This is a genomic window from Streptomyces sp. NPDC001851 (assembly GCF_040297165.1).
Lineage (GTDB): Bacteria > Actinomycetota > Actinomycetes > Streptomycetales > Streptomycetaceae > Streptomyces.
In genome coordinates, this window is sequence record NZ_JBEOYR010000020.1 from 1 (window position 1) to 57671 (window position 57671).

48 protein-coding genes, 2 tRNA genes and 1 pseudogene (1 of these 51 running past the window's edge) are annotated in these 57671 nt (G+C 71.2%); 40 read left to right on the plus strand and 11 right to left on the minus strand.

Going from position 1 to position 57671, the window contains the following annotated elements:
* From ABT171_RS27160 to ABT171_RS27170, 3 genes are all read right to left on the minus strand, one after another.
* Nucleotides 1-134: sugar phosphate nucleotidyltransferase (locus ABT171_RS27160; RefSeq protein ID WP_351248458.1), on the minus strand; the 134-nt coding region annotated here is incomplete at its 3' end.
* Between the two features lie 28 nt (nt 135-162).
* Nucleotides 163-2466, minus strand: a complete 2304-nt coding sequence (locus ABT171_RS27165; protein ID WP_351248202.1) for a bifunctional glycosyltransferase/CDP-glycerol:glycerophosphate glycerophosphotransferase — start codon at nt 2464-2466, stop codon at nt 163-165.
* A gap of 208 nt (nt 2467-2674) precedes the next feature.
* A complete protein-coding gene (locus ABT171_RS27170) occupies nt 2675-3775 on the minus strand; it encodes a phage baseplate protein (protein WP_351248204.1) in 1101 nt (366 codons plus the stop codon).
* A 494-nt stretch (nt 3776-4269) separates the two neighbouring features.
* On the opposite strand from ABT171_RS27170, the gene ABT171_RS27175 reads away from it, so the two are divergent.
* The 8 genes from ABT171_RS27175 to ABT171_RS27210 all read left to right on the plus strand — a co-directional run bounded on the left by ABT171_RS27175 (nt 4270) and on the right by ABT171_RS27210 (nt 17314).
* Nucleotides 4270-10632 carry an RHS repeat-associated core domain-containing protein gene (locus ABT171_RS27175; RefSeq protein WP_351248206.1) on the plus strand — a complete coding sequence of 2121 codons (6363 nt, stop codon included), beginning with the start codon at nt 4270-4272 and terminating at the stop codon, nt 10630-10632.
* Between the two features lie 82 nt (nt 10633-10714).
* On the plus strand, nt 10715-11215 hold the full coding sequence (locus tag ABT171_RS27180) for a hypothetical protein (RefSeq protein WP_351248207.1): 501 nt from the start codon (nt 10715-10717) through the stop codon (nt 11213-11215).
* Between the two features lie 120 nt (nt 11216-11335).
* Nucleotides 11336-12463 (plus strand): glutamate 5-kinase, encoded by a 1128-nt coding sequence (proB, locus tag ABT171_RS27185; RefSeq protein WP_351248209.1) that lies wholly within the window; start codon nt 11336-11338, stop codon nt 12461-12463.
* Between the two features lie 120 nt (nt 12464-12583).
* Entirely contained in the window at nt 12584-13009 is a 426-nt protein-coding gene (locus ABT171_RS27190; RefSeq protein WP_351248211.1) for a DUF8830 family protein, read from the plus strand.
* An 84-nt stretch (nt 13010-13093) separates the two neighbouring features.
* On the plus strand, nt 13094-14059 hold the full coding sequence (locus ABT171_RS27195) for a phage baseplate protein (RefSeq protein ID WP_351248213.1): 966 nt from the start codon (nt 13094-13096) through the stop codon (nt 14057-14059).
* A gap of 128 nt (nt 14060-14187) precedes the next feature.
* Nucleotides 14188-15474: a glutamate-5-semialdehyde dehydrogenase gene (locus ABT171_RS27200; protein ID WP_351248215.1), complete on the plus strand. Its 1287-nt coding sequence runs from the start codon at nt 14188-14190 to the stop codon at nt 15472-15474.
* A gap of 99 nt (nt 15475-15573) precedes the next feature.
* Nucleotides 15574-16137: an SCO2584 family spore wall biosynthesis protein gene (locus ABT171_RS27205; RefSeq protein WP_503076785.1), complete on the plus strand. Its 564-nt coding sequence runs from the start codon at nt 15574-15576 to the stop codon at nt 16135-16137.
* An 88-nt stretch (nt 16138-16225) separates the two neighbouring features.
* Nucleotides 16226-17314 carry an SCO2583 family membrane protein gene (locus tag ABT171_RS27210; RefSeq protein ID WP_351248219.1) on the plus strand — a complete coding sequence of 363 codons (1089 nt, stop codon included), beginning with the start codon at nt 16226-16228 and terminating at the stop codon, nt 17312-17314.
* Nucleotides 17315-17342: 28 nt separating this feature from the next.
* On the opposite strand, the gene ABT171_RS27215 is transcribed toward ABT171_RS27210, so the two are convergent.
* Complete coding sequence (locus ABT171_RS27215) at nt 17343-18425, minus strand: M48 family metallopeptidase (RefSeq protein WP_351248221.1); 1083 nt, start codon at nt 18423-18425, stop codon at nt 17343-17345.
* Between the two features lie 101 nt (nt 18426-18526).
* Here ABT171_RS27215 and ABT171_RS27220 point away from each other — a divergent pair, with 101 nt between their 5' ends.
* From ABT171_RS27220 to ABT171_RS27260, 9 genes are all read left to right on the plus strand, one after another.
* Entirely contained in the window at nt 18527-18691 is a 165-nt protein-coding gene (locus tag ABT171_RS27220; RefSeq protein WP_351248223.1) for a hypothetical protein, read from the plus strand.
* Nucleotides 18692-18813: 122 nt separating this feature from the next.
* Nucleotides 18814-18978: a hypothetical protein gene (locus tag ABT171_RS27225; protein WP_351248225.1), complete on the plus strand. Its 165-nt coding sequence runs from the start codon at nt 18814-18816 to the stop codon at nt 18976-18978.
* A gap of 56 nt (nt 18979-19034) precedes the next feature.
* Nucleotides 19035-19721 carry a nicotinate-nucleotide adenylyltransferase gene (nadD, locus tag ABT171_RS27230; RefSeq protein WP_503076788.1) on the plus strand — a complete coding sequence of 229 codons (687 nt, stop codon included), beginning with the start codon at nt 19035-19037 and terminating at the stop codon, nt 19719-19721.
* A gap of 19 nt (nt 19722-19740) precedes the next feature.
* Complete coding sequence (locus tag ABT171_RS27235; protein WP_351248229.1) at nt 19741-21459, plus strand: LCP family protein; 1719 nt, start codon at nt 19741-19743, stop codon at nt 21457-21459.
* 100 nt (nt 21460-21559) lie between these two features.
* Nucleotides 21560-22003 (plus strand): ribosome silencing factor, encoded by a 444-nt coding sequence (gene rsfS / locus ABT171_RS27240; protein ID WP_351248231.1) that lies wholly within the window; start codon nt 21560-21562, stop codon nt 22001-22003.
* The gene (locus tag ABT171_RS27245; protein WP_351248233.1) at nt 22003-22671 is read left to right on the plus strand and encodes a histidine phosphatase family protein; all 669 of its coding nucleotides are present in this window, start codon (nt 22003-22005) and stop codon (nt 22669-22671) included. Before rsfS ends, ABT171_RS27245 begins: the two co-directional genes overlap by 1 nt.
* Nucleotides 22672-22764: 93 nt before the next feature.
* A tRNA-Ala gene (locus tag ABT171_RS27250) sits at nt 22765-22837 on the plus strand.
* 211 nt (nt 22838-23048) lie between these two features.
* Nucleotides 23049-23222: a hypothetical protein gene (locus tag ABT171_RS27255; RefSeq protein WP_116151156.1), complete on the plus strand. Its 174-nt coding sequence runs from the start codon at nt 23049-23051 to the stop codon at nt 23220-23222.
* A 3-nt stretch (nt 23223-23225) separates the two neighbouring features.
* Complete coding sequence (locus ABT171_RS27260) at nt 23226-23459, plus strand: hypothetical protein (protein ID WP_006136074.1); 234 nt, start codon at nt 23226-23228, stop codon at nt 23457-23459.
* Here the strand turns inward: ABT171_RS27260 and ABT171_RS27265 are convergent.
* Nucleotides 23428-23820 carry a hypothetical protein gene (locus ABT171_RS27265; RefSeq protein ID WP_351248479.1) on the minus strand — a complete coding sequence of 131 codons (393 nt, stop codon included), beginning with the start codon at nt 23818-23820 and terminating at the stop codon, nt 23428-23430. The two genes, ABT171_RS27260 and ABT171_RS27265, sit on opposite strands and share 32 nt — an antisense overlap.
* Before the next feature lie 143 nt (nt 23821-23963).
* Nucleotides 23964-24311 (minus strand): annotated as a pseudogene (locus ABT171_RS27270) (hypothetical protein); the annotation flags it as partial.
* On the opposite strand from ABT171_RS27270, the gene ABT171_RS27275 reads away from it, so the two are divergent.
* Nucleotides 24279-24351 (plus strand) — tRNA-Ala (locus ABT171_RS27275). The pseudogene ABT171_RS27270 and the gene ABT171_RS27275 sit on opposite strands and share 33 nt — an antisense overlap.
* Before the next feature lie 114 nt (nt 24352-24465).
* Here ABT171_RS27275 and ABT171_RS27280 read toward each other — a convergent pair.
* Nucleotides 24466-26076, minus strand: a complete 1611-nt coding sequence (locus ABT171_RS27280) for an NADH-ubiquinone oxidoreductase-F iron-sulfur binding region domain-containing protein (protein ID WP_351248236.1) — start codon at nt 26074-26076, stop codon at nt 24466-24468.
* Nucleotides 26073-27350, minus strand: a complete 1278-nt coding sequence (locus ABT171_RS27285; RefSeq protein ID WP_351248238.1) for a cytochrome b/b6 domain-containing protein — start codon at nt 27348-27350, stop codon at nt 26073-26075. The genes ABT171_RS27280 and ABT171_RS27285 overlap by 4 nt, the downstream gene beginning before the upstream one ends.
* A 456-nt stretch (nt 27351-27806) precedes the next feature.
* Between ABT171_RS27285 and leuS the strand changes: the two genes are divergently transcribed.
* The 8 genes from leuS (at nt 27807) to holA (ending at nt 38524) form a co-directional block, all read left to right on the plus strand.
* Nucleotides 27807-30677, plus strand: a complete 2871-nt coding sequence (gene leuS / locus ABT171_RS27290) for a leucine--tRNA ligase (protein ID WP_351248240.1) — start codon at nt 27807-27809, stop codon at nt 30675-30677.
* A gap of 137 nt (nt 30678-30814) precedes the next feature.
* A complete protein-coding gene (locus ABT171_RS27295) occupies nt 30815-31564 on the plus strand; it encodes a hypothetical protein (protein ID WP_351248242.1) in 750 nt (249 codons plus the stop codon).
* A 70-nt stretch (nt 31565-31634) separates the two neighbouring features.
* Nucleotides 31635-32480 carry a DegV family protein gene (locus ABT171_RS27300; RefSeq protein WP_351248244.1) on the plus strand — a complete coding sequence of 282 codons (846 nt, stop codon included), beginning with the start codon at nt 31635-31637 and terminating at the stop codon, nt 32478-32480.
* Nucleotides 32481-32582: 102 nt separating this feature from the next.
* Complete coding sequence (locus ABT171_RS27305; RefSeq protein ID WP_351248246.1) at nt 32583-33608, plus strand: helix-hairpin-helix domain-containing protein; 1026 nt, start codon at nt 32583-32585, stop codon at nt 33606-33608.
* Between the two features lie 158 nt (nt 33609-33766).
* Entirely contained in the window at nt 33767-36340 is a 2574-nt protein-coding gene (locus ABT171_RS27310; RefSeq protein ID WP_351248460.1) for a ComEC/Rec2 family competence protein, read from the plus strand.
* Between the two features lie 28 nt (nt 36341-36368).
* Nucleotides 36369-37199 (plus strand): arylamine N-acetyltransferase family protein, encoded by an 831-nt coding sequence (locus tag ABT171_RS27315; protein ID WP_351248248.1) that lies wholly within the window; start codon nt 36369-36371, stop codon nt 37197-37199.
* Nucleotides 37200-37240: 41 nt separating this feature from the next.
* A complete protein-coding gene (locus ABT171_RS27320) occupies nt 37241-37486 on the plus strand; it encodes a hypothetical protein (protein WP_351248250.1) in 246 nt (81 codons plus the stop codon).
* Between the two features lie 48 nt (nt 37487-37534).
* Nucleotides 37535-38524: a DNA polymerase III subunit delta gene (gene holA, locus ABT171_RS27325; RefSeq protein WP_351248252.1), complete on the plus strand. Its 990-nt coding sequence runs from the start codon at nt 37535-37537 to the stop codon at nt 38522-38524.
* A 221-nt stretch (nt 38525-38745) separates the two neighbouring features.
* On the opposite strand, the gene rpsT is transcribed toward holA, so the two are convergent.
* Nucleotides 38746-39012 carry a 30S ribosomal protein S20 gene (gene rpsT / locus ABT171_RS27330; protein WP_089106790.1) on the minus strand — a complete coding sequence of 89 codons (267 nt, stop codon included), beginning with the start codon at nt 39010-39012 and terminating at the stop codon, nt 38746-38748.
* A 225-nt stretch (nt 39013-39237) separates the two neighbouring features.
* On the opposite strand from rpsT, the gene lepA reads away from it, so the two are divergent.
* The 5 genes from lepA to ABT171_RS27355 all read left to right on the plus strand — a co-directional run bounded on the left by lepA (nt 39238) and on the right by ABT171_RS27355 (nt 46968).
* A complete protein-coding gene (gene lepA, locus ABT171_RS27335) occupies nt 39238-41112 on the plus strand; it encodes a translation elongation factor 4 (RefSeq protein ID WP_351248254.1) in 1875 nt (624 codons plus the stop codon).
* Nucleotides 41113-41384: 272 nt separating this feature from the next.
* A complete protein-coding gene (locus ABT171_RS27340; RefSeq protein WP_351248256.1) occupies nt 41385-43259 on the plus strand; it encodes an AMP-dependent synthetase/ligase in 1875 nt (624 codons plus the stop codon).
* 134 nt (nt 43260-43393) lie between these two features.
* Entirely contained in the window at nt 43394-45217 is a 1824-nt protein-coding gene (locus ABT171_RS27345; protein ID WP_351248462.1) for a SpoIIE family protein phosphatase, read from the plus strand.
* A 27-nt stretch (nt 45218-45244) separates the two neighbouring features.
* Nucleotides 45245-46477 (plus strand): radical SAM family heme chaperone HemW, encoded by a 1233-nt coding sequence (hemW, locus tag ABT171_RS27350; RefSeq protein WP_351248258.1) that lies wholly within the window; start codon nt 45245-45247, stop codon nt 46475-46477.
* 68 nt (nt 46478-46545) lie between these two features.
* A complete protein-coding gene (locus tag ABT171_RS27355; protein ID WP_351248260.1) occupies nt 46546-46968 on the plus strand; it encodes a Uma2 family endonuclease in 423 nt (140 codons plus the stop codon).
* Nucleotides 46969-47095: 127 nt separating this feature from the next.
* Here ABT171_RS27355 and ABT171_RS27360 read toward each other — a convergent pair whose 3' ends face one another.
* Nucleotides 47096-47914, minus strand: a complete 819-nt coding sequence (locus ABT171_RS27360; RefSeq protein ID WP_351248262.1) for a DUF3097 domain-containing protein — start codon at nt 47912-47914, stop codon at nt 47096-47098.
* A 34-nt stretch (nt 47915-47948) separates the two neighbouring features.
* Nucleotides 47949-48671, minus strand: coding sequence for an MBL fold metallo-hydrolase (locus ABT171_RS27365; protein ID WP_351248264.1), 723 nt, complete (start codon nt 48669-48671; stop codon nt 47949-47951).
* Nucleotides 48672-48833: 162 nt separating this feature from the next.
* On the opposite strand from ABT171_RS27365, the gene hrcA reads away from it, so the two are divergent.
* The 9 genes from hrcA to ABT171_RS27410 all read left to right on the plus strand — a co-directional run.
* Entirely contained in the window at nt 48834-49850 is a 1017-nt protein-coding gene (hrcA, locus tag ABT171_RS27370) for a heat-inducible transcriptional repressor HrcA (protein ID WP_351248266.1), read from the plus strand.
* Nucleotides 49851-50987: a molecular chaperone DnaJ gene (gene dnaJ, locus ABT171_RS27375; protein ID WP_351248268.1), complete on the plus strand. Its 1137-nt coding sequence runs from the start codon at nt 49851-49853 to the stop codon at nt 50985-50987.
* A 100-nt stretch (nt 50988-51087) separates the two neighbouring features.
* On the plus strand, nt 51088-52164 hold the full coding sequence (locus tag ABT171_RS27380) for a nitronate monooxygenase (protein ID WP_351248270.1): 1077 nt from the start codon (nt 51088-51090) through the stop codon (nt 52162-52164).
* Entirely contained in the window at nt 52161-52913 is a 753-nt protein-coding gene (locus ABT171_RS27385; protein WP_351248274.1) for a 16S rRNA (uracil(1498)-N(3))-methyltransferase, read from the plus strand. The genes ABT171_RS27380 and ABT171_RS27385 overlap by 4 nt, the downstream gene beginning before the upstream one ends.
* Before the next feature lie 19 nt (nt 52914-52932).
* Nucleotides 52933-53325 (plus strand): VOC family protein, encoded by a 393-nt coding sequence (locus tag ABT171_RS27390; protein ID WP_351248276.1) that lies wholly within the window; start codon nt 52933-52935, stop codon nt 53323-53325.
* An 82-nt stretch (nt 53326-53407) separates the two neighbouring features.
* Complete coding sequence (locus ABT171_RS27395) at nt 53408-53950, plus strand: hypothetical protein (protein WP_351248277.1); 543 nt, start codon at nt 53408-53410, stop codon at nt 53948-53950.
* A gap of 46 nt (nt 53951-53996) precedes the next feature.
* Nucleotides 53997-57191, plus strand: coding sequence for a S41 family peptidase (locus ABT171_RS27400; protein ID WP_503076806.1), 3195 nt, complete (start codon nt 53997-53999; stop codon nt 57189-57191).
* Nucleotides 57192-57239: 48 nt separating this feature from the next.
* A complete protein-coding gene (locus ABT171_RS27405) occupies nt 57240-57593 on the plus strand; it encodes a histidine triad nucleotide-binding protein (RefSeq protein ID WP_351248279.1) in 354 nt (117 codons plus the stop codon).
* Nucleotides 57594-57599: 6 nt separating this feature from the next.
* Nucleotides 57600-57671: the beginning of a ribonuclease Z gene (locus ABT171_RS27410; RefSeq protein ID WP_351248281.1), read on the plus strand. 834 nt of this gene lie beyond the right edge of the window; 72 of the gene's 906 nt are visible here — the first part of the coding sequence; it begins with the start codon at nt 57600-57602; its stop codon lies beyond the right edge, outside the window.

Genomic DNA, 57671 nt, shown 5'->3' on the forward strand with positions numbered 1-57671 from the left:
ACCACGTACTGGATCGCCGGCTTGTCCACGACCGGCAGCATCTCCTTGGGAGTGGCCTTGGTCGCCGGCAGGAACCGGGTACCGAGACCGGCCGCCGGGATGACGGCCTTGGAGATGGTGGGGCGGGAAACCATGTGGTGCTCGTCTCTCTCGTTCTGCACGTCAGGCGCCGATGAGGCCACGCTCGCCGGTCGGCTGCTGCGGAATACGCGCCTTGGCGAAAGCAGCCGGCGCGGGTGCCGGAGTCCGCTCCTCCAGGGGCAGCACCGCAGGGGTGGGCTCCTGGCCGAGGAACAGGCGGCGCACCACGCGCTCCGCCGCGTTCCCGTCGTCGAACTGCACGAACCGCTCGCGGAACGCCGTCCGCAGTTCGGCGGCCTTGGCGCTGTTCCAGGCGCCGGAACGGAAGACCTCGATCAGCTCGTCCTCGGTGGTCGCGGTCGCGCCCGGGGTCTCGCCCGGCTCGCCGGAGAGAATGTCGAAGTAGACGCCGCGGGCCTTGCGGTAGACCTCCCAGTCGTCGGCGTAGGTGACGATCGGGCGGTCGAGGCAGGCGTAGTCGAACATGATCGAGGAGTAGTCCGTGATCAGCGCGTCGGCTGCCAGGCAGAGGTCCTCCACCACCGGGTACCGCGACACGTCCTTGATCAGGCCGCGCTCCTGCAGCGCCTCCAGCCGGGGGTCGGCGCCGTAGAAGTAGTGGGTGCGCACGAGGACGACGTGGTCGGGGCCCAGCTCGCGGCAGAACCGCTCCAGATCGATGCGGGGCACGTAGCCCTTCTGGTAGTCGCGCACCGTCGGGCAGTAGAGGATGGCGGTCTTGCCCTCCTCGATGCCGAGTTCACCGCGAATACGGCGGACATCCTCGGCGGTGGCCCGGAAGTAGACGTCGTTGCGCGGGTAGCCGTACTCGACCGCCTCGAACGCGCAAGGGTAGACCCGCTCCCAGATCTCCGTGGAGTGCTGGTTGGAGGTCAGGCTGAGGTCCCACTTGTCGGCCCGCTCCAGCATCTTGGCGAAGCTCATGCCCTTGGCGGCGGCGGGGTACTTCTGCTGGTCGATCCCCATCTGCTTGAGGGGGGTGCCGTGGTGCGTCTGCAGGTGGACCTGCTCCGGGCGCTTCACGAAGTTGTTGGGGAAGTTGACGTTGTTGATGAGGTACTTGGCGCGCGCCATGACCTCCCAGTAGCGGGGGGAGTTCGCCACCACGTAGTCCACGCCCGGCGGGACGGTGTCCACCGCGTCGCGCTTCACGATCCACACGCCGTGGACGTTCGGGGCGAGTTCCTTCGCCTTGTGGTAGATGGCCGCGGGGTTGCAGGCGACGCCGCGGTTCCAGTAGGCCGCGTAGACCGCGAGGTTCTCGTCGACGGGGCGTCGCAGATGCAGCTGGTAGAGCCGGTTGTAGGCGGTCTTGCCGAGCTTGGTCTTGACCTTGGTGGCCCGCTTGATCACCTCGCGACGGGTGTTGCCGGCGGCGATCACCGCCGCGTACGCCGTGTAGGAACCGCGCTCCAGCAGCTGGAACCTGGTGCCCTGCGAGCCCTCCGGGAGGACGAAGCCCCTCGGCTTGAGACGCTTGTACTGGGCGGCCGCCAGCTTGAAGAACTCCGCCCGGTCCTTGGGGACGATGCGGTCCTCACGGGCCAGGGTGAACAGGAAGTGGCTGGCCATGCGCTCGAACATCAGCGGACGCACCGGCTCGGTGTGGGGGTTCTCGTCGAGGAACTCGAAGAGCCGGGCGTACTGCTCGAAGATCCCGAAGTGCTTGCGGCCGGGCGTGCGCATGGAGTTGCCCTGGCGGCGCTGGCGGTACTCGACGCAGACGTGGTCGGTGGCGGCGATGCGCTCCGCGGTCAGCATGGTCTTGTAGACCATGAGCGCGTCTTCGTAAATGCCGTCGGTGAAGGTGAAGTTGTGCTCGTCGACGTAGAACTCGCGGCGGTACGCCCGGTTCCACACCACGGCGAACATGTTGAGGTACTCGGGCCGCTCCAGGGCCGTGAACACGTCCGTGCCGGCGGCCATGAGCATCTCGCCGGCGGCGCTCGCCTGGACGCGGTTGTTCCAGTACGTGCGGACGTGGTTGAGCAGCAGGATGTCGGGGTTGTCCGTGGCGTCGAGGCGGTCGGCTATCGCCTGCAGCGCGCCTTCGGCGAGGGTGTCGTCGCTGTCGAGGAAGAGGATGTACTCACCGCGCGCCTTCAGTGCACCGGCGTCCCGCGCCTTTCCGATGCCCCGGTTCTCCTCGAAGTGCACGGGTATGACGCGGTTGTCCAGGGCGGCGTATTCATCGAGTATGCGGCCGCAGGAGTCGGGGGAGTGGTCGTCGATGGCGACGATCTCGAAGTCCTCGAAGGACTGGGAGAGGATGGAATCCAAGCACGCGCGCAGATACCCCTGAACTTTGTAAACCGGGACAACCACGCTTATTTTCGGCGAAGCGCTTCCATTCGCGAGGGGCATGCTTGGGGCTCCTGGACTGTCGGTTCAGACGCAACCGCGTCCCGCTGCCGGACAGCGGGACGGGAGGCGAGAAGGCACAAGGAGTGCGAGGTTAACGTTGATTTAAGCCTACCCCAACGCGACTGGTGGGATGTTCTTACCTCGCTCCGTCCATCGCTGGTCAGCCGGGGTGTGGCAAGGTTCACCCCGGCGTCCCCCGGTCTTCCTATCAGACCAGTGCGTCCTTGTAGTAAATGCTCGCCCGCTTGCTCTGGTCGGTGTCCGAGGTGTACGACGCGAAGCCGCTGCACAGCCGCAGCGCCGACGGGTTGGCGGGGTCGGGGATCTGGATGGCCATGCCCTCGGGCTCGCGGTAGAGCAGGGACGAGGCGGCCTTGGTGAGCTTCTGCTCCGCGACCGTGCCGGTGTTCCAGTCCACAGTCGTTATATAGGTGTTGCCGTCCGGTGATACGGAGCCGTTGCTGCCGTAGGCGGAGCCGGCCAGCAGGTAGAGGTAGCTGCCGTAGCTCGCGAACCCCTGGAAGACGTCGGTGTAACCGGGCTGCAGGTCGGCGGGCTGGGCGACGTCGGCGAGGGTGGTCCTGCCGCCCGACTTGAAGGCGGCGAGGTCGTACAGGCGGAAGCGGAAGACCCCGTTCACGCGGCAGCGGACCGCGAGCCGGTTGTTGACCGGGTCGATGGCGCAGGTGGTGCGGTCGACGCCGCTTTCCAAGGTGTACTGGGTCAGTGCGGAGGAGTCCGCGGTGAGCACCGACCCGTTGGCGAACTCGAACCGGGCGAGCCGGTCGCCCCAGCCGGTATAGGTGCCGTCGGAATTCGCGGTGCGGATGTTGTGCGTCTCGGTCCACAGAAATGAGCCGGACGTGGTGGATTCGACGCCGATCTGCACTCCGTGCCCGAATCCGCGCAGGTACATCGTGCCGAGAATGTTCCCGGAGAGGTCCAGCCGGGTCAGGGCGAGGTCGCCGTTGGCCTCGCGGTCGGCGCCGGAGTACGTCTGCGTCTCTCCGGGGAGCTGGAGTCCGCCGTCGACCAGCTGCACGGTGAAGACGTGCCCGCGCGTGTTGTCGAAGGCGAAGGACTGCAGCACACGGGTGCCGGTCAGCTGCACTTCACGCAGGAGCATGTCGGAGGGGTCGGTCAGGTCGAACCGCTTGCTCGCGGTGACCGAACCGGGCGTGACGTCGGCCTGGGAGGACGGGCGCCGGGCATGCGCGACACCCTCGGCCGCGCCGACGGCGACGAGCGGAACGGCCGCCGCGCCGACGACGGCGCCTCCTGTGCGCAGAAACCGTCTGCGATCGAGCATGGCGATGGAAACCCCCCAAGACCAGAAGAGAAAAGCGCCGATGTCCGCGCCTTTGGCGGGCAAAGAGGACATGCCGTGCCAAGGGGGAGCTGGCTGGATTGCTGGCCGGTCATTAAAGCACCCGGGAATCGATCGCGGAAGGGATGACGGAATCGGATATTCCGTTGGTCATGACGGCGTAAAGCTTCCGCCAAGGCGCCGGTGATGTTTGACGGATAGCGATGAGATTTGCCGGGAATGAGATGATTAAGTTTCTGGTTAATCTCCGCCAACGCGTGTTCGCCCTGTGTTGGCTTTGTGCTGTCTACGTGCCGCGGACCCGCTCTTTGTGACCGTTTGTGGTCGATATTCGGCCAGAGGGGTGGGGGTTCGTGATACGTGCGTCCTACAGACGCGGCTTCGTCGTAACGGTCTCCAGTGCGTTGCTGTCCGCTCTCCTGTCCACGCCGGCGTTCGCCGCGTCGGCTGCGGTGGCGAAGCCCAGGGACAGGACCGTGAGCGTGCCGGCGAGCAGGGGCGGCAAGGTGCCCGAGCAGCAGGCGGAGCAGACCATGACCAAGGCGCCGAAGGTCGCCTGGCCCAAGGGGGTGACCGCCAGGGTCCACCTCGCGAAGGCCCGGGCCGGACACTCCCTGGCCGTGTCGCCGTCGGGCGCCGTCGTCGACGCCTCGGCCGGCAGCGCCGCGGCCAAGTCCGCGGTGGTGTCGGTCCGGACCCCCACAGCGGCGCAGGTCCGCGCCGCGGGACTGCCGCCGCAGTCGGCGTTCGCGCTCGGCCAGAAGGCGGCCAAGGACGCCGTCGCCGAGGGCGGGAAGCTCGGCTTCTCCCCGTCCGGCGGCACTCCCGGCGACGTCGACGTGCAGGTCCTGGACCGCACGAAGAGCAAGGCGATCGGCGGCGTCGGCATGGCGCTGCGCCTGACCCGCAAGGACGGGAAGCCCGCCCCCGGACCGGTCGGCGTCACCCTCGACTACCACGCCTTCGAGTACGCCTACGGCGGCGACTTCGCCTCCCGGCTGCGCCTGGTGCAGATGCCCGCGTGCGCGCTCACCACACCGAAGAAGCGCGGCTGCTCCCCGGACATCCGCCGCTACCTGCCCCTCCACAACGACACGAAGACGGGCAGGCTGACGGCGACGGTGTACGCCGACGCCGACCCCGCCGCGACGACGAGCGCCCCGGCGTCCGGCATGCCGATGATGTCGGCGGCCACCACGTCCACGGTGACGGCGCTGACCACCGGCTCGTCCTCGGACACCGGTGACTACCGGGCGTCGACGTTGAGTCCGACCGGCAAGTGGGACGTGTCGACCGGCTCCGGCGACTTCACCTACGACCTGCCCATCACCTTGCCGAAGGCGCCCTTCGGCGCCACGCCGAACCTGTCGCTGTCGTACGACTCCCAGTCGGTGGACGGCCGCACATCGGCGACGAACAACCAGGCCTCCTGGGCCGGCATGGGCTGGGACCTGAACGTCGGCTACATCGAGCGCAAATACAAGAACTGCTCGCAGGACGTCAACAACACCGTCGGCGATCTGTGCTGGCAGTCGCCCAACCACAGCACCGAGCCGGACGGCGCCGAGTACGTCATCAGCCTCAACGGCGTGAACTCGGCCCTCGTCCAGGACGGCAACGGCACCGGGTCGTACCACGTGCAGGACGACCCGGGCTGGCGCGTGCAGCACCTGGCCGGCGGCCACGGCGCCGACGACGAGTACTGGGTGATCTCCTCCCAGGACGGTATGCGCTACTACTTCGGCTGGGGCCGCGCCGAGCGCACCGGTGACGCCACCCACTCCGTGCTGACCGTCCCGGTGGCGGGCGACGACACGGGCGAGCCCTGCCACGACCAGTTCCCGGAGCCGTGCACCCAGGCCTGGCGCTGGAACCTGGACCGCGTGGTCGATCCCAACGAGGTCGAGAACGCCTACTTCTACGACAAGGCCACCAACCACTACCGCTCGGTCATCAACACCGACAAGGCGCGCTCGTACGACGCGGCCGGCTACCTGACCCGCATCGAGTACGGCTGGGCCTCGCAGATCAGCGGTGCGAAGCTGCCCGCCAAGGTGGAGCTGAGCCATGTCGGTCGCTGCGTGGAGCGGATGAGCGAGGCGGACCCGCTGGGCCACGAGCCCGCCGCCTGCCCGGGCATCTCCGCCAACCCGGACTCGTACCCCGATGTGCCCACCGACCTGATGTGCGACGGCACCTCGGCGGACAACTACTGCGCGGGCAAGACGTACTACCCCACCTTCTTCACCACCGACATGCTGTGGGACATCAAGACCTACGTCAGCGACGACGGCGGCACGACGTGGGACCCGGCGATGCAGTACCAGATGAAGTACGGCCTGCCGAACCCCGACGGCACCGTCGGCAAGACCCTCTGGCTCGACTACGTCCAGCGCGAGGGCTACGGCGACGGCCCCGACCTGCGCCTGCCGGTCATCAACTTCAACGGTGAGTGGCTGGACAACCAGGTCGGCTCCTCCACCCTGAACTTCCGCCGGGTCGACAAGGTCTACGGCGACCTCGGCTCGGTCACCAGCGTCACCTACGGCCAGCCCGACGCCTGCGACATCAACAACCTGCCGAGCGAGTCCTCGAACACCGAGGACTGCTTCTGGCAGAAGTGGACCCCCGAGGGCGACTCCGCAGCGAAGACGGGCTGGTTCAAGAAGTTCCTGGTCACCCAGGTCTCCGTGGACCCGGGCGTGGGACAGGGCGCCAACACCGATGGTGACCCGGTCATGACCACCCGGTACGAGTACCACGGCGGGGCCGGCTGGCGGTTCTCCAACGACCCGCTGATCTCCGACTCCGAGGAGACCTGGTCCGAATGGCGTGGTTACCCGCAGGTCGAGGTCTTCACCGGAACCAAGAGCAACGCCGCCTCCACGTACTACTGGCTCTACCGCGGCCTGGACGGCGACCGCACCTCCAAGACGGACACCTCCGCCACCCGCGGTGCCTCGGTCACCGACGGCTACGGCACCTCCTGGACCGACTCGGCCTGGCTGGCCGGCAAGACCCTGGAGTACTCGAAGCGCGACGGCGACGGCAACTCGCACCAGCGCGTCCGCCAGGAGTACTGGGTCCATGACACCGCCCAGTACGACGGCCTGCCCGACGCGCGCTTCGTGCGCGAGAGCAAGACCACGACGGACGACCTGACCTCCACGGGCTGGCGCGAGCACGTGGTCAAGGACGAGTACGACGACACCTCCTCCACGAGCACCACCTACGGTCTGCCCCTGCGCACCAACGACTGGGGCGAGGTCAACGTCGACGACAACCGGTGCACCACCTACGGCCGCGCCTACAACACGTCCAACTTCCCGAACTCCGACGTCAAGCGCTGGATGGTCTTCCAGGACGAGGAACGCCACTACGACGCCGACTGCGCCGACCGCTCCTCGGCCAACCAGGACTCCTACAAGGTGACGCTGTACGACGGATCGACGTCGGTCGCGAACAACGACGCCGCCCTGGTCGACGGTGACGCGACGGAGAGGGACGCGTACACAGACGCCGATCCGGCGCACGCACGGAAGACCTGGACGGACTACGACCAAGCCGGCCGGGTCGTCGCCACCTATGACGGCAAGCGCAACAAGACCACCACGACCTACTCACCGAACACGACCTGGCCCACCGACGGCGTCAAGGTCACCACGCCCGACCCCGACGGCAGCGGCGCCGCCACGGCGCAAACCACCACGACCTGGTACTCCCGTCTGTGGGGGACGCCGTACATGATCGTGGACGCCAATGGGCGCACCACGCGTCTCGTCCACGACTCGGTGGGCCGCTACAGCCAGATCTTCAAGCCGACGGAGATCGCCGACTATCCCAGTGGCGATCCGTCCATGCGGTTCACCTACGTCCTCCCCACCGGCACCAACAGCGACGGGGTGCCCGATGCGATCAACGGTCCGGCGAGAACGACAACGGCTGTCCTGCAGTCGTCCGGTACGTGGCTGACGTCCTACCAGTACATCGACGGGCTCGGCCGCACCCGTGAGACCCAGTCGACGGCGCCGGACGGCACCGGCCGCACCGTGGTCTCCACCCGTTACGACACGTCCGGCAATGTCACCGGGACCTCCGCGCCCTTCTACAACTCCAGCGCGGCGGGCTCCGGGATGGTGCTGCCCACCGTGGATGTCCTCCCCTCCTACACCGACCCGGTCATCGACTGGGCCGGCCGGGCCACGCAGACCCAGATCCTGGTCAACGGCACGCCCCAGCCGGCCGGCCACACCCGTACGTACTACTACGGCGACCACACCACCACGGTGCCGGCCACCGGGGAACGCACCGACACCTACACCGATGTCTTCGGGCAGACCACGAAGGTCGTCGAGCACGGCCCGAACGGATCCCAGTCGACGTCGTACGAGTACACCCGCAGCGGGCACCTGAAGCAGATCACCGACGCCAAGGGCAACACCACCGGCTACACCTACAACTGGCTGGGGGACCGGCTGACCACGCAGGACCCCGACGCCGGATCGTCCTCGACCACGTACGACGAGAACGGCCAGGTGGCTACGACCACCGACGGGAACAGCACGCAGCTGACGTACCAGTACGACGCGCTGCAGCGGCTCCGGACGGTCTCCCAGGGGTCCACGCCGCTGTCGGAGCTGACGTACGACAGCGCCGGCGGCGGGGTGGGCGAACTGGCCTCCTCCACGACGTATGCGAACGGCAAGGCCTACACCCAGACGGTCACCGGCTACGATTCCCGCGGGCGCATCACAGGCCGGACGTACGTCATCCCGGACGACGGTTCCGGTTTCGCCAACTCCTACAAGTTCACCTACGGCTACGATCTCGCCGACCACATGACGTCGGTGAGCTACCCGGAGGTCGGCGATGCCGCCACCGGCCACCTTCCCGCGGAGACCGTGACCACCACGTACACGGCGCAGGGTCTCCCGTCGAAGCTGTCGTCCGCACTGGCCACCTACCAGTCGTCCATCGGTTTCGACCGCCTGGGTCGCCTCAACGCCCGTGCCTTCGGCGCGAGCGGCGGCGCGGACGCCACCGTGAACCGGGCGTACTCCTTCGACGACGCGAACGGGAGCGGCGCGCTGTCCGGCGTCAAGACAACGGTGACCGCCGGCGGCACCAACACGGTCGCGCAGGACGATTCCTACTCCCGCGACCTGGGCGGCCAGGTCACGGGCGTGACGGACGGCGTGGCGAAGCAAAGTGAGTGTTACGCGTACGACGAGCTCAACCGGCTCACCCGTGCGTGGACGACGCAGGCCACCGACGGCTGTTCGGGAGCGGCCGCGCACGATCTCAGCAGCAGCCTCGACCCGTACGACCAGTCGTACACCTACGACGAACTCGGCAACCTGAAGTCCGTCACGGACACGACGGCCGGCGGGACGGCCACGAAGAACTACACCTACCCCGGATACGGTGCCGGCGGCTCCGCGTACACGCCGGGCCAGGCCCACCCGCACGCGGTGACCCAGGCCGGATCCGACACGTTCACCTACACCGGCGCGGGACAGATGCACACGCGCACGGTCAACGGTGTCAGCTCGACGATCGACTGGAACGCCCAGAACCGTGTCAGCCGGATCACCCAGCACAAGCCGACGGGTGACGACGTGTCGGCCTACGTGTACGACACGGACGGAAACCTTCTGCTGCGCACCTCGCCGAAGGAGAACGTCCTCTACCTCGAAGACCACGAACTGCACCGGGTCAACGGGGTGGTCAAGGCCACGCGCCTGTATTCGGCGGCGGGCACAACGGTGGCCATGCGCACGGGTGTGGACTCGGGTAACGGCAAGCTGACCTGGCTTCTGGACGACGGCCAGGCCTCCGCTTCGCTGCTGATCACCATGGGAGGCGTGATCACGCGTCGGCGCTACACCCCCTTCGGGCGGCAGCGCAACGTCGGGGGCGCCCTTCCGGACGGCCTGGACCGCGGTTTCCTCGGCAAGCCCGAGGACGACAGCACATCGCTCTCCGTACTGGGCGCGCGCATGTACGACAGCACACTGGGCCGCTTCCTCAGCCCGGACGAGCTGTCCGACCCGTACGACCCGCAGAACCTCTCGGCCTACAGCTACAGCGACGACAACCCCGTTTCGTACAGCGATCCCTCGGGTCTGCGATTGATGTGCGGCGAGGCATACAATGCGCCCGCGTGCCCGAAGAACGACCAGAACGGCGACGGGGTCCCCGACCACACGACGACGGTTCAGGGCAGTGGCGACCCGTCCCCCAGCGACTACAAGAACACAGGGGACTTCGGATCCAAGAAGCCTGGCTGGCGAGATGAAAAGGCCGGCATCGAGCTCGCGTTCGTCATCGCCGGCTGGCAGACCCTCGGCGACGGCGTAGCCGCATCCATGGCTGAGCACTACCTGCAGCGCTCCGGTGACGACTACAAGCTCGACAACGCCATCATGGCCAAACTGCTCAGCCTGAAGACCGGCAAGAAGAAGATCAACGACGCGCTGAGTGAACTCGCGGCAAAACTCGTGTCGGGAACAAAGGGGAAGACGGTTCAGGTCGACAGCCTGTGGAAGAACGCTGTCATCCCCAAGAACGAGGACGAGGACCTGTACTACGCGATGCGCGGCTACCAGTTCAGGATCACCGGTACCGGGAACCGGTCCGTCGACCGCGCCGGCAAGAACGTCGTAAGCATCAGCTACTCCATTGAAGTCAGAAAGGCGTACAACTTCGATTACGGAGAGAAGGTGCACGGCCTCGACCTCGGGCAATTCGGCCGACTGCATGAGGTCGGCATGGCCAGAGAGTTCATCGTGACCGGACACACCGACTGGTGCAACGGGTACCAAAAGGAATTCGACTGACGTCTCGGATTCCTCGGTGCGGGGCCACAACCGCGTGGCCCCGCACCGGGCTTGCCGGCAACTAGAGTGCGTGGAGTGAAGGATGAAGGTCATCGGCAGTGGGCGGACGGGCGCCGGAACCAAGTTTGTCGCCACCCTCCTGGGGGTGCTGTGCCTCCTTCTCTCCGCATGCCACGATCGTTCCGCTTCCCCGGCCGGCGGACAGTGCTCGAAATCCTCGCGAGTGGCAGCTCTGCATGACGCCAGAGCCTGGCGGGTCGCCCTTCCCGAAGAGGCCGGCACGGTCTATCGGTGCGCCGATGGAAAGGGCGGGGGACTGGCTGGGCAGGCGCATTTCAAGTTCTCCATCCCGCGACGCCTCACCGGTTCCTACTTCGCGTCCATGGGAGTAGTGCCTCTCGCCGCCTACGACGTGCGCGACGATTTCGCCGATCTGGCGCACTGGAGCGGAAGTGACCTTTCACGGGTGAAGAAATACCAAGCGGGTTCGAAAACTCGCGGGAACTTCGACTTCACGGTCTTCGTGGACGAGGACTCCCCGGCTCGGGCCGACGTCTACGTAGAGGTCGTCTGTTCCGGGTGAGCAGGCCGGCGCCCCGCGGGGTGCGGGCGTCCACGTCGTGAGCGCGTGGGCGCCGTCCGGGCCGGGTGGCGTAGATTGCCGCACAGGCAGCCGGACCTACGCGAGGGGACAGACAGCACGGTGGCAAGGGCAAGGCAGGCCGTACCCGAGGCCCGCAGGATCGTCGTCAAGGTGGGGTCCTCCTCGCTGACCACCGCCGCGGGCGGCCTCGACGCCGACCGTGTCGACGCGCTCGTCGACGTCCTCGCCAAGAGCCGCAGCGGCGGTGAGAAGGAGATCGTCCTCGTCTCCTCCGGCGCCATCGCCGCCGGTCTCGCCCCGCTCGGCCTGCGCCGCCGCCCCAAGGACCTCGCCCGTCAGCAGGCCGCCGCCAGTGTGGGCCAGGGGCTGCTCGTCGCCCGCTACACCGCCTCCTTCGCCCGCTACGGCGTCCGGGTCGGCCAAGTCCTGCTCACCAGCGACGACATGAGCCGCCGCGCCCACCACCGCAACGCCTCCCGCACCCTCGACAAGCTCCTCGCCATGGGTGCCCTTCCGATCGTCAACGAGAACGACACGGTCGCCACCGACGAGATCCGCTTCGGCGACAACGACCGCCTCGCCGCCCTCGTCGCCCACCTCGTCCACGCCGATCTCCTCGTCCTCCTCTCCGACGTCGACGGCGTCTACGACGGCGACCCCGGCAAGCCCGGGACCTCCCGGATCGCGGAGGTGCGGGGGCCCGGGGACCTGGCCGGTGTCGAGATCGGCAGCGCGGGCAAGGCCGGCGTCGGCACCGGCGGAATGGCCACCAAGGTCGAGGCCGCCCGGATCGCCGCCGCCGCCGGCATCCCCGTGGTGCTGACCAGCGCCGTGCACGCGGCGGACGCCCTGAGCGGAGCCGACACCGGCACCTACTTCCACCCCACCGGCAAGCGCTCCGCCGACCGGCTGCTGTGGCTCCAGCACGCCTCCACCCCGCAGGGCGCGCTGATCCTGGACGACGGCGCGGTGGACGCCGTCGTGAAGCGGCGCACGTCGCTGCTGCCCGCCGGAATCGCCGCCGTGGAGGGGGAGTTCAGCGCAGGCGACCCCGTGGAGCTGCGCGACACGGCGGGCCGCGCGGTGGCCCGCGGCCTCGTCAACTTCGACGCCAAGGAGATTCCCCGGCTGCTCGGGCGTTCGACCCGCGAGCTGGCCCGGGAGCTGGGTCCCGCGTACGAACGCGAGGTCGTACACAGGGACGACCTGGTGCTGCTGCACTCGTAAAACGGGACGTAACGACGGCTCCCGGTGGGGGACGTTCCGTAAAACCGCCCCGCGGTGCCGTAGGGCCTGCTCAACTTTGTGTCAGGACACGTTTCCGAGTGCTGGGTGAAGGAGGCCGTCGTGAGACGAGTGCGCCCTGGGGTGACAACCCGCGGTGCTCTGACGAGCGTCGCGGCCGGGGACGCCTACGAGGAGCCCAAGGACCTGCCCCGGCTGTGGCACGTCACCCTCAGCGTCTCCGGGCAGCAGGTCCCCCTGCCGGACCTGCGCCGTGCCCTGGAGCAGCTGGCCCACGACCACCCCTTCCTCCTGACCAGCAGATACGCCACCGACCACGCCGAGATCAGGTACTGGGAGGAGGCCCGCGACCTGCACGACGCCGCCGCCGTCGCCCTGCGCCTGTGGGGCGAGCACCGGCAGAGCGCCGGACTGCCCGCCTGGGAGATCGTCGGCCTGGAGGTCATCGACCGCGAGACCTACCACCAGCGCATCGCCGAGGGCTACGGCCCCGCCCCCGCCACTCCCGTCGGCGTCCACCCCTTCTGAATGCCCCCCGGACCGCCCGGTAGGTTCGGCGGGACGCATGTGGATCATGCGTCTCCGCTTATCAACCGCCACACAAGGGGGACCATGGAGCAGCACACCATCGGGCGTCGGGGGATCCTGCGGGCCGCGGGCGGTCTGGGCGCCGCCGCGCTGGGCGTGGGGGCCGGGGCGGGCACGGCGTCCGCCGCGATCGCCGCCTCGCCGCGCTTCGACCTCACCGCGCCCTCCTACGACCTGTTCCGCGGGCGGCAGCTGCACGACGACACCGTCCAGCAGGGCTTCGCCTTCGACAGCGTCAACAAGCGCCTCTTCGTCGCGCAGCGACGCAACGGCAGCGGCGAGACGTCCGGCGACCTGTGCATCACCGAGCTGGACTTCGCCGGCAACCGCGTCTCGGCCATGCACCTGACGGGCTTCGGCCACGGCGTCGCCTTCGGTGTCGAGCCGCGGGGCCGCGACAGCTGGCTGTGGACGGAGGTGGACGCGAACAGGAACGGCTACGGCACCCGGCTCGGCCGCTTCAAGTTCGTGCGGGGCGGCTCGCTGTCCCACACCTCCTCCGCGATCCGGAAGTACCGGCCGGTGTCGAGCGGCGTGGAGTTCACCTGCTCCATCGACCAGGTGAACGGCATCATGGTCGTCCGCCACCAGAAGAACGGCGCGAAGTACATCGCCGCCTACCGGATGAGCCAGGCCTCCGCCGGCAACTTCAGCAGCCCGGTGGCGTACTTCAAGCAGCCCTCGATCCCGGGCACCGCACAGGGGTACACCTCCTACGGCCGGTACCTGTACTACCTGACGGGCAACGCCTACTCCGCGAGCAACCCGCGGCCCGGGAACACCCGCATCACCTGCGTCGACCTCAATTCGGGGGCCGTCAAGCAGGGGCCGGTCCCCACCAAGGCGGGCGAGAGCCTCTCCTACCGCGAGCCGGAGGGGCTGGCCGTCTACCGCACCGACTCGGGCCAGGCCCGCCTCTTCATCGGCTTCGCCTCCGGCACCGCGGGCGACCGCCGCTCGAACATCTTCTACAAGAAGGCGCTGGTCTGAGCCTGTGAGCGGGCCCCGTGCCGCCGGGGATGCCGGTGGCACGGGGCCCGCGCGTCCCCCGGGGGGCTCGCCGTCTCGGCCCCCGGGACGGTTGCCGCCCCCGTCCACAGGCGCACTACCCTGCGGGTATGACCACGCTCTCGCCGTACGACTCGATGTCCCCGGTCACCCAGGCCGCCTACCGGGCCAAGGCCGCCGCCGCCGACCTCGCGCCGCTCCCGCGGGCCGAGAAGGACGACGCGCTGCTCGCCATCGCCGACGCCCTGGAGGTCCGGACCAGCGAGATCGTCGAGGCCAACGCCAAGGACGTCGCCAAGGCCCGGGAGAACGGCACCAGCGAGGCCATCGTCGACCGGCTCACCCTCACCCCCGAGCGGGTCCGCGCCATCGCGTCCGACGTCCGGGACGTGGCGAAGCTGCCTGACCCGGTCGGCGAGGTCGTCCGCGGCTCCACCCTGCCCAACGGCATCGACCTGCGCCAGGTCCGCGTCCCGCTCGGTGTCGTCGGCATCATCTACGAGGCCCGCCCGAACGTCACCGTCGACGCCGCCGCCCTCTGCCTGAAGTCCGGCAACGCCGTCCTGCTGCGCGGCTCCGCCTCCGCCTACGAGTCCAACACCGCCCTCGTCCGGGTCATCCGCGACGCCGTCGGCGGCGCCGGGCTGCCCGCCGACGCCGTCCAGCTGGTCCCCGGCGAGAGCCGCGAGTCGGTACGCGAGCTGATGCGCGCCCGCGGCCTGGTCGACGTCCTCATCCCGCGCGGCGGCGCCTCCCTGATCCAGACCGTGGTCAACGAGTCCACCGTCCCCGTGATCGAGACCGGCACCGGCAACTGCCACGTCTACGTCGACGCGGCGGCCGACATCGACATGGCGATCGACATCCTGATCAACTCCAAGGCCCAGCGGGTCAGCGTCTGCAACGCCGCCGAGACCCTCCTCGTCCACCAGGACATCGCCCCCGCGTTCCTGCCGCGCGCCCTCGACGCCCTCGCCGAGGCCGGCGTCACCGTGCACGCCGACGAGCGGGTGCTGGCCTACGCCGAGGACTCCAAGGCGACGGTCGTGGAGGCCGTGGCCGAGGACTGGGAGACCGAGTACCTCTCGTACGACATCGCCGCCGCCGTCGTCGACTCCCTCGACAAGGCCGTCGAGCACATCCGGCTGTGGACCTCCGGCCACACCGAGGCGATCGTCACCACCTCCCAGCAGGCCGCCCGCCGCTTCACCCGGCTGGTCGACTCCACCACCGTCGCCGTCAACGCCTCCACCCGTTTCACCGACGGCGGCCAGTTCGGCTTCGGCGCGGAGATCGGCATCTCCACCCAGAAGCTGCACGCCCGCGGCCCGATGGGCCTGCCCGAGCTGACCAGCACCAAGTACATCGTCACCGGCGACGGCCACGTGCGCCCCTGAGACTCACCCGTCCGGCCGCACGTCCGGAACGCGTCTCATCAGGCGGATGAATTTCCATACCGTCTGCCCAAATTGACCCCCCAGGTCTACTCTGGATCCGTGCCGGAGGACGTGGGGGGCACGCCGTTCTCGGACGGCTGGGAGCCCGACGACGACCACGACCACGGGGTGTCGGACGAAGAGTTCGCCTCCGTGGTCTTCGACGAGGCCTTCGTACAGGCGGCCACGGTCCACGAGCCGACCGCCGTCGAACGCCTCCTGGCCGCAGCACAGGCCAGAGCGGAGGCCTCCGAGGCGGAGGCCCGCCGCGCCCACGCCCGAGGCGAGCGCTTCGACGACGCCTACGGCCCCGAGGGGACCGATTTCGGTCAAGATCCGGACGACGACCCGGAGGACACCCACGACCTCGGCGAACGCCACTTCGGCGGGTACGGCAAGCAGGTCCGCTGGCACCGGCCCGTGGCCTGGGTGCTGGCCGTCGTGATGGGCATCGGCATGGTCGCCCTGGCCTTCGCCGCCGTCTACCGGGGCGGCTCCGCCGGCACCCGTGACGGGATACCCGCACCCGCCCGCACCGGCCTCGAACAGGGCAGCGCCGCCGCTCCCTCCGCCTCCGCCGAGACCTCCCAGCCGGCGGCCTCCGCCACCCCGCGCTCCCCCTGAACACCCGCCGCACTCTTGGTGAGCACCTGTCAGAAGTTGTCGTGGAGCAGGGCGTTTACCTGAGGCTCCCGAGACCTACTCTGAAAGTATGGGCGGGCCTGGAGACCCACCGGAGGGCGCACCCGAAGGCAGCCCCGCAGGTGGAGAGGACGAGTACCGATCCGTCGTGTTCGACGAGTCGTTCGTCCGTGCTGCCCGCCTCCAGGAGTACTCCGCCCAGGAGCGGATGGCCGACCACGCGCCCGCCGTCCGCCGGCGCCCGCCCCTGCACCGCGGACTCACCCGGCAGGTCCTGATCCTCGTCCTGCTGATCGCCGTCGCCTTCGTCACCGCCATCTACATCGGCGTCCGTCACCCCTACAGCACCCCGCAGGCCCGGCGCACCGTCGAGCCCCTGCGGATGACGGTGGTCCCGCTCGCTCCGGCGGGCGAGGTGCCCGGCGCCACCGGTGCCACCCCGGCCACCGCCGCCGAGAGCCTGTACGCGCACAGCCCCGCTGCCCCCTACGACGTCGGCGCGGAGGGCATACCCCTGCCGGCCACCCGCGGCACGGCCCACTTCTCCGAAAGCCAGGTGGTGACCGCCCTCACCACCGCCAAGGACTACATCGTCCGCTCCTCGCTCGACCCCGACGTGCTCACCGGCCGTGACGTCCACCCCGTCCGGTCCCTCATCGACGCCGACCAGCTCGACCAGTTCGACCAGAGCTTCAGCCGCCCGTCGGCGGACGGCCGGCACGCCCCCACCGGCTGGCTGATCCGGCTGGACCCGTCCCGCGCCCGGCTCGCCGACGACAGGATCCGCGTCCACGGCGACCTGCGAGCCACCGAAAGCGACTCGGGCACGCTGGAGGTCACCGCCGACCACACCTTCGTCTACGCCGTGCGCCGCACCGGTGCCGCGAGGAACGCGCCCGTGGCCCTGTTCACCGTCCGCCGCGAGCTGACCTTCCGCTTCACCCGCGACGACCTGCGCATCCACCAGGTCCAGCTGGTCACGTCCTTCCTCCAGGCCGGCCCGCTCTCCTGCGCCGAGGACTCCGCCTCCTACCTCCGCCCCCTGCTGGCCGGCCAGACGGCCCGCACCGGCGGCCCCGCAGGCACCGACCCCTACGCGACGGACAGCCCCACGGCCCTGTGCGGGACGCTGGCCGCCGGGGCCCAGCCGACGGTGTAGCGGGGGCGTTCGCGGCGCGACGGCCTTCTCATTCCGCGGTGTCCGCCGGGCCCTCCTTCGACGGGGGCGGGGTCCGGAAGCCCTCGAAGCCCCGGCGGACCCGGCCACCCAGGTCGCCCGCGCCGCCCGCGAGGTCCGTGACCAGCTTCATCAGCGGGTCCTTGGAGGCCTTCACATCGCTTGCGTAGCTGGCCGCCGACTCGCGGAAGGAGTCGCTGACCGACGTGTCCCGGTCCTCGTCACGCCGCGCGTAGTGGCCGTCCATGACCCGCTGGAAGTCGCGGGACTCGGCCCACTTCTTCAGCTCGGCGGCCCGCACGGTGGTGAACGGGTGCGAGCGCGGCAGCACGTTCAGGATCTTCAGCACCGAGTCGCGCAGGTCGCCCCCGGAGTCGTACTCCTCGGCCTGCTCCAGGAACGCGTCCACGTTCATCTCGTGCAGGTGGTTGCCGCCCGCGATCTTCATCAGGCCACGCATCGAGGCCCGGACGTCCTGCCCCACCAGCAGCCCCGCCCGGTCCGCGGACAGCTCCGACTTGCGGAACCACTCCCTGAGCGCCGTGACGAGCGCCATGATCGCGAAATTGCCCAGCGGGATCCAGGCCACCCTCAGCGCGAGGCTGGTCAGGAACAGCAGGATCGTGCGGTACACCGAGTGGCCGGACAACGCGTGTCCCACCTCGTGCCCGACGACCGCCCGCATCTCCTCCTCGTCGAGGAGCTCCACGAGCCCCGTCGTGACGACGATGAGCGGCTCGTCCAGGCCGATGCACATCGCACTCGGCTGCGGGTCCTGTGTGACGTACATCGGCGGGACCTTCTCCAGGTCCAGGATGTAACAGGCGTCCAGCAGCATGTCGTGCAGGTGCTGGAACTGCCGCTCGGAGACCCGCACCGAGTCGGACAGGAACAGCAGCCGCAGGCTCCGCTCGGGCAGCAGCCCGCTGAGCGCCTTGAAGACCGTGTCGAATCCGCTCAGCTTGCGCAGCGCGACCAGGGCCGAGCGGTCGGCCGGATGCTCGTAGGCACGCGAGGAGATCCCCGGGAAGCGCCTGCGCTGCCTGCTCGGCACCCGCTCGTGCCCTGTGTGCTGCCGGCCGTCGTCGGACATGTCTTCCCCCATGTGCGTAGGAGTGCCACTGTGCCCCCGAGGCGGGGCCCAGCCTAGGCGGAGATACCGTTGACGGGCAGTACAGCCGAAGGAGCCCACTCATGGATCACCACCCCGCAGCCGCCTGGCTGACCGAGGCCGCCGCGAGCGCCGTCCAGCAGCACGGTTCGGGGAATCTGCTCCGCATCGTCCTGATCGTGATGGCCCTGGGCTGTGTACTGACCGCCTGGTTCCTGCTGCGCGGCTACAAGCGGAAAGACGACTGACAGCGGCCGTAAGTTCCGGCCGGCCCTCCCCAACGGAGGAGTCGGCGTGATCGCCGCGACGCCGCCCGCTTACGATGAGCCGACATCTTTATCCCGCCCACACGCGATAGGTCCTGCCGAAGATGAGCTTCCACAGCGCCGCAGCCCAGTTGGTCACCCTTGCCGCCGAGGGCGAGCCGCACGGCGGAAACCACGACAGCCTGAACCCCGCCGTCACCGGCGGCAGCGCCCTGGTCATCCTGCTGCTCCTGCTGTGGATCACCACGCGCTTCAACCGCGACCGCTGAGCGGGGACCCCGTCCCCGGCCGGACACCCGAGGCCGGGCCGGTAGGGTCTGCACGCATGGGAGAGCAGGACATGCCTACCGGTCCGGCGTACGAGTCCGCCGACGACACGGTGAAGCACCCGCAATACGGACCGGGCAACGGCCCCGCCCACACGGGCAAGCGACGCCTCGGCGTCATGGGCGGCACGTTCGACCCGATCCACCACGGGCACCTCGTGGCGGCGAGCGAGGTCGCCGCGCAGTTCCAGCTGGACGAGGTGGTGTTCGTGCCCACCGGCCAGCCGTGGCAGAAGTCCCACCGCAAGGTCTCCCCGGCCGAGGACCGCTATCTGATGACGGTCATCGCCACCGCCGAGAACCCCCAGTTCTCCGTCAGCCGCATCGACATCGACCGCGGCGGCCCCACCTACACCGTGGACACCCTGCGCGACCTGCGCGCCCTCAACCCCGACACGGACCTGTTCTTCATCACCGGCGCCGACGCCCTCGCCCAGCTGCTGACCTGGCGGGACAGCGAGGAGCTGTTCTCCCTCGCCCACTTCATCGGCGTCACCCGCCCCGGCCACCACCTGACCGACCGCGGCCTGCCGGAGGGCGGCGTCTCGCTCGTCGAGGTGCCGGCCATGGCCATCTCCTCCACGGACTGCCGTGCGAGAGTCGCCAAGGGCGACCCCATCTGGTACATGGTGCCCGACGGAGTCGTGCGCTACATCGCCAAGCGCCAGCTGTACCGCGGCGAGTGAGCCGAGAGGGGCACCACCGGTGAACGACCGATACGACACGGGCGACGGCGGCTACGGCGCCGGCCCGTACGAACTCGTCGGCTACGACGAGTACGGCCAGCCCGTGTACCGGCAGGTCCCGGCACAGCAGGCCCAGCAGGCGACCTACGACCCGTACACCCAGCAGCAGGGCTACGGCTACGACCCCTACGCCACCGGTCAGCAGCCACCGGTGCCCTCCTACGACACCGGCCGCCCCTCGCCGGCGTACGACGACCCGTACGGCTCCCAGGCCCCCTACGACCCCTACGGCACCGGCACCCGGCACGGCGCCGGCTACGACCCCTACGGGCAGGCGGCGAGCAGCGGGCAGCAGCCCCGGGTCACCGAGCAGGCCGCCCCCATCCCGCAGCAGGCCGGGCCGGTGGAGCACCCGCACGCCCCGGCGCACCCCGAGGAACCGCGGGAGGAGGGCGAACGGGACTACCACACCGAGCAGTTCGCGTTCGTCGAGGAGCCGGACGGCGACTCCGAGGACGTCATCGACTGGCTGAAGTTCACCGAGAACCGCACCGAGCGCCGTGAGGAGGCCCGCCGCCGCGCCCGCAGCCGGATCGTCGCCCTCCTCGTGGTCCTCGCCCTGGTCGCCGCCGGCGGTGTCGGCTACCTCTGGTACGCCGGAAAGCTGCCCGGCCTGTCCTCCGCCGGCTCCAAGCCCGGCGCGACCACGCCCGTCGGCGCCCAGAAACGCGACGTGATCGTCGTCCACCTGCACAACACCGGCAAGGGCGGCACCTCCACGGCGCTGCTGGTCGACAACACCACCACCAAGCAGGGCAGCACCGTGCTGCTGCCCAACTCGCTGGCCCTGAGCGGCGACGACGGCTCCACCACCACGCTCGCCAAGTCGGTGGACGACGACGGAGCCTCCGGCACCCGCGACCAGCTCGACACCGTCCTCGGCACCGACATCCAGGGCACCTGGCGCCTCGACACCCCCTACCTGCAGAACCTCGTCGACCTGGTCGGCAACATCGAACTGGACACCAACACCGACGTGCCCGACCCGGACGCCAAGAAGAAGGGCGCCGAGCCGCTCGTCCACAAGGGCGGCGCCCAGACCCTCAGCGGCAAGATGGCCGTCGCCTACGCCACCTACCGCGCCCCCGGCGAGTCGCCCAACGCCCAGCTGGAGCGGTTCGGCCAGGTCATGCAGGGCGTGCTGCGCAAGCTGTCCTCCGACCCGGCGTCGGCGACGGTCACCGTGCAGACCCTCGCCCAGATCCTCGACCCGCCGCTCACCGACAAGGACCTCGGCACCTTCCTCGCCAGGCTCGCCGACCTCGCCAAGAGCGGCGACTACAAGACCGCCCTGCTGCCCGTGCAGGCCGACGGCACCCTGAGCGCGAAGACCGGCGACAGTGTGGTGAAGGACATCCTCGGCGGCACCGCCAAGAGCCCCGACGCCGGCTCCGCGGTCCGGGTCTCCGTGCAGAACGCCACCGGTGTGAAGGACGACACCGAGAAGGCCCGCGTGGCACTCCTCAACGGCGGCTTCACCTTCCTGGAGGGCGGCACCGCCTCCGGTGCCACGGCCGCCTCGAAGGTGGTCTACTCGGACGCCTCCCACAAGCCGGACGCCACCGAGGTCGCCAAGACCCTCGGCCTGCCCGCCGGCTCCGTGAGCAAGGGAACCGTCTCCTCGGGCGCCGACGTCTCGGTCGTCCTCGGCCAGGACTACAAACCCGCCGCGTCCTGACCGGGGCCCGCGCACCCCTGTGCCGCCGTAATCACGTGGGGTGCGCGCGGCGGTCCGTGAGACCCTTGAAGTCCAGTGACCGCCGACCGAAAGCTTTGTAGTGACCGCCACCGACCGTTCCCTTGAGCTCATCAACACCGCCGCCCAGGCGGCGGCCGACAAGCTCGCCCACGACGTCATCGCCTACGACGTCAGCGATGTGCTGTCGATCACGGACGCCTTCCTGCTGGCCTCCGCACCCAACGACCGCCAGGTCAGGGCCATCGTCGACGAGATCGAGGAGCGCCTGCTGAAGGAACTCGGCGCCAAGCCGGTGCGCCGCGAGGGCGACCGCGAGTCCCGCTGGGTCCTGCTCGACTACGTGGACATCGTCGTCCACGTCCAGCACAGCGAGGAGCGGGTCTTCTACGCGCTGGAGCGGCTGTGGAAGGACTGCCCCGAGCTGGAGCTGCCCGCCGACGCCAAGGCCACCCGCGGCAAGGCCGCGGAGCACGCCAGGCTGCAGGCCGCCGAGGCCGAGCAGGAACCGGGCGGGGAGTGGTGATGAGCGCCACCGGAGAGGTGACGGACCGCAAGGGCCGGGGTCGCCGCATCATCCTGTGGCGGCACGGCCAGACCGCCTGGAACGTCGAGCGCCGCTTCCAGGGCAGCACGGACGTCGCGCTGACCGAGACCGGCGTCGGCCAGGCCCGCCGCGCCGCCCGGCTGCTGGCCTCCCTGCGGCCGGACGCGATCATCTCCTCGGACCTGCAGCGGGCGGCGCACACGGCCGCCGAGCTGGCCGCCCTCACCGGCCTCGACATCACCCGCGAGGAAGGCCTGCGGGAGACCTACGCGGGCGTCTGGCAGGGGCTGACGCACGACGAGATCATCGCCCGCTACCAGGAGGAGTACGCCGCCTGGAAGCGCGGCGAGGCGGTCCGCCGCGGCGGCGGCGAGCTGGAGACCGAGGTCGCCGACCGCGCCGCGCCCGTCGTCCTGCGGCACGCCGAGAAGCTGCCCGAGGACGGCACCCTCGTCGTCGTCAGTCACGGCGGCACCATCCGGACCACCATCGGCCGGCTCCTCGGCCTGGAGGCCCAGCACTGGGAGAGCCTCGGCGGGCTCTCCAACTGCTGCTGGTCCGTGCTCGGCGAGGGCGCCCGCGGCTGGCGCCTGCTGGAGCACAACGCGGGCACCCTTCCGGAGCCCGTCCTCGGCGACGACGACTGAGCCGCCGCAGGCTCCCGGCCCCCGGATTTCACTTTCTGGCAGGTCACAGGCTAAAGTTCTTCTTGTTCGCCCCGCCGGCCGGGGGGAGCACCAGGGGCTATAGCTCAGTTGGTAGAGCGCCTGCATGGCATGCAGGAGGTCAGGAGTTCAATTCTCCTTAGCTCCACAGTGACCGAAGATCCCGTCCAACCGGACGGGATCTTTCGTTTGTGCGTGACACTTGAGTCACTCGCGCCTCGCGGGCGTATACCTCCGTGGCGGCGTCGCCGGCCGGAGCCGTGGCCGGACTGGTACTGAGGCGTCGCTGACCGTATTGCTCCGGCCGTGGCAGAATCAAACGGCCGGAAGGGGGCGCGGCCCGACGGGAGGGAGTAGCGATGCCTGCGAGCATCCTTGAGGAGGGCGGCCACCTCCTCGGTGCGGCGTTGATACGGGACACGACCACCCGGCTGAGCTGCCCTTCCTGCGGTTCCGCGCATGTCGCCCAGGTCCTCGGCGACAACGGCGGGATCTCCTACGTGTGCACGGCCTGCGGCCACAGCTGGAGCTGATCGATGGGTGCACACAGGCGAAAGTGCGACTGGTGCGGCAGCGGTACGCCGATCGTCCGTGACATGGAGCCGATCAATCCCGACTACCAGTACTGGTGCGAGGAATGCGCGCGGGCGCTGATCATAAAAGGCGACCCGATCGAGACGTACCGGGAACTGGAGGGCGAGCCGATCTACGGCCGCCTCCTTGAGGAGCACTGCACCCTCAAGCGGTTCTACTCCTTCGTGACGGCCTGACGCCGGCCGCGCCGCCGCGCTCCGGCAACGATGTCCGGGCCAGCACCAGGAAGCACGCGCCGGCCCCTCCGTAGACGGCCGAGAGCGTCAATTCCAGGGGGCCCTGGTGCAGTTCGGGGCGCCCGGTCCCGTGCGGCACCCACCAGGGGGCGTACGAGCAGAAGACCGGCAGCGTGCCCAGGGCCGCGGTCCGGGAGCCGTGCGACCACAGCAGCGGCACGAGTGGCACGCACCACACCCAGTGGTGCGTCCACGACACCGGGTTCGCCAGGAGCGCGGTGACGGCGCAGGCGCACCCCGCCCAGTCCCGCCGCCCGCGCAACTCCGCCGCCGCGCAGGCCGCGAGGCCCAGGCCGGCCACGACAGCCGCGCAGGCGGCCCAGAGGGCTCCCGGGCCGGTTGTGTGCAGAAGGCGGGCGAGAAATGCCGCGCAGGGCCTGGGACGGCCAGCAGCAGGTTGACCTGGCCGTAGCGCAGGGTCGTCCACACCGGCTCGCACCACACGGCCCCCGCCGCCACCCACCAGACGGCATCCACGCGCGCGTGGCCGACGAGTTTCAGCGACAGCCGTACGAAGACCCCCAGGAGTGCGAGGTTCCCGGCCGTCGCCCGCAGCGCGTACAGGTCGCCGCGAAGGACGCCAGGCACACCCCCAGTGCGACCGGCACCCGACGGTGGGCTGCTGACGACGCGATCACGGACACAAAAGCCGACATTAGGTGACGTATCGGTGCGGCCGTGAAACCGATTTGGTGCTGCGCCCCCGGCCCTGTAATGTTTACGTCGTCGCCGGGGGAACCGGGCGAAACAACAAAACAAGGGGCTATAGCTCAGTTGGTAGAGCGCCTGCATGGCATGCAGGAGGTCAGGAGTTCAATTCTCCTTAGCTCCACAGAAAACGAAGGCGGATCATTCAAAAGATGGTCCGCCTTCGGCGTGTTGTGCGAGGACACGGCCGAACGGAGGGGCGGGTCACCCGAGCCGGGTGACCCGCCCCTCCGTGTGTTCAGCGGCCGAGCGCGCGCCGGCCGCGGCCCTGGGAGACGACCGGCAGGTTCCGGGAGGGCGCCTGCCCGCGCGTGTCCTCCTCGATGCGCAGGGCGAGTGCCGGACAGCGGCGCACCGCGCGCAGAGCCTTCGCCTCCGCGTACTGCGGCACGTTCGCCTGGGCGACGGTCGGGAAACCGTCGGCACCGAGCTCGAACACCTCGGGGAGGATGTCGGCGCACAGTCCGTGGCCCCGGCACAGCGTCCAGTCGACGTAGATCTTCTGGCGGCTGCCGCCGGTCTCCTCGGGCTCCGCGCCGCCCGGGATGCCCGTGGGGGCCCTGCCTCCCTCGAAGAGCGGCAGAACGCCCTCCACGGGCCGTCCGCAGCCGTTTCCGAGGACATGCGCGGCCAGGTCGTCGGTGAACGCCTTGACGGTCGACTCCAGGAACATCGCCGAGCCGTCCGGATGCGAACACGCGCCACGGCGCTTGACGTTCTTCGCGACCTGCTTCAACGCCTCCAGGGCGGCCGGACCGCCGCCGTTGAGGATGTCCTCCATGCCGCGCGCGGCGGCGGGCAGTCCGAGGTAGCAGGGGCCGCACTGGCCGGCGCTCTCCTCGGCCAGCCACTGCGCCACCCGCAGCGACTCGCCCAGCGGGCACGTCTCCTGGCTGATCGGCAGGATCGCGCCCGCGCCCAGCGATCCGCCCACTGCGTCCAGTGAGTTGCGGGAGACGATCGCCTCGTTGACGGTCGCCGCGTCGATCCACTTGCCGTGGTAGCCGCCGGTCAGCACGCCCTGCGGCACCGGCGGGGCGCCGGCCAGCTGCAGCACGTAGCGCAGCGGCACACCCGTGGGGACCTCGATCACCATCGGGCGGGCGACCGCACCGGAGACCGTGAGCATGACGGTGCCCGGCTCGTCGTACAGGCCGGTGTTGCCGTAGCGCTCGGGGCCGATGCGGGCGGCGATGGCCAGCTGCGCGAACGTCTCCGCGTTCGACAGCAGCGTGGGCGCGCCGCCGACCCCGCTCTGCGAGGCGCTGATCTTGCGGCCGGGCGGGATCGCCGGGCCGCCGTCGATCGAGCGGATCAGCGAGGCGGCGGCCCCGGTGACCATCCGCACGGGGTTGCGCTGCACCCACGCGCGCAGCGCCGATCTGCGGCTGTTGCTCAGCCCGCGTTCGGCGAGCGCGGCCTCCATGGAGCGCTGGGTGGACTCGCGCGTGACGCCGATCACAAGCGTCCGTGCGCCGAGCGCCTCGGCGCACAGCAGCGCGCCGTCCAGGATCAGGTGCGGGGCGCGGTTGATCAGCACCGTGTCCTTGCGGCAGGCCGGTTCGTCCTCGCTGCCGTTGACCACGACGACCGGCCGCACCCCGCGCTTGATCGCCGACTCGGCGACCGAGCGCAGCTTCTTGTGGAAGGGGAAGCCCGCGCCGCCGCGGCCCTTGAGGCTGATGCGTTCGGCGAGCTGCGCGAGCTGCTCGCCGCCGAGCGGGTCGAGCGGCCCGTGCACCTTCAGGTGCATGGGCAGGTCGAGTCGTTCCACAAGGTCGAAGCCCGACGTGAGCTGGGGAAGGCCGACCACGCGGACTTCGGGGACGTCGGGCAGGGCCTCGTTCACTTAAAGCCTCCGGACGGCATGTTCCAAGGTTCGCCCGAACCCGGTGTGTCGTACGACGTGCCGGGCAGCGTTTCGGTGGCGGGACCGCTGTTGTACGTGTCACTCGGGTTGTACGCGCCGTAGAAGCCGTTTGTCTCACGGGTGTCGTACATGTCACTCCCGCCGTAACCGGCGGCGTCCGCATTGCCGTAGACCGGGATGGTCTGCCCGGTGTCCTGGAACGGGTCGTACGCGGACGGCGGGGCCTCGCCGACCGGCGGCGGGGAGGGGATCGGCCAGCTGCCCGAGGTGCTGGAGGGGCCGTCCACGCGCGGGACGGCCTCCGTGGCCTGCAGATCCAGCGGCAGGTCCATACGGGCGGTCTGGCCGGCCGGGTACGGCTGCTGGGCGCGGCCCGGCGCGGAGACGGCGCGGTAGGCGGCGGCGAAGCCCGACGCGGGTTCCGCGGCGGGGGTGGCGGGGGACTGGTACAGCGGCGCGGAGGGGGCGGCGGCCGCCCTGGGCTCGCGCCGGCCCTCGAAGCCCGCCGTCGCCGGCTCGGCCATCCGGGCACGGCTGGCGTCCAGCTCGTCGAGACCGGGGCGCTCCGAGCTGCCGAACAGCGCCACCAGCCGGTCGGCGACCCGGCGCTTGACCGGGCGCGGGGCGGCGCGCAGCGCGAGGGCGCCCATCACACCCAGCAGGGAGAGGCTGTAGAGGATCACGAAGACGGGCTTGGCCGAGCGACCCGCGTAGAGGCCGTGGATCAGCGCCGCGCACCAGGCCGGGTAGGCCAGCATGTGCATGGCGCGCCAGCGGGCGGCGACGGGGGCCGGGGTGGCGAAATTGCTGCGCAGGGCGCCGGTGACGCCCACGAAGATCATCAGCAGGCCGGCCAGCGAGCCCAGTCCGATCAGGCCGCCGATTCCGGTGACGCCGAGCGAGAACGGGATGATCGCGGCGATCACCTCGGTGTGGCCGAGCGCGACCTTCGTGGTGATGTGCAGCAGCAGGAACGCGATGGAGGCGACCGCCGTCGTGCGGTGCACCGCCTGGCCGACGATCCGCTGCCGCGTGTTCAGGAAGATCCGGTCCTGGGCGAACAGGCCCCAGATCACGGAGCAGCTGAGCGAGACGAGGGAGAGCACGCCCGCGCCGAAGTTCAGGAAGTCGCGGAACTGGTTGCCTCCGACCAGGACGACCACGGGTATGAGCAGCAGGACGACAGCCGACGCCACCCCATAGGCCGAGCGGCCCGGTTTGGGAAGGGAGCTGGTACTACGACGAGGGTTCATGGGGGCAACTCCGAGCAGTTTCGGGAAAGCGGTCCCGCTGCCGAACTCTAAGTGGCGCCATACCGATCAGTACGGGGTTTGAGTCATTGCGTTGTTATGGACGGACGATGTGACTGGGCGATGTCCTTGAGTGGACGGTACGCGAAGTAATCCTTGACCTTGGTTCAGTTCCGGCGGGGTTCCTGGCATGTCCACAAGGGATACGGAAGCGCGTCGCGACTTGCTCACGGCCGTCGCGGCTCGCCCAAGGCCGTCGCGGCCCGCTCGGGGCCTGCGGTACCCTAGCGCCATGCGTGCCGTACGCCTTCTGCTTAGCGGGCCGCGCTGATCAGTACCGACCCCCGGTCGAACCGCGAGGTCGGCATCGGCGCGGCGTCCCCTCCTGTGCGAGGGGTTTTTTCGTTTCCCGGAATGTCACAGCCGCAGGCAGAGACGATCGATGGAGCTTTGAGGATCATGAGCGAGACGAACCCCGCTGCCGCCGAGGTCGCGGCGCCGCACCGCTACACGGCCGCCATGGCGGCCGAGATCGAGGCACGCTGGCAGGACTTCTGGGACGCCGACGGCACCTACGCGGCGCCGAACCCCAAGGGTGACCTGGCCGGCGACGCCGAGCTGGCCGCCAAGCCCAAGAAGTTCATCATGGACATGTTCCCGTACCCCTCCGGTGCGGGCCTGCACGTCGGCCACCCCCTGGGCTACATCGCCACCGACGTCTACGCCCGGTTCCAGCGCATGACCGGCCACAACGTCCTGCACACCCTGGGCTTCGACGCCTTCGGCCTGCCCGCCGAGCAGTACGCCGTGCAGACCGGCACGCACCCGCGCGTGTCCACCGAGGCCAACATCGAGAACATGAAGGCCCAGCTGCGCCGGCTGGGCCTGGGCCACGACAAGCGCCGGTCCTTCGCCACGATCGACCCGGACTACTACAAGTGGACCCAGTGGATCTTCCTGCAGATCTTCAACTCCTGGTACGACGACGAGGCCCGCAAGGCCCGCCCGATCTCCGAGCTGATCGCGCAGTTCGAGTCCGGTGAGCGCGCGATTCCGGGCACCACGCGCGCGTGGAGCGAGCTGAGCGCCACCGAGCGCGCCGACGTCCTGGGCGAGTACCGCCTGGCCTACGCCTCCGACGCGCCGGTCAACTGGTGCCCGGGCCTGGGCACCGTGCTGGCCAACGAGGAGGTCACCGCCGACGGCCGCTCCGAGCGCGGCAACTACCCGGTCTTCAAGGCGAACCTGCGCCAGTGGAACATGCGCATCACCGCCTACGCCGACCGGCTGCTGGAGGACCTGGAGGGCCTGGACTGGCCCGAGGCCATCAAGCTGCAGCAGCGCAACTGGATCGGCCGCAGCGAGGGCGCCCGCGTCGACTTCCCGATCGACGGCGAGCGCATCACCGTCTTCACCACCCGCCCGGACACCCTGTTCGGCGCGACCTACATGGTGCTGGCCCCCGAGCACCCGCTGGTCGAGAAGTTCACCCCCGAGGCATGGCCCGAGGGCACGCACGCGGTGTGGACCGGCGGCCACGCCACCCCGGCCGAGGCCGTCGCCGCGTACCGCGCGCAGGCCGCGTCCAAGTCCGACGTCGAGCGGCAGGCCGAGGCCAAGGACAAGACCGGCGTCTTCATCGGCGCGTACGCGACCAACCCGGTCAACGGCGAGCAGGTCCCCGTCTTCATCGCCGACTACGTCCTGATGGGCTACGGCACCGGCGCGATCATGGCCGTCCCGGCGGGCGACCAGCGCGACTTCGAGTTCGCGCGCGCCTTCGAGCTGCCGGTCCACTGCATCGTCGAGCCGACCGACGGCCGGGGCACCGACACCTCGACCTGGGAGAACGCCTTCGCCTCGTACGACGCGAAGATCATCAACTCGTCCAACGACGAGATCTCGCTGGACGGTCTGGGCGTCGCCGAGGCCAAGGCCCGCATCACCCAGTGGCTGCAGGACAAGGGCATCGGCGAGGGCACCGTCAACTTCCGCCTGCGCGACTGGCTGTTCAGCCGCCAGCGCTACTGGGGCGAGCCCTTCCCGATCGTCTACGACGAGGACGGCGTCGCCCACGCGCTGCCCGAGTCGATGCTGCCGCTGGAGCTGCCCGAGGTCGAGGACTACAGCCCGCGCACCTTCGACCCGGACGACGCGAACACCCAGCCCGAGACCCCGCTGTCGCGCAACGAGGAGTGGGTCAACGTCACCCTGGACCTGGGCGACGGGCCGAAGAAGTACCGCCGTGAGACCAACACCATGCCCAACTGGGCCGGTTCCTGCTGGTACGAGTTCCGCTACCTGGACCCGCACAACGACCGGCAGCTGGTCGACCCCGAGATCGAGCAGTACTGGATGGGCCCGCGCGAGGGCCTGCCGCACGGCGGTGTCGACCTGTACGTCGGCGGCGCCGAGCACGCCGTGCTGCACCTGCTGTACGCGCGCTTCTGGTCCAAGGTCCTGTACGACCTGGGCCACGTCTCGTCGGCCGAGCCGTTCCACAAGCTGTTCAACCAGGGCATGATCCAGGCCTACGTCTACCGCGACAGCCGCGGCATCGCGGTGCCGGCCGCCGAGGTGGAGGAGCGCGACGGCGCGTACTACTACCAGGGCGAGAAGGTCAGCCGCCTGCTGGGCAAGATGGGCAAGTCCCTGAAGAACGCGGTGACCCCGGACGAGATCGCCGCCGAGTACGGCGCCGACACCCTGCGCCTGTACGAGATGGCCATGGGCCCGCTGGACGTCTCCCGCCCGTGGGACACGCGCGCGGTGGTCGGCCAGTTCCGGCTGCTGCAGCGGCTGTGGCGCAACATCGTCGACGAGACGACCGGCGAGGTCACCGTTACCGACGCCGAGCCGGACGAGGAGACGCTGCGCGCCCTGCACAAGGCGATCGACGGCGTCCGGCAGGACCTGGAGGGCCTGCGCTTCAACACCGCCATCGCCAAGGTCACCGAGCTGAACAACCACCTGACCAAGGCCGGTACCGCGGTGCCGCGGTCCGTGGCCGAGCCGCTGGTGCTGCTGGTCGCCCCGCTGGCCCCGCACATCGCCGAGGAACTGTGGCGCAAGCTGGGCCACACCGACTCGGTGGTCCACCGGGACTTCCCGGTCGCCGATCCGGCCTACGTGGTGGACGAGACCGTGACCTGCGTCGTGCAGATCAAGGGCAAGGTCAAGGCCCGCCTGGAGGTGCCGCCGGCCATCTCCGAGGAGGAACTGGAGAAGGTGGCCCTGTCCGACGAGAAGGTCGTCGCGGCGCTGGGCGGCGCGGGCATCCGCAAGGTGATCGTCCGGGCGCCGAAGCTGGTGAACATCGTTCCCGCGTAGGAAGCGGGGACGGTCCGCCGTCTCGGGGTAGTCCCCTACGGGCAGGTTCGGGGTTTTTCTGGAACTCCGGGCCTGCCCGCTGCGTTTACTGTGGAAAGCGCAGCGGCGAGCGCCGCGCCGGCCGGAGGAGGAGCGTCGTGGAAGCAGTGATCGCCGTGTTCGCCCTGCTTTTTGTGCTCTTCGTTGGCCTGGGCGTGTACGCCACGGTCAAGGCGGTCGGCGCCGCCAAGCGCGGTGTGGACCGGACGATCACACAGGCCCGCCGCACGGTCGAGGACCACACGCTGCGCGCCAAGTCCTTCGTGCAGGTCGGCCCGGTCGCTGAGATCGCGCAGCTGCGGCTCGACCTGCGCACCTCCATGCGCGCCACGCAGGACGCGCTGCGCGCGGGCGCGGCGGAGGACGAGTCGCTGAAGGAGTCCCTCGGCCTCTTCGAGCGGCTCAGCGCGCACGGGTACGAGCTGGACGCCGACCTCAGGCGCCTGGAGTCGGAGCCGGACCGGGGCGAGGTCACCGCACGGCTGCCCGAGCTGCGCGGCCGCACCGAGCGCATCACCAAGTCCGCGGACGCACTGCGCTGGGCCGTCCGCGACCGCGCGCGCCGCTTCGTCGACGACGACCTGGGCGCGCTCAGCGACCAGATAGACATCGAGGCCGACGCCTTGCGCCACTGGACCCCGGCCGGTCCCGCACCGGCGCCCGGTCAACGGCCCGGCGCGTCCGCCTGGTACACGGCATCGTCCGCTGCGGAGGACCCGGAGGCGTGGCACGCCCGCGCGCAGTCGGCCCGCCCCGCCGACGGGCAGCCACCGGAGGCGATCACCCCGCCGTCGCCCCGCCCCTCCTATCCCTGGCAGAAGCGGCCCCGCCCGGAGAGCACCACCTGAGCGGCCGTCCCGGACCGCACTCCAGGGGCCGGGCTGCCGCGCGAGCACCACGGCAGGTAACCTCCAGCTCATGTCCCGCCATGTCGCGATCGTCACCGATTCAACGGCCTACCTGCCGCCGCGGACGATGGAGCGTCACGGCATCACAGCGGTGCCCCTGACCGTGGTCCTCGGTGACCGGGCACTCGAAGAGGGCACCGAGATCTCGACGCGATCGCTCGCCCAGGCGCTGCAGAAACGCCGTCCTGTCACCACCTCCCGGCCGAGCCCCGAGGTGTTCGCGGAAACCTACCGCAGGGTCGCCGAGTCCGGCGCGAGCGGAATCGTCTCCCTGCACCTGTCCGCCGAGCTGTCCGGCACCTATGACGCGGCGGTCCTCGCGGCGCGCGAAGCACCGGTGCCGGTACGGGTGGTGGACACGGGGATGGTCGCGATGGCCCTCGGCTTCTGCGCGCTCGCCGCGGCCGAGACCGCGGAGGCCGGCGGCACGGTGGACGAGGCCGTCACGGCCGCCGAGAAGCGGGCCGCGGGCACGTCCGCCTACTTCTACGTCGACACCCTCGACTATCTGCGCCGCGGCGGTCGCATCGGAGCCGCGCAGGCCCTGCTCGGATCCGCGCTCGCCGTCAAACCCCTGCTGCAGCTGGACGGCGGCCGCATCGAACTGCTCGAAAAGGTCCGTACGGCGTCCAAGGCCATCGCCCGGCTTGAGGAGATCGCCGCCGAGCGGGCGGGCGGCGCCGAGGTCGACATCGCCGTCCACCACCTCGCCGCCCCCGACCGTGCCGCCGCGCTTGCCGACCGGCTGAGGGAACGGGTGCCGGGCCTGGCCGACCTGCATGTCAGCGAGGTCGGCGCGGTGATCGGGGCACACACCGGTCCCGGACTGCTGGGAGCGGTGGTCTCGCCCCGCTGACCCTTCACTCGTGCGGGTGGCGGAGTTATCCACAACAGGGCGGTCATCCCCGGGAATTGACCAAGATCATCGCCGATCGGCGGGATGTTCCATCCTCGTCGCATGGCACTTCGATCACGTACACGCACAGCCACGGCGACCAGCGGCCCCGGCCGCGGTCCCGCCTCCGACGGCCGTGTCCGCCACCGTCGCGGCATCGGCCACCATCGCGCCCCCAGCCCTGCACCGGCCGAGGAACTGCGCCGCCGGGCGGAACTCCTCTTCGGCGAACGGGCCCTGCAGGGGCGGCAGTCGGGGAACGGGCCGCCGGACGGGGAGGCACCCGAGCATCCGGTCACCGACGCGGTGACGCCGAGCACACCGCTGGAGCCCGAACCTGCCGACACGGCAGATCCGTCGGCGCCCCGCAGGCCCGTCGCAGGCCGCTGGCGGGAGCGGGCCGGGCTGGCGCTGCGGGAGCGGATGCCGGTCCGGTTGCAGGCGCAGTTCGCAGTGGAGCGGCGCGGAGCCGTGGCGCTCTCCGTGATCCTCGTAGCCACTGCGGTGTTCGCCGCACAGCACTTCTGGGCCGGGCGGACGCAGTCCGTGAGCGCCCCTCAAGTGGTGCGCGCGCAGACTCCCTACGCCAAGAAGGAAGGGGAAGCGCAAGGCGCTGCGCGAACGGGTGCGCCGCCGATGCCCGGCGGACAGATCGTCGTGGACGTCAGCGGCAAGGTCCGCGCACCGGGGATCCGGCGGTTGCCGTCCGGTTCCCGGGTGGCGGACGCGCTGCGGGCGGCCGGCGGTGTCCGTCCGGGCGTGAGCACCGAGGGGCTCAACCGGGCCCGTGTCCTGGTCGACGGCGAACAGGTCGTCGTCGGCGCGTCCGCCGGGGCGGCACCGCCACCCGGACCGGCCGCCGGGCCGGCTCCCGGATCGGCGGCTGCGGGCCCGGCGGCGGCCGTCTCCCTCAACACGGCCACGGCGGACCAGCTCGACACCCTGCCCGGGGTCGGGCCGGTGCTCGCCCAGCACATCATCGACTACCGCACGCAGCACGGCGGTTTCCGCTCGGTGGACGAACTGCGCGAGGTCAACGGCATCGGCGACCGCCGCTTCGGCGATCTACGGAATCTGGTACGGCCATGAGCCGGGTGACCGACGGGGGGCCGCCGGGACGGGGAAGGGCCGGGGTGCCGGCGCAGGCCGGGCCAGGAGACCGGCGGCCGGCCGGCGGCGGGTCCGCGGATGCAGTGGTCCCTGACCCCGAGGAGGACGGGACCGCGCACGGCAGCCGGGCCGGGCCCATGGACCTGCGCCTGGTGCCGCCCGCGCTCGCCGCCTGGGCCACGGCGGCCCTGACACTGGACACACCGGCGGCCTGGACGGCCGGCATCGCGGTGGTCTGCCTGGTGGGCGGGATCGTGCTGTTGTCGGCGCGCAGGACCGGCTGGTGGGGACGGCGGACCGGACGGGCCAGACGGGGCCCGGAGGGCGCAGGGACCCTCCGGCGGTTCGCGTGGGCCCGTGCCTCGATCGCCGCCGTGCTGCTCTGTGTCGCCGCGGCGGCCGTCTCCGCCGGACTGCACGGGGCGGATGTACGGCGCGGGCCGGTGCCCGAGCTGGCCCGGCGGTATGCGACCGTGACCGCCGAGGTCGAGCTGAGCGGCGACCCCTGGCTGAGCCGGCCACGCGTGCGCGGTGATCACGCGGCGCCGGTCGCGGTGCTGGCCCGGGCGGAGGTGCGGCGCGTCGAGCGGACCGACGGGACGAGCACGCGGACACGGACTCCGGTGCTGCTGGTGGTCGACCCTGACGTCCCGGCGCCGGAGGATGTCGCCCGGAACGGCGGCTCGGCGCAGGAGGGTGCGACGGGGGCCGTGGCCCGGGGCGAGCGTGAGGCCTGGCTCGGGCTGTTGCCGTCCACGCGGTTGCGGGTGCGCGGACGGCTGGCGCCCGCGCTGACCGGCGGGGACCGGTCCGCGGCCGTGCTGCGGGTGCGTGGCCGGCCCGTGCCGCGGATCGTGGCGGGCCCCAGCCGGCCGCAACGGCTCGCGGGACGGCTCAGGGCCGGGCTGCGGGAGGCGACCGACGATCTGCCGGGGGACGCGCGGGCGCTCCTTCCCGGACTGGTCGTCGGGGACACCTCACGGATCACACCCGAGCTGGACGACGCGTTCAAGGAGACGGATCTGGCGCACACACTCGCCGTGTCCGGCAGCAACCTCACCATCCTGCTCGCGCTGCTGATCGGGCCGCCCGGACTGGCCCAGCGGGTCGAGCGCCGCGGTCTGGCCCCGCGCCTGGGGCTCTCGCTGCGGGCGACCGCGCTGCTCGCCGGAGCGCTCACGGTGGGGTTCGTGATCGTGAGCCGACCCGACCCCAGTGTGCTGCGGGCCGCCGCCTGCGGCGCGGTGGCGCTGCTCGCCCTGGCCACCGGGCGCCGGAGATCCCTGGTCCCGGCGCTGGCCACGGCTGTCCTGCTGCTGGTGCTCTACGACCCGTGGCTGGCCCGCAGTTACGGGTTCCTGCTCTCCGTGCTGGCCACCGGCGCGCTGCTGGTGCTGGCACCGGGGTGGAGCGAGGCGCTGCGGCGGCGCCGGGTGCCGCCGAGGCTCGCGGAGGCGCTGGCGACGGCCGCCGCGGCACAGGCGGTGTGCGCCCCCGTCACGGCGGTGCTGTCGGCGCGGGTGAGCCTGGTGGCGGTGCCGTGCAACCTGCTGGCCGAGGTGGCGGTGGCACCGGCCACGGTGCTGGGGTTCGCGGCGCTCATGGCGGCGCCGCTGGCGATGGCACCGGCCAAGGCGCTGGCGTGGTGCGCGAGTTGGCCCGCCGGGTGGATCGCCGAAGTGGCCCGGACCGGGGCTGCGCTGCCCGGCGCGGGAGTGGGGTGGCCGGGAAGCTGGCCGGGAGCGCTGGCGCTCGCGGCGGTCATCGTGGCCGTCGTCCTGGCCGGCCGGCGATGGTCGCGGCACCCGTGGTGGACCGGGTTGCTCGCGGTGCTGCTTCTGCTGGTGGTGGTGCGGCCGGCACCGCTGACCCGGGTGATCACGGGCTGGCCGCCGCCCGGCTGGCGGTTCGCGATGTGCGATGTCGGGCAGGGCGACGCGACCGTACTGGCGGCGGGCGAGGGAGCAGGGGTGGTCGTGGACGCCGGACCCGATCCGGCGCTGGTCGACCGCTGTCTGCGGCAGCTGGGCGTCACGCGCGTCCCGCTGCTCGTGCTGACCCATTTCCATGCCGACCACGTGGCGGGTCTGCCCGGTGTCCTGCGGGGCCGTTCGGTGGCCGCGATCGAGACGACCGGCTTCGAGGAACCCGCCGACCAGGCCGACTTCGTCAGAAGGGAGGCGGCTGCGCGGCACATTCCGGTCACGCGGGCCGTCGCGGGCGAGGAGCGGCGTACCGGACCGCTCTCCTGGCAGGTCCTGTGGCCCCCGCCCAGCACACGGCCGCCGTCCGGCCAGCAGTACCCGGCCTGGCCGGGCCCGGTGCCGGAGCCGGACGGACCGAACGACGCCAGCGTCGCGATGCTGGTCCGTTCGGGCGGACTGCGGCTGCTGTTGCTGGGCGACCTCGAACCGCCGGCCCAGCAGGCGCTGGCGCGGTCACCGGTGGCGGCCGGGCTGGCCGGTGTGGACGTGCTGAAAGTGGCCCATCACGGCTCGGCCTATCAGGATCCGGACCTGATGCGGCTGGTGGCTCCCCGGGTGGCGCTGATCAGCTGCGGTGCGGACAACCCGTACGGGCACCCGGCACCGGCGACCGTGGCCGCGCTGCGGGCGGGCGGGGCACTGGTGCTGCGTACCGACCGGGACGGCGAGCTCGCGGTCGCCGGGACCGGAGGGACGGGCGGGGAGGTGCGGGTGGCGAGAGACTGAGGAACGGGTGTTCGCCCAGACTGGGTCCATGAACTCAGCCCAGGTAGACGCGTATCTCCACCGGATCGGGGCCGCGCGGCCGCAGGAGCCCACCAGCCGGGCGCTGCGCGAGCTGCATCTGCACCATCTGCGGACGGTCCCCTTCGAGAACCTGTCGGTCCATCTCGGCGAGGAGATCGCGCTGGAGGAGGAGCGGCTGCTGGAGAAGGTGATCGGGCGGGAGCGGGGTGGCTTCTGCTACGAACTGAACGGCGCGTTCGGCGCCTTGCTCGCCGCCCTCGGCTACGAGGTCGAGCTGCTCGCGGCCCGCGTGTACGACGACGAGGGGCGGCCCGGGATCCCCTACGACCATCTCGCCCTGCGGGTGCGGACGGTGGAGGGGGAGACCTGGCTCGCGGACGTGGGGTTCGGGGCGCACAGCCACTACCCGCTGAGGTACGCGGAGCGGCGGGAGCAGGCCGACCCCGGCGGGGTGTTCCGGGTGGCGGAGGCCGGGCCGGACGCGGCCGGGGTGCGCGGCGGTCCGGCGGGGGCCGGGGACCTGGACGTCATACGGAACGGCAGGCCGCAGTACCGGCTGGAGGCCCGGCCCCGGGTGCTCGGGGACTTCGTGACCGGGGCCTGGTGGCACAGGACCTCGCCGATGTCGCACTTCACCCAGTCGCTGGTGTGCTCACGGGTCACCGAGGACGGAGGGAGGATCACGCTCAGCGGGCGGGTGCTGAAGACGACGGCGGGTGACGGGGAGCGGGAGACAAGGGAGTTGGAGACGGACGAGGAGGTGCTGACCGTGTACCGGGAGCGGTTCGGGATCGAGCTGGACCGGGTGCCCGCGGTGCGCGTCGCGCCCACGGGTTGACCTGGCGGTTCGGTTCTCGTGCGGTGCCGGAGAATGGGTCCGTGAGCGATGTGAGACACGTGCTGGTGCTGCCCGACCGGGATGCCGCCGAGGAGGCGGCCGAGGCGCTGGGGGAACGGTTCGGGCTGGACGAGGAGCCGCGGCTCGTCCGGGACGCGCTGGCCGGCGAGGACGATGCCGAGGATGCGCAGTGGCTGGTGGTGCTGCGGGACGAGGAGGGGCGGCTGGACCCGGCGCAGCTGGACGCGTTCGCGGGGGAGTGGGAGGGATGGCGGGAGGAGCCGTAGCCCTCGGCGGGGGACCCGTTGTCAGTGCCTCGTGGGATGCTGTGAGCGATGGCCAGGAAGACTGCGAATGACGACCCTCTCGCCCCGGTGACGCTCGCCGTGGGCCAGGAGGACCTCCTGCTCGACCGTGCCGTGCAGGAGGTGGTGGCCGCCGCGAGGGCCGCCGACGCCGACACGGACGTACGCGACCTCACCCCGGACCAGCTGCAGCCCGGCACGCTCGCCGAGCTCACCAGTCCCTCGCTCTTCGCCGAGCGGAAAGTCGTGGTCGTACGCAACGCGCAGGACCTGTCCGCCGACACGGTCAAGGACGTGAAGGCGTATCTCGGGGCGCCCGCCGAGGAGATCACGCTCGTGCTGCTGCACGCGGGCGGGGCGAAGGGCAAGGGGCTGCTGGATGCCGCGCGCAAGGCGGGGGCCCGCGAGGTGGCATGCCCCAAGATGACCAAGCCGGCGGACCGGCTGGCCTTCGTGCGCGGTGAGTTCCGGGCCGCGGGCCGTTCGGCGACGCCCGAGGCCTGTCAGGCACTGTGCGACGCCATCGGCAGTGATCTGCGGGAGCTGGCCTCGGCGGTGTCGCAGCTGGTCGCCGACGTGGAGGGGACCATCGACGAGGCCGTGGTCGGGCGGTACTACACCGGCCGGGCCGAGGCGTCCAGCTTCACGGTCGCCGACCGGGCCGTGGAGGGGCGTACGGCGGAGGCGCTGGAGGCGCTGCGGTGGTCGCTGGCGACGGGCGTGGCGCCGGTGATGATCACCAGTGCGCTGGCCCAGGGAGTGCGGGCGATCGGGAAGCTGTCCTCCGCGCGCGGGGGGCGGCCGGCCGATCTGGCGCGGGAGCTGGGGATGCCGCCGTGGAAGATCGACCGGGTGCGGCAGCAGATGCGGGGGTGGACGGCCGACGGTGTCTCGGTGGCCCTGCGGGCCATCGCCGAGGCCGACGCGGGCGTGAAGGGGGGCGGGGATGATCCTGAGTACGCGTTGGAGAAGGCCGTCGTGGTGATCGCTCGGGCTGCCAGGTCGCGCGGGCGCGGGTAGGCGCGCCGGGGCGCCGCCCCTGGGCCCCGCCTCGCCCACCTCATGCCAAAGGCCCCGGTGCTCTCCCTGGGGAAGGGGGAACACCGAGGCCTCGGTTCAAGCTGTCGAGCCCGTTCCCGCGTGGCGAACGCAGGCCGCGAACAGGCTCTGGGGTGCCGGACGGGAGCGGATGAGAGAGGGCCCGCTCTGGGTCCTTCCGGCGGTCAGATCAAAAAGGGGGTTCAGCCCTTGAGGGACGCGACCTTGGAAGCAAGCGCCGACTTCTTGTTGGCGGCCTGGTTCTTGTGGATGACGCCCTTGGAGACGGCCTTGTCGAGGGCACGCGCGGCAGCGCGCTGCAGCTCGGTGGCCTTCTCGACGTCACCCGCGGCAGCGGCCTCACGGGCCTTGCGGACCGCGGTCTTCAGGGAGGACTTGACGGCCTTGTTGCGCAGCCGAGCCTTCTCGTTGGTCTTGATCCGCTTGATCTGGGACTTGATGTTCGCCACGAAGGAGCCTTTTCAGGTTCTGGTGCGGGGCCGAGAGGTCCCGTACCGGTGATCCAAAATTTCTCTGACGTGCCTCGCGCTGAGAGGGCATGAGGCACAGCCATCTACAGTACCAGTGGCCCTGCGAGCGGCCCAAAACGGTGTCCGGTCCCTCCGCGTGGGACCATGGAGACTACGTATCGATCCGACCCGAGGCATAAGGCGCCTCAAGAGACAGGACCCTGCGTGCCCGCGACCCCTAACCATGTGCCCGAGCCGAGCCGTACCGCCCCGGCTCTGATCCGCAATTTCTGCATCATCGCGCACATCGACCACGGCAAGTCCACGCTCGCCGACCGGATGCTCCAGCTGACCGGTGTGGTCGAGCAGCGGCAGATGCGTGCTCAGTACCTCGACCGGATGGACATCGAGCGCGAGCGCGGCATCACGATCAAGTCCCAGGCGGTGCGTCTGCCCTGGGCCCCGACCGAGGGCCCCGACCAGGGCACGACCCACATCCTCAACATGATCGACACCCCGGGGCACGTCGACTTCACCTACGAGGTCTCGCGGTCGCTCGCCGCCTGTGAGGGGACCATCCTCCTCGTCGACGCCGCCCAGGGCATCGAGGCGCAGACCCTCGCCAACCTCTACCTGGCGATGGAGAACGACCTCACGATCATCCCCGTGCTCAACAAGATCGACCTTCCCGCGGCCCAGCCCGAGAAGTTCGCCGAGGAGCTCGCCAACCTCGTCGGCTGCGACCCCGAGGACGTCCTCAAGGTCTCCGCGAAGACCGGTCTCGGCGTCGACGCGCTGCTGAACAAGGTCGTCAAGGAGATCCCGGCGCCGGTCGGCGTCGCCGACGCGCCCGCCCGCGCGATGATCTTCGACTCGGTCTACGACTCCTACCGCGGTGTCGTGACGTACGTCCGTGTCATCGACGGCCAGCTCAACAAGCGCGAGCGCATCCGGATGATGTCCACCGGCGCCACGCACGAGCTGCTGGAGATCGGCGTCAGCTCCCCCGAGATGCTCCCGGCCGACGGCCTCGGCGTCGGTGAGGTGGGCTACCTCATCACGGGTGTGAAGGACGTCCGCCAGTCCAAGGTCGGTGACACCGTCACCAGCCAGAGCAAGGGCGCCACGGAGGCCCTCGGCGGGTACAAGGACCCCAAGCCGATGGTCTTCTCCGGCCTGTATCCGCTCGACGGCTCCGACTACCCCGAGCTGCGCGAGGCGCTCGACAAGCTGCAGCTCAACGACGCCGCGCTGGTCTACGAGCCCGAGACCTCCGCCGCCCTCGGCTTCGGCTTCCGCGTCGGCTTCCTGGGACTGCTCCACCTCGATGTCATCCGGGAGCGGCTGGAGCGCGAGTTCGGCCTCGACCTGATCGCCACCGCCCCCAACGTGGTCTACCGCGTGGTCATGGAGGACGGCAGCGAGCACACGGTCACCAACCCGAGCGAGTTCCCCGAAGGCAAGATCAACGAGGTCTTCGAGCCGGTCGTGCGGGCCACCATCCTCGCGCCCACCGAGTTCATCGGCTCGATCATGGAGCTGTGCCAGACCCGGCGCGGCACCCTGCTCGGCATGGACTACCTCTCGGAGGACCGTGTCGAGATCCGCTACACGCTGCCCCTCGCCGAGATCGTCTTCGACTTCTTCGACCAGCTGAAGTCCAAGACCCGCGGGTACGCCTCGCTGGACTACGAGCCCACCGGCGAGCAGACCAGCTCCCTGGTCAAGGTCGACATCCTGCTGCACGGCGACAAGGTCGACGCGTTCTCCGCGATCACCCACAAGGACCAGGCGTACGCGTACGGCGTGCGGCTCGTCGCCAAGCTCAAGGAGCTGATCCCGCGGCAGGCCTTCGAGGTGCCGGTGCAGGCCGCCATCGGCTCGCGGGTGATCGCCCGCGAGACCATCCGTGCCATCCGCAAGGACGTCCTCGCCAAGTGCTACGGCGGTGACATCTCCCGTAAGCGGAAGCTGCTGGAGAAGCAGAAGGAAGGCAAGAAGCGGATGAAGATGGTGGGTTCCGTGGAGGTTCCGCAGGAGGCCTTCATCGCCGTGCTGTCCAGCGATGACAGCGCGGGGTCGGCCAAGGGCAAGAAGTAACCGACGGTAACAACCGGCTGTGTCCGCAAAAAGGGCACGTGGGGGCCTGTCGTACGAAAGTACGGCGGGCCCCTACGCGTGCGTAGGGTCGCTCTCCGTGGAAAGTGACAGGCCGAAGCCCCTTACGCGGCGGCCGGTCGCGGCTTACCCTGATCCCTGCTCGATAGTTACTCGCGAGTTAAACAACAGCGAAGCAGCAGCACGAACCCCCACCGTGAGTTAACCCAGCCGCACCGAGTCAGCCGCACCGTCGCGGGCCCCCGGAGGATGTCGTGAGCGACACACAGACCCTGATCGAGAACCGTCCGCCGTCCGTGGCGTCCCTCTTCCTGGAGCGCGTGGCGGCCACACCGGACGCCGAGGCCTACCGCTACCCGGTGCCGCCGGCCTCCGGCCAGGGCCCCGACGACTGGAAGTCGCTCAGCTGGGCGCAGGCGGCCGAGCGGGTGTACGCGATCGCGGCCGGACTCGTCGAACTGGGCCTGCAGCCCGAGCAGCGGGTCGCCCTCGCCTCCTCCACCCGCGTGGAATGGCTCCTCGCCGACCTCGGCATCATGTGCGCCGGCGGCGCGACGACCACGATCTACCCGCAGACCAACGCCGACGAATCGGCCTTCATCCTCTCCGACTCCGCGAGCCGGGTGCTGATCGCCGAGGACGCGGCCCAGGTCGCCAAGGCCGTCGAGAAGCGCGCCGAGCTGCCCGACCTCACCAGGGTCGTGGTCGTCGACCCGGCCGGCGTCGAGACGAGCGACTGGGTGATCACCCTCGCCGAGCTGGAGCGGCGCGGCGCGGCCTATCTGGAGCAGCACCCGCAGCTGATCAAGGAGCGGGTCGGCGCGATCACCAGGGACCAGCTCGCCACCCTCATCTACACCTCCGGCACCACCGGCCGCCCCAAGGGAGTGAGGCTCCCGCACGACAACTGGGCGTACATGGCGAAGGCGATCGCCTCGACCGGCCTGATCAGCGCCGAGGACGTGCAGTACCTGTGGCTGCCGCTCGCGCACGTCTTCGGCAAGGTGCTCACCTCCGGCCAGATCGAGGTCGGTCACGTCACCGCCGTCGACGGCCGAGTCGACAAGATCATCGAGAACCTTCCGGTGGTGCAGCCGACGTACATGGCGGCCGTGCCCCGCATCTTCGAGAAGGTCTACAACGGCGTCGCCGCCAAGGCCCGCGAGGGCGGCCCCGCCAAGTACAAGATCTTCCAGTGGGCCGCCGAGGTCGCCCGCGAGTACGCCAAGGTGAGCCAGGACAACTTCCGGCGCACCGGCAGCCACGCCGTGCCGTTCGGCCTCGCCGCCAAGCACAAGGTCGCCGACACCCTCGTCTACGCCAAGCTCCGCCAGGCCTTCGGCGGCCGGCTGCGCGCCTGCGTCTCCGGCGCCTCCGCGCTCGCGCCCGAGATCGGCTACTTCTTCGCCGGCGCCGGCATCCACATCCTGGAGGGCTACGGCCTCACCGAGTCCTCCGCGGCCTCCTTCGTCAACCCCGGGGAGGCCTACCGCACCGGCACGGTCGGCAAGCCGCTGCCCGGCACGGAGGTGCGCATCGCCGACGACGGGGAGATCCTGCTGCGCGGCCCCGGCATCATGGAGGGCTACCACGGACTGCCCGAGAAGACCGTCGAGGTCCTGGAGTCCGACGGCTGGTTCCACACCGGCGACATCGGCGAGCTGTCCCCCGACGGCTACCTGCGCATCACCGACCGCAAGAAGGACCTCATCAAGACCTCCGGCGGCAAGTACGTCGCTCCGGCCGAGGTCGAGGGCCAGTTCAAGGGGGTGTGCCCGTACGTCTCCAACATCCTGGTGCACGGTGCCGACCGGAACTACTGCACGGCCCTCATCGCCCTGGACGAGCTCGCGATCCTGGACTGGGCGAAGGAGAACGGGCTGGAGGGCAAGCCGTACGCCGAGATCGTCGCCGCGCCGCAGACGGTGGAGATGGTCGACGGGTACGTGCGGCAGCTCAACGCCGGGCTGCAGAAGTGGCAGACGATCAAGAAGTTCCGGCTGCTGCCCAGGGACCTCGATGTGGAGCACGGGGAGATCACGCCGAGTCTGAAGCTGAAGCGGCCCGTGGTGGAGCGGGAGTACAAGCACCTCATCGACGAGATGTACGCCGGTACTCGGGAGGCCTGACGCGGTTTCGCAGGGGCGGCTGGGCACCCCTGGGTAAGTTGGGCTCGCCGGCGTTCGAAAGTGGTCGTCTTCTGCCCACTTCAGTGACTCAGCGCTTATAGGTGCCCCCTGTCTGTCACCCTGGCCGCATGGACATGGCGGCCATACCCACGCAACGGGAGAGTGAGCCCAGGGCTCGGGAGGTGCACGGGCGCACCACGCTGCCCGGAAGTCCTCTCGCGCCCGGCTCGGCCCGCGCGCTGGTGCGGGCCGAGCTGACCGAGGCCCCCGGGGTCTCGCCCCGGCTCGTCGACGACGCCATGGCCGTCGTCAGCGAGCTGGTCACCAACGCCGTCGTGCACGCCGGTACGGACGTGGAGGTCGTCTGGCGGCTGGAGGAGACCGGCGCGTTCACCGTGGAGGTGGGCGACCGGCATCCCTCCCGCGCCCCGCGCGACCCCCTGGGCGGCGAGGGGGCGCACGACACCCCCGAGTACGGGCGCGGCCTGCGGCTGGTCACCACCCTCGCCGAGTCCTGGGGCGTCACCTACCGCGCCGGCGCCAAGACGGTCTGGGCGCGGCTCCCCCCGGGCGGCGTGCAGGACCCCGGCACACCCGCGCCGGACGCGGCCCTGGAGGTCGCCGAGGACCTGGCCCCGCAGCCGCACCGCGCGGGCGGCGACCGGGACTGGCTCGGCCGGGGCGCGCTGTCCTTCCTCGCCGAGGCCTCCGACCTGCTCGCCGGTCAGCTGGACGAGAACCTGGTCACGGCCCTGACCGGCCAGCTCATCGTGCCCCGGCTCGCCGACTGGTGCGCGGTGTGGCTGGAGGACGAGGCGACCGTGCGCGGCGGCGCGGGCGGCGGCCCCGACCGGGTCTGGCACGCCAGCGAGAACCACATCGAGGAACTGCGCCGCGCCCTGGAGAAGGAGCCGCCCTGCCCGGGCGACGGGCTGCGCTCCGGTCCCGAGGCGTACCCGTGGCCCGGCCCCGCACTCGGCCCGCAGGGCGCCGACGGCACCGCGCTGGCGTACCGGCTGATCGCGGGCGGCCGGCCGCTCGGCACACTGGTCATCGGCCGCTGCGGCACGCGCGGCTTCCCCGACGAGGTCACCGGGCTCGTGGAGGACCTCAGCCGCCGGGTGGCCCTCGCCATCGGCGCGGCCCGCCAGTACGCCCGCCAGGCCACCATCAGCGCGGTCCTGCAGCGCGGCCTGCTGCCCGGCGCGGTCGCCGAGATCCCCGGCGTGAGCAGCGCCCTCGTGTACGAGCCCTGCGACAAGGGCGGCCCCAGCGGCGACTTCTACGACCTGTTCCCGGCCGGCGACGGCCGCTGGTGCTTCGCCGTCGGCGACGTCCAGGGCAAGGGCCCCGAGGCGGCGGTCGTGATCGGCCTCGCCCGCCCCTGGCTCCGCCTGCTGGCCCGCGAGGGCTACCGCGTCGCCGACGTCCTCGACCGCCTCAACCAGCTCCTCCTGGACGACGCCACCGAGGCCGCCGACGCCGCCGCCCGCGCCCTCGTCGCCGCCGGAGGCCGGCCCATGACCCCCGCGGACGGCCCGCAGACCCGCTTCCTGTCCCTCCTCTACGGCGAGCTCACGCCGTACGAGGGCGGCGGAGTCCGCTGCACCCTCGCCTCCGCCGGCCACCCGCTCCCGCTCGTCCTGAGCCCCGACGGCACCGTACGCACCGCCGCCCGCCCGCAGACCCTGCTCGGCGTGGTCGAGGACGAGACCTACACCAGCGAGACCCTCGACCTGCGGCCCGGGGACAGCCTGCTGTGCGTCACCGACGGGGTGACCGAGCGGCGCTCCGGCTCCCGCCAGTTCGACGACGGCGACGGACTCGCCCGCGCCCTGTCCGGCTGCGCCGGGCTCAGCGCCGCACTCATCGCGGAAAGGATCCGGCGGCTCGTCCACGACTTCGGGGGCGGGCAGCCGGAGGACGACCTGGCGCTGCTGGTGCTGCAGGCGGGGTAACCGCGCCGGTGCTGGACAATGGAAGGCATGCCTTCCGCTCTCCCCGACGGCGAGCCCGTCCCCGCCGACGGCGCGCTGCCCGCCTCCGCGCTCGCCGGGGCCGCCGACCGCCCGCTCGGCTTCTACCTGCACGTGCCGTACTGCGCGACCCGCTGCGGCTACTGCGACTTCAACACCTACACGGCGACCGAGCTGCGCGGCACGGGCGGGGTCCTGGCCTCCCGCGACAACTACGCGGACACGCTGACGGACGAGATCCGGCTCGCCCGGAAGGTGCTGGGCGACGACCCGCGCGCGGTCCGTACGGTCTTCGTCGGAGGCGGTACGCCCACGCTGCTGGCCGCGGACGACCTCGTACGGATGCTGGGTGCCATCCGCGAGGAGTTCGGTCTGGCGCCGGACGCGGAGATCACGACGGAGGCGAACCCGGAGTCGGTCGACCCGGCCTACCTCACCACGCTCCGGGAGGGCGGCTTCAACCGGATCTCGTTCGGCATGCAGAGCGCGCGGCAGCATGTGCTGCGCGTGCTCGACCGTACGCACACCCCCGGCCGCCCCGAGGCGTGCGTCGCGGAGGCGCGGGCGGCCGGCTTCGAGCACGTGAACCTGGACCTGATCTACGGCACCCCGGGGGAGAGCGACGACGACTGGCGGGCCTCGCTGGACGCGGCGATCGGGGCGGGGCCGGACCATGTCAGCGCGTACGCGCTGATCGTGGAGGAGGGCACGCAGCTGGCTCGTCGTATCCGCCGGGGCGAGGTCCCGATGACCGACGACGACGTGCACGCCGACCGCTATCTGATCGCGGAGGAGGTGCTGTCGCAGGCGGGCTTCGACTGGTACGAGGTCTCCAACTGGGCCACCTCTCAGGCGGGCCGCTGCCTGCACAACGAGCTGTACTGGCGGGGCGCCGACTGGTGGGGGGCCGGTCCGGGGGCGCACTCGCACGTGGGCGGGGTGCGGTGGTGGAACGTGAAGCATCCGGGGGCGTACGCGGCGGCGCTGGCGTCGGGGAGGTCGCCGGGGGCCGGGCGGGAGCTGCTGTCCGACGAGGACCGGCGCGTGGAGCGCGTCCTGCTGGAGCTGAGGCTGCGGGAGGGGGCGCCGCTGGGGCTGCTGAAGGAGCAGGGCCTCGCGGCTTCGCGCCGGGCGCTGGCGGACGGACTCCTGCAGGAGGGGCCGTACGAGGAGGGGCGGGCCGTGCTGACGCTGCGCGGGCGGCTGCTGGCGGACGCGGTGGTGCGGGACCTGGTGGACTGATCACTCCGGCGAGTGAATGGGCCTGGGACGGCAGGTGGGCGCCTGTCCCCGTTCGTAGGGTGCCGGCTGTGGCTGATCGCAGACTGATCAAGTTTCTGGAGGAGTTCGAGGCCCCTCAGGGCATCAGGGTTGAGCTTCTCCGGGAGGAAATCGTGATGACGACCAGCCCTGACCTGGTGCACAACATGATCGTGGAGGATGTGTCGGACCAGATCCCGCGCAGGCGCTGGTCCCGGCTCCAGACCCAGTACGTCGACATGCTCGACGGGGGCGGTGTGCTCCTGCCCGACTTGGTGGTGATCGAGCGCGGCGCCGTCCCGGACCGGGGGACGCGGGTGCCGTCCGAGGCCGTCACCGCATCCGTGGAGGTCGTCTCCAAGACGAGCGTGCACTGCGACTACAGGGTCAAGCCCTCCGTCTACGCGCAAGCAAGGGTGCCCGCCTACCTGGTCATCGACCCCGTGATGGCCCAGTGCGGGCTGTTCACTTAGCCCACGGGACATGGCCAGGACGCGGACTACCGATCCCGGCGTGTCACCAGGTTCGGCGACCACCTCACACCGGTGGAGCCACTCGGCATCGAGCTCGACACCAGCGAATTCGCCACCTACGAGAACGTCAGGCCCCACCGCTACCCGTGACGAAGTCGATCAGCTCCTCCACCCGCCCCAGCAACTCCGGCTCCAGGTCCTTGTAGGACCCCACCCGCCGCAGGATCGCCTGCCACACCGCCCCGGTGTTCTCCGACGGCCAGCCCAGCGCCCGGCACACCCCCGTCTTCCAGTCCTGGCCCTTCGGCACCGTCGGCCACGCCGGAATGCCCAGCGCCGCCGGCTTCACCGCCTGCCAGATGTCGATGTACGGGTGGCCCACCACCAGCGCGTGATCACTCGTCACCGACTCCGCGATCCGCCACTCCTTCGTGCCCGGGACGAGGTGGTCCACGAGCACGCCCAACCGCGCGTCCGGACCCGGCGCGAACGCGGACACGATCGACGGCAGGTCGTCCACGCCCTCCAGGTACTCCACGACCACGCCCTCGATGCGCAGGTCGTCGCCCCACACCTTCTCGACCAGCTCGGCGTCGTGCCGGCCCTCGACGTAGATGCGGCCGGCCCGGGCAACCCGGGCGCGGGCGCCGGGCACGGCGACGGAACCGGAGGCCGTACGGGCGGGTCGTACCGGAGCCGAGGACGACGACGGCCGTACGAGCGTCACCACCCGCCCCTCCAGCAGGAAGCCGCGCGGTTCCAGCGGGAACACCCGGTGCTTGCCGAAGCGGTCCTCCAGCGTCACCGTGCCCGCCTCGCAGCGGATCACCGCCCCGCAGAACCCGGTGCCGGGCTCCTCCACGACCAGACCCGGCTCGGCCGGTACCTCCGGCACCGGCTGCTGCTTCTTCCACGGAGGGGTCAGGTCGGCGGAGTACTGGCGCATTCGGATGACGATAGGAGAACCGGCGGACCCGTGCCTACGACACGCCGAAGCGGCGGGCCAGCTCGTCGCGTTGCCGGCGCACGAACGCCGCGTCCACCACCGCTCCGTGACCGGGCACGTACAGCGCGTCCGCACCGCCCAGCGACAGGAGCCGGTCGAGGGCGTCCGGCCAGCGGGACGGGACCGCGTCCGGGCCGGCCTGGGGCTCGCCGGACTCCTCGACCAGGTCGCCGCAGAAGACCACCTCCGGATCCCCCGGCACCAGCACCGCGAGATCGTGGGCCGTGTGCCCCGGCCCCACGTTCGCCAGCAGCGCCTGGCGGCCGTCCCCCAGGTCCAGCGTCCACTCGCCGGAGACCGGATGCCGGGGCGGGGCCAGCGCGTCCACCGCCTCGTCGGCGTCGGCGACCGGCAGGCCGTTCCGCACCGCGTCCAGGCGCAGCTCCTCGCGCTCGTACGCGAAGACCGCGTCCAGACCCACCGCGCCGTACACCTCCGCCCCCGCGAACGCCGCCGCCCCGAAGACGTGGTCGAAATGGGGGTGCGTCAGCGCGAGATGGGTCACACGGCCGCCGGCCAGCTCCTCGGCCCGCGCCCGCAGCCGCGCGCCCTCCGCCAGGCTGGAACCGGCGTCCACCATCAGCGCCGTACCGGCCCCCAGGACCAGCCCTGCCGTGCAGTCCCAGCCCGGGAGGCGGCAGCGTCCGACACCGGCGGCCAGCCGCTCCCACCCCAGCTCTTCCCAAGTCACCGTCATACCGCGACGCTAGCCCCAGGAGCCGCCGCGACCGCACCGACCTTGCCCCGGGTGTACCCGACAGCCGTACACTGGGGCCGGGAACGCTGGCACTCGCGTGCGAAGAGTGCCAGGCGGACGGACCGCGGAACAGAGGGGACGACGTGCTGGAGGTGCGCGCGGATGCTGAGTGAACGCAGGCTTCAGGTGCTGCGCGCCATCGTCCAGGACTACGTCGGCACCGAGGAGCCGGTCGGGTCGAAGGCCCTGACCGAGCGGCACAACCTCGGGGTCTCCCCGGCGACGGTCCGCAACGACATGGCGGCCCTGGAGGACGAGGGGTTCATCGCGCAGCCGCACACCAGCGCGGGACGCATCCCCACCGACAAGGGCTACCGGCTGTTCGTGGACAAGCTGGCGGGCGTCAAGCCGATGACCGCGCCCGAGCGGCGGGCCATCCAGAACTTCCTGGAGGGCGCCGTCGACCTCGACGACGTCGTGGCGCGCACGGTGCGGCTGCTCGCGCAGCTGACCCGGCAGGTCGCCGTCGTGCAGTACCCGTCCCTGACCCGGTCCACCGTCCGGCACGTGGAGCTGCTCTCGCTCGCTCCCGCGCGCGTGATGCTCGTGCTGATCACGGACACCGGACGGGTCGAGCAGCGGATGGTCGACTGCCCGGCGCCGTTCGGCGAGGCCTCGCTCGCGGACCTGCGGGCGCGGCTGAACAGCCGGGTCGCGGGCCGTCGGTTCACCGATGTGCCGAGGTTGGTCGAGGACCTGCCGGAGGCCTTCGACGCCGAGGACCGCGGTACGGTCTCGACGGTGCTCTCCACTCTCCTGGAGACACTCGTCGAGGAGAACGAGGAGCGGCTGATGATCGGCGGCACCGCCAATCTCACCCGCTTCGGGCATGACTTTCCCCTCACGATCCGGCCCGTCCTGGAGGCCCTGGAGGAGCAGGTCGTGCTCCTCAAGCTCCTCGGCGAGGCGAAGGATCCGGGCGTGACCGTGCGCATCGGGCACGAGAACGCCCACGAGGGGCTCAACTCCACCTCGGTGGTGTCGGTGGGCTACGGTTCGGGCGGCGAGGCGGTTGCCAAGCTCGGCGTGGTCGGACCGACCCGCATGGACTACCCGGGAACGATGGGAGCGGTACGCGCAGTGGCACGGTACGTCGGACAGATCCTGGCGGAGTCGTAAGTGGCCACGGACTACTACGCCGTTCTCGGCGTGCGCCGCGACGCGTCGCAGGATGAGATCAAGAAGGCGTTCCGCCGGCTCGCGCGCGAGCTGCACCCGGACGTCAACCCCGATCCGAAGACCCAGGAGCGGTTCAAGGAGATCAACGCCGCTTACGAGGTGCTGTCGGACCCGCAGAAGAAGCAGGTCTACGACCTCGGCGGCGACCCGCTCTCGCAGTCCGGCGGCGCCGGTGCGGGCGGCTTCGGGGCCGGTGGCTTCGGCAACTTCTCCGACATCATGGACGCGTTCTTCGGCACGGCGTCGCAGCGCGGCCCGCGCTCGCGCACCCGGCGCGGCCAGGACGCGATGATCCGCATCGAGGTCGAGCTGGACGAGGCGGCCTTCGGGACGACCAAGGACATCCAGGTCGACACCGCGATCGTCTGCAACACCTGCAACGGTGAGGGCGCGGCGCCCGGTACGACGGCGCAGACGTGTGACATGTGCCGGGGCCGCGGTGAGGTCTCGCAGGTCACCCGGTCCTTCCTGGGCCAGGTCATGACCTCGCGCCCCTGCCCGCAGTGCCAGGGCTTCGGCACCGTGGTCCCGACCCCGTGCCCGGAGTGCGCCGGCGACGGCCGGGTCCGCTCCCGCCGCACGCTCACCGTCAAGATCCCGGCCGGTGTCGACAACGGCACCCGGATCCAGCTCGCCGGTGAGGGCGAGGTCGGGCCCGGCGGCGGTCCCGCCGGAGACCTGTACGTCGAGATCCACGAGCTGCCGCACCCGATGTTCCAGCGGCGCGGTGACGACCTGCACTGCACGGTGACGCTCCCGATGACGGCGGCGGCGCTCGGCACCAAGGTGCCGCTGGAGACGCTGGACGGCATGGAGGAGGTCGACATCCGGCCCGGCACCCAGTCCGGCCAGTCGATCCCGCTGCACAACCGGGGCGTCACGCATCTGCGCGGCGGCGGCCGGGGCGACCTGATCGTGCACGTCGAGGTGCAGACCCCGACCAAGCTGGACCCCGAGCAGGAGCGACTGCTGCGCGAGCTGGCCAAACTGCGCGGCGAGGAACGTCCGCAGGGGCAGTTCCAGCCGGGGCAGCAGGGGCTGTTCAGCAGGCTGAAGGACGCGTTCAACGGGCGCTGAGACAGGGGGTACGGGGTGCTGCGGCACCCCGTATGCCGTTGTCCTATGCCATGAGAAGCCCCGATTCGGACTTGTTCGAAGGACGTGACAACATGCGGTCATGTCCTCCGCGCTGACCGATCTCTTCCCCCACCCGATCGTGCAGGCCCCCATGGCGGGCGGAGTCTCCGTCCCGCAGCTCGCCGCCGCCGTCTCCGAGGCCGGTGGTCTCGGGTTCCTCGCCGCCGGATACAAGACCGCCGACGGCATGTACCAGGAGATCAAGCAGCTGCGGGGGCTCACGAACCGCCCCTTCGGCGTGAATGTGTTCATGCCGCAGCCCGAGCATGCCGAGTCGGGTGCCCTGGAGGTCTACGCCCACCAGCTGGCCGGCGAGGCCGCCTGGTACGAGACCGAGCTGGGCGACCCGGACAGCGGCCGGGACGACGGCTACGACGCCAAGCTCGCCGTGCTCCTCGACAACCCGGTGCCGGTGGTCTCCTTCCACTTCGGTGTGCCGAGCCGGGAGGTGTTCGACAGGCTGCGCCGGGCGGGAACCTTCACCCTGGTCACCGCCACCACCGCCGAGGAGGCCCGCGCCGTGGAGCGGGCCGGCGCGGACGCGGTGATCGCGCAGGGCGTGGAGGCCGGCGGTCACCAGGGAACGCACCGGGACCTCCCCGAGAACGACGGCTCCGGCATCGGGCTGCTCCCGCTGGTGGCGCAGATCCGGGAGGCCGTGCGGATCCCGGTCGTCGCCGCCGGCGGCATCATGCGCGGCGGCCAGATCGCCGCCGTCCTCGCGGCCGGCGCGAGCGCGGCCCAGCTGGGCACCGCCTTTCTCGCCACGCCCGAGTCCGGTGCCAACGCCCTGCACAAGCAGGCGCTGACCAACCCCCTGTACGCGCGCACCGAGTTGACCCGCGCCTTCTCCGGCAGACCGGCCCGCGGACTGGTCAACCGGTTCCTGCGTGAGCACGGCCCGTACGCCCCCGCCGCCTACCCGGAGATCCACCACCTCACCGCGCCGCTGCGCAAGGCCGCCGCCAAGGCCGGGGACGCGCAGGGCATGGCGCTGTGGGCGGGCCAGGGCCACCGGATGGCCCGCGACCTGCCGGCCGGGCGGCTGGTGGAGGTGCTGGCCGACGAACTCGACGCCGCCCGGACAGCGTTGTCGGCCAAGGGAGGCCTGCGATGACCGCGCCGGTGTTCGTCGTCGACTCGCTGGAAGGCGTGGGCCCCGGTTCGGTCGTCGACGTCACGGGTCCCGAGGGGCGGCACGCGGTCTCCGTACGGCGGTTGCAGCCCGGCGAGAACGTGGTGCTGACGGACGGCAAGGGCCGGGGCGCGGCCGGGGTCGTCGTCAGCGTGTCGGGCAAGGACCACCTGGTGGTCGAGCCGTTCGAGTTCCCTGTGGAGCCGGAGCCCAGCCCCCGGATCACCGTCGTCCAGGCGCTCCCGAAGGGCGACCGGGGCGAACTCGCCGTCGAGACCATGACGGAGACCGGCGTCGACGCGATCGTGCCCTGGCAGGCCGCCCGCTGCATCACCCAGTGGAAGGGCGACCGGGGCCTGAAGGCACTCGCCAAGTGGCGGGCCACCGCCCGCGAGGCCGGCAAGCAGGCCCGTCGGCTGCGCTTCCCCGAGGTCGCGGACGCGGCGGGCACCAAGCAGGTGGCCGCACTTCTCGCCAAGGCCGACTTCGCCGCCGTGCTGCACTCCGACTTCGAGCACGTCAGCGAGCCGCTGGCCACCGCCCAACTCCCGGCCCGGGGCGAGATCGTGCTGGTCGTCGGCCCCGAAGGGGGTGTGGCACGCGACGAGCTGGCGCTCTTCGAGGAGGCGGGCGCGAAGGCGTGCGTGCTCGGTCCTACCGTGTTGCGTACATCGACCGCCGGCACCGCCGCCGTGGCCCTGCTCCTGGGCCGCACCGGCCGCTGGTCCTGACACCGCCTGGGGACACACCGTGGAACTCGCCCAAGTACGCCTCCTGGTCACCGACTTCGCCGCCTGCTACCGCTTCTACGCCGACGTCCTCGGCCTCAAGCCGCAGTCAGGGGCGACCGAGGGCCCGTACGAGAAGTTCAGCCCGCACTCCGGTTCCGCGGGCATCGCGCTGCAGGACCGCTCGATGATGGCGGAGGTCCTCCGGGAGCTGGGCGAGACCGCCACCGGCCACCGCTCCCTGGTCGTCCTGCGCGTCGACGACCTGGACGCCTACGCTGCGGAGATCACCGCCCGTGGTGCCGTTCTGCTGCACGGCCCGGCTCCCATGACCGACCGCATGCGCGTGGCCCACCTCAAGGATCCGGAGGGCAACCTGGTGGAACTCCAGGAGTGGCTGCTGATGCGCGGTTAGCTCCGCCGGTTCGGCCTGCGGGCGCTGTGCGTGGCCGTATGCCCCCTTCCGTGCCGCCCGTGCCGGTGGGACGCTGCCCTCCATGGGGGTTGTGAGAGGGAACCGACGCGGGGCGCGGGCCATGGCCGTCGCCGGGCTGGTCGTGGGGGCCGGGGCCGCCGTGGTGGCGTGTCAGCCCACCGGTCTCAGTTCCGCCTCCGCCGCGTACACCACCGAGACCACGGCCACGGCCAGGCTCAAGCAGCAGCACGTCGACGTCCGTTGGCTCACCTGCACCGGGAGCCACGGGGGCGGCTCGGCCGGGAAGTCGCCCGCCCCGAGCGAGAGCACGGTCGTCTCCGTCGACTGCCGGGGTGAGACGAGGGACGGGCGGAAGATCACCGTCACGGGGCAGGTGACCAAGGCCGTCGACGGGGCCTGCGTGCGCGGGGACCTGACCGCCGAGGTCGGCGGCAGGCAGGTGTTCCACGTCAGCGGGCTCGGCGACTGCGGTGCCAGGCCCGGACCGACGTACAAGCCGCCCACGTATCAGCCGGGAGGCGGGAAGCCGACCGTGACGGTCACCGTCACCCGGACCGTGTGGTGCAAGGGCGACCCCACCTGCTGGCCCGTGCAGGGCAAGTGATCGGAACCGCGAGCGGGGTGCGCCGGTCACTGCGTACAGTGACGGAGTGACTCAGGGTGCCGCGTATCTTCGATTTCCCCATGTACACGGCGACTTGGTGACCTTCGTCGCCGAGGACGACGTATGGCTCGCGCCGCTCGACGGCGGCCGGGCCTGGCGGGTCAGCGCCGACAACAGGCCGGTGACCACGCCCCGGATGTCCCCGGACGGGCGGCACCTCGCCTGGACCTCCACCCGCGACGGCGCGCCCGAGGTGCACGTCGCCCCCGTCGACGGCGGCCCCGCCGCCCGTCTGACGTACTGGGGCAACCGCCGTACCGAGGTCAGGGGTTGGACCGCCGACGGACGGGTGCTCGCGCTCGGCGCGCACGGCCGCCACACCTTCCGGCACAGCTGGGCGCACGCCGTCCCGCTGGACGGCGGACCCGCCGAGGCCCTGCCGTACGGCCCGGTCGGCGATGTGGCCTCCGGCCCGGCCACCGTGCTGCTGTCCGCGCCGATGGGCCGTGAGGCCGCCCACTGGAAGCGCTACCGGGGCGGCACGGCGGGCAAGTTGTGGATCGACCGGGAGGGGAGCGGGGAGTTCGTCCGGCTGCACGAGGACCTCGACGGGAACATCGAGTGCCCGGTGTGGGCGGGGGACCGGATCGCGTTCCTCTCCGACCACGAGGGCACCGGCGCTCTGTACTCCTCCCTCGCCGACGGCTCCGGCCTGCGCCGCCACACCCCCCTCGACGGCTTCTACGCCCGGCACGCCTCCGGTGACGGCACCCGGCTCGTCTACGCCTCCGCCGGTGAACTGTGGCTCCTCGACGACCTGGAGGGCGCCGAGCCGCGCCGGCTGGACGTGCGGCTCGGCGGACCCCGGATCGACCTGCGCCCCCGCCCGGTGAACGCCGCCCGCTGGTTCGGCGAGGCGTCCCCCGACCACACCGCGCGCGGCAGCGCCGTCTGCGTGCGCGGCGGGATCCACTGGGTCACCCACCGCTCCGGACCCGCCCGTGCCCTCGCCGCCACCCCCGGCGTCCGCGCCCGGATGCCGCGCGCCTTCCGCGCCGAGGGCGAGGAGTGGGTGGTGTGGGTGACGGACGCCGAGGGCGACGACGCCCTGGAGTTCGCCCCGGCGACCGGGACCGTGCCGGGCGCCCCGCCCCGCCGCCTCGCCGCCGGACAGCTCGGCCGGGTCCTGGAGCTGGCCGTGGCCCCCGACGGCAGCCGGGCCGCCGTGGCCGCGCACGACGGGCGGCTGCTGCTCGTCGAGCGGGAGACCGGTGAGGTCCGCGAGGTGGACCGCAGCGACGACGGGGAGGTCTCCGGGCTCGCCTTCTCACCCGACTCCGCCTGGCTCGCCTGGGCCCACCCCGGCCCGCGCCCGCTCTCGCAACTGCGGATCGCCCACACCACCGACCTCTCGGTCACCGAGGCGACCCCGCTCCGCTTCCAGGACTACGCCCCCGCCTTCACCCTCGACGGCAAACACCTCGCCTTCCTCTCCAACCGGGCCTTCGACCCGGTCTACGACGAGCACGTCTTCGACCTCGCGTTCGTGGTCGGCGCCCGCCCGCACCTGATCACCCTGGCCGCCACCACCCCCTCGCCCTTCGGCCCGCAACGCCACGGCCGTCCCTTCGAGAGCCCCGACAAGGACGAGACCCCCGACAGCGAGGGCACCCCGGCCACCCGCATCGACCCCGAGGGCCTCGCCGACCGCATCGTCCCCTTCCCGGTGGAGGCCGGCCGGTACTCCACGCTCCGCGCCGCCAAGGACGGCGTGCTCTGGCTGCGCCACCCCGTGCAGGGTGTCCTCGGCGCCGCCCGCGCCCACCCCGAGGACCCCGACCCGCGCACCGGGCTGGAGCGCTACGACCTCGCCCAGCGGCGCCTGGAGCACCTGGCCTCCGACGCCGACCACTTCGAGGTCAGCGGCGACGGCAAACGCGTCCTGCTGTGGAGCGACGGCCGGCTCCGGGTCGTCCCCGGCGACCGCCGCACCGGCACCGACGACGACGGCGACACCAGCGTCTCCGTCGACCTCGCCCGCGTCCGGCAGACCCTCGACCCGGCCGCCGAGTGGCGGCAGATGTACGACGAGACCGGCCGCCTGATGCGCGACCACTTCTGGCGCCCCGACCTGGGCGGCGCCGACTGGACCGGCGTCCTCGACCGCTACCGCCCCCTCCTGGCCCGCCTCGCCACCCACAGCGACCTGACCGACCTGCTGTGGGAGGTGCACGGCGAACTCGGCACCTCGCACGCCTACGTCATCCCCTCCGGCGGCTCCGGCGGCGGCCCCCGGCACGGTCTGCTCGGCGCCGACATCTCCCGCCACCCGGACGGCAGTTGGCGCATCGACCGGATCCTGCCCGCGGAGACCTCCGACCCGGACGCCCGCTCCCCGCTCGCCGCGCCCGGAGTCGCCGTCCGCCCCGGCGACGCGATCATCGCCGTCGCCGGCCATCCCGTCGACCCGGTGACGGGACCGGGCCCGCTGCTCGTCGGCACGGCGGGCCACCCGGTGGAACTGACCGTCTCCCCGGCGGGCGGCGGCGAACCCCGCCACACCGTCGTCATCCCGATCGCCGACGAGGAGCCCCTGCGCTACCACGCCTGGGTCGCCGACCGGCGCGCCCACGTCCACGCGGCCTCCGGCGGCCGCCTCGGCTACCTCCACGTCCCCGACATGCAGGCCCCCGGCTGGGCGCAGATCCACCGCGACCTGCGCGTGGAAGTCGCCCGGGAGGGCCTGGTGGTCGACGTCCGCGAGAACCGCGGCGGCCACACCTCCCAGCTGGTCGTCGAGAAGCTGGCACGCCGCGTCATCGGCTGGGACCTGCCGCGCGGCATGCGCCCCACCAGCTACCCCCTCGACGCCCCGCGCGGCCCGGTCGTCGCCGTCGCCAACGAGTTCTCCGGCTCCGACGGCGACATCGTCAACGCGGCGATCAAGGCCCTCGGCATCGGCCCGGTCGTCGGCACCCGCACCTGGGGCGGTGTCATCGGCATCGACAGCCGCTACCGCCTGGTCGACGGCACCCTGGTCACCCAGCCGAAGTACGCGATCTGGCTGGAGGGGCTGGGCTGGGACGTCGAGAACCACGGGGTGGACCCCGACGTGGAGGTCGTACAGCGGCCCCAGGACTGGGCCGAGGGCCGTGATGCCCAACTGGACGAGGCGGTCAGGCTCGCGCTGGAGGCGCTGGAGGAGCGGCCGGCGAAAACCCCGCCGGGGATGCCGGCCTGATACGGCTACGATGCCCGGTAACGATCACCGGAGTGAGGAGGCACACGCATGCCAGGCGAAGCGCGGGACGACTGCCTGTTCTGCAAGATCGTCGCGGGGCACATCCCGGCCACGATCGTGCGCGAAACGGAAACCACCCTCGCCTTCCGGGACATAAACCCCCAGGCCCCCACCCACATCCTGGTGATCCCCAAGGCCCACTACAAGAACGCGGCCGAGCTCGCCGCCGGCGCCCCGCAGCTCGCCGCCGACGTCCTCGCCGAGACCCAGGCGGTCGCGGACGAGGAAAAGCTCGAGAGCTACCGCACCGTCTTCAACACCGGCAGCGGCGCCGGCCAGACCGTCTGGCACGCCCACGCGCACGTCCTGGGCGGCCGTGGCATGCAGTGGCCCCCCGGGTAACCAGCCGTGTCCGTACGTGAGTTGGTCGTCCTCGGCACCGCCAGCCAGGTCCCGACCCGGCACCGCAACCACAACGGC

What these genes read in the sequence shown, in the direction of transcription:
- ABT171_RS27285 (WP_351248238.1), bottom strand. Translation starts at nt 27,350, where the DNA reads ATGAACCCTCGTCGTAGTACCAGCTCCCTTCCCAAACCGGGCCGCTCG.
- ABT171_RS27305 (WP_351248246.1), top strand. Translation starts at nt 32,583, where the DNA reads ATGGCACTTCGATCACGTACACGCACAGCCACGGCGACCAGCGGCCCC.
- ABT171_RS27195 (WP_351248213.1), top strand. Translation starts at nt 13,094, where the DNA reads ATGGAGCAGCACACCATCGGGCGTCGGGGGATCCTGCGGGCCGCGGGC.
- ABT171_RS27260 (WP_006136074.1), top strand. Translation starts at nt 23,226, where the DNA reads ATGGGTGCACACAGGCGAAAGTGCGACTGGTGCGGCAGCGGTACGCCG.
- leuS (WP_351248240.1), top strand. Translation starts at nt 27,807, where the DNA reads ATGAGCGAGACGAACCCCGCTGCCGCCGAGGTCGCGGCGCCGCACCGC.
- ABT171_RS27210 (WP_351248219.1), top strand. Translation starts at nt 16,226, where the DNA reads ATGGGCGGGCCTGGAGACCCACCGGAGGGCGCACCCGAAGGCAGCCCC.
- ABT171_RS27180 (WP_351248207.1), top strand. Translation starts at nt 10,715, where the DNA reads ATGAAGGTCATCGGCAGTGGGCGGACGGGCGCCGGAACCAAGTTTGTC.
- ABT171_RS27165 (WP_351248202.1), bottom strand. Translation starts at nt 2,466, where the DNA reads ATGCCCCTCGCGAATGGAAGCGCTTCGCCGAAAATAAGCGTGGTTGTC.
- hemW (WP_351248258.1), top strand. Translation starts at nt 45,245, where the DNA reads ATGCCTTCCGCTCTCCCCGACGGCGAGCCCGTCCCCGCCGACGGCGCG.
- ABT171_RS27405 (WP_351248279.1), top strand. Translation starts at nt 57,240, where the DNA reads ATGCCAGGCGAAGCGCGGGACGACTGCCTGTTCTGCAAGATCGTCGCG.
- ABT171_RS27395 (WP_351248277.1), top strand. Translation starts at nt 53,408, where the DNA reads ATGGGGGTTGTGAGAGGGAACCGACGCGGGGCGCGGGCCATGGCCGTC.
- holA (WP_351248252.1), top strand. Translation starts at nt 37,535, where the DNA reads ATGGCCAGGAAGACTGCGAATGACGACCCTCTCGCCCCGGTGACGCTC.
- ABT171_RS27380 (WP_351248270.1), top strand. Translation starts at nt 51,088, where the DNA reads ATGTCCTCCGCGCTGACCGATCTCTTCCCCCACCCGATCGTGCAGGCC.
- ABT171_RS27365 (WP_351248264.1), bottom strand. Translation starts at nt 48,671, where the DNA reads ATGACGGTGACTTGGGAAGAGCTGGGGTGGGAGCGGCTGGCCGCCGGT.
- ABT171_RS27225 (WP_351248225.1), top strand. Translation starts at nt 18,814, where the DNA reads ATGAGCTTCCACAGCGCCGCAGCCCAGTTGGTCACCCTTGCCGCCGAG.
- ABT171_RS27360 (WP_351248262.1), bottom strand. Translation starts at nt 47,914, where the DNA reads ATGCGCCAGTACTCCGCCGACCTGACCCCTCCGTGGAAGAAGCAGCAG.
- ABT171_RS27315 (WP_351248248.1), top strand. Translation starts at nt 36,369, where the DNA reads ATGAACTCAGCCCAGGTAGACGCGTATCTCCACCGGATCGGGGCCGCG.
- ABT171_RS27245 (WP_351248233.1), top strand. Translation starts at nt 22,003, where the DNA reads ATGAGCGCCACCGGAGAGGTGACGGACCGCAAGGGCCGGGGTCGCCGC.
- nadD (WP_503076788.1), top strand. Translation starts at nt 19,035, where the DNA reads ATGGGAGAGCAGGACATGCCTACCGGTCCGGCGTACGAGTCCGCCGAC.
- ABT171_RS27255 (WP_116151156.1), top strand. Translation starts at nt 23,049, where the DNA reads ATGCCTGCGAGCATCCTTGAGGAGGGCGGCCACCTCCTCGGTGCGGCG.
- ABT171_RS27300 (WP_351248244.1), top strand. Translation starts at nt 31,635, where the DNA reads ATGTCCCGCCATGTCGCGATCGTCACCGATTCAACGGCCTACCTGCCG.
- ABT171_RS27200 (WP_351248215.1), top strand. Translation starts at nt 14,188, where the DNA reads ATGACCACGCTCTCGCCGTACGACTCGATGTCCCCGGTCACCCAGGCC.
- ABT171_RS27385 (WP_351248274.1), top strand. Translation starts at nt 52,161, where the DNA reads ATGACCGCGCCGGTGTTCGTCGTCGACTCGCTGGAAGGCGTGGGCCCC.
- ABT171_RS27220 (WP_351248223.1), top strand. Translation starts at nt 18,527, where the DNA reads ATGGATCACCACCCCGCAGCCGCCTGGCTGACCGAGGCCGCCGCGAGC.
- ABT171_RS27215 (WP_351248221.1), bottom strand. Translation starts at nt 18,425, where the DNA reads ATGTCCGACGACGGCCGGCAGCACACAGGGCACGAGCGGGTGCCGAGC.
- hrcA (WP_351248266.1), top strand. Translation starts at nt 48,834, where the DNA reads ATGCTGAGTGAACGCAGGCTTCAGGTGCTGCGCGCCATCGTCCAGGAC.
- ABT171_RS27170 (WP_351248204.1), bottom strand. Translation starts at nt 3,775, where the DNA reads ATGCTCGATCGCAGACGGTTTCTGCGCACAGGAGGCGCCGTCGTCGGC.
- ABT171_RS27310 (WP_351248460.1), top strand. Translation starts at nt 33,767, where the DNA reads ATGGACCTGCGCCTGGTGCCGCCCGCGCTCGCCGCCTGGGCCACGGCG.
- ABT171_RS27345 (WP_351248462.1), top strand. Translation starts at nt 43,394, where the DNA reads ATGGCGGCCATACCCACGCAACGGGAGAGTGAGCCCAGGGCTCGGGAG.